General features: G+C 70.6%; 50 protein-coding genes and 1 pseudogene (1 of these 51 only partly in view). 24 read left to right on the top strand and 27 right to left on the bottom strand.

Translation table 11 applies throughout. From position 1 onward, the window contains the following. Nucleotides 1-108: 108 nt before the first annotated feature. Together ACFV7R_RS23060 and ACFV7R_RS23055 are read right to left on the bottom strand one after the other, a co-directional pair. On the bottom strand, nt 109-507 hold the full coding sequence (locus ACFV7R_RS23060) for a RidA family protein (protein WP_385266308.1): 399 nt from the start codon (nt 505-507) through the stop codon (nt 109-111). Next, on the bottom strand, nt 504-1634 hold the full coding sequence (locus ACFV7R_RS23055; RefSeq protein WP_385266306.1) for an acyl-CoA dehydrogenase family protein: 1131 nt from the start codon (nt 1632-1634) through the stop codon (nt 504-506). Before ACFV7R_RS23055 ends, ACFV7R_RS23060 begins: the two co-directional genes overlap by 4 nt. Nucleotides 1635-1757: 123 nt before the next feature. Here ACFV7R_RS23055 and ACFV7R_RS23050 point away from each other — a divergent pair, with 123 nt between their 5' ends. Continuing rightward, nucleotides 1758-3359 carry an AMP-binding protein gene (locus ACFV7R_RS23050; RefSeq protein ID WP_385266304.1) on the top strand — a complete coding sequence of 534 codons (1602 nt, stop codon included), beginning with the start codon at nt 1758-1760 and terminating at the stop codon, nt 3357-3359. Nucleotides 3360-3374: 15 nt separating this feature from the next. Next, nucleotides 3375-4187: a PaaX family transcriptional regulator C-terminal domain-containing protein gene (locus ACFV7R_RS23045; protein ID WP_385266301.1), complete on the top strand. Its 813-nt coding sequence runs from the start codon at nt 3375-3377 to the stop codon at nt 4185-4187. A gap of 17 nt (nt 4188-4204) precedes the next feature. Here ACFV7R_RS23045 and ACFV7R_RS23040 read toward each other — a convergent pair whose 3' ends face one another. Both ACFV7R_RS23040 and ACFV7R_RS23035 read right to left on the bottom strand, forming a co-directional pair. Then, nucleotides 4205-6592: a bifunctional salicylyl-CoA 5-hydroxylase/oxidoreductase gene (locus ACFV7R_RS23040; RefSeq protein ID WP_385266299.1), complete on the bottom strand. Its 2388-nt coding sequence runs from the start codon at nt 6590-6592 to the stop codon at nt 4205-4207. Beyond that, entirely contained in the window at nt 6577-7404 is an 828-nt protein-coding gene (locus tag ACFV7R_RS23035; RefSeq protein WP_385266296.1) for an enoyl-CoA hydratase family protein, read from the bottom strand. Before ACFV7R_RS23035 ends, ACFV7R_RS23040 begins: the two co-directional genes overlap by 16 nt. 327 nt (nt 7405-7731) lie before the next feature. On the opposite strand from ACFV7R_RS23035, the gene ACFV7R_RS23030 reads away from it, so the two are divergent. Beyond that, a complete protein-coding gene (locus ACFV7R_RS23030) occupies nt 7732-8190 on the top strand; it encodes an ATP-binding protein (protein ID WP_385266294.1) in 459 nt (152 codons plus the stop codon). Here the strand turns inward: ACFV7R_RS23030 and ACFV7R_RS23025 are convergent. The 3 genes from ACFV7R_RS23025 to ACFV7R_RS23015 form a co-directional block, all read right to left on the bottom strand. Next, nucleotides 8144-9577 (bottom strand): amino acid permease, encoded by a 1434-nt coding sequence (locus ACFV7R_RS23025; protein WP_385266291.1) that lies wholly within the window; start codon nt 9575-9577, stop codon nt 8144-8146. The genes ACFV7R_RS23030 and ACFV7R_RS23025 overlap by 47 nt on opposite strands. Before the next feature lie 102 nt (nt 9578-9679). Further along, complete coding sequence (argF, locus tag ACFV7R_RS23020) at nt 9680-10687, bottom strand: ornithine carbamoyltransferase (RefSeq protein WP_385266289.1); 1008 nt, start codon at nt 10685-10687, stop codon at nt 9680-9682. A 96-nt stretch (nt 10688-10783) separates the two neighbouring features. Continuing rightward, complete coding sequence (locus ACFV7R_RS23015) at nt 10784-12007, bottom strand: arginine deiminase (protein WP_385266287.1); 1224 nt, start codon at nt 12005-12007, stop codon at nt 10784-10786. Nucleotides 12008-12128: 121 nt separating this feature from the next. On the opposite strand from ACFV7R_RS23015, the gene ACFV7R_RS23010 reads away from it, so the two are divergent. Together ACFV7R_RS23010 and ACFV7R_RS23005 are read left to right on the top strand one after the other, a co-directional pair. Next, nucleotides 12129-13202: an SPFH domain-containing protein gene (locus ACFV7R_RS23010; RefSeq protein WP_385266284.1), complete on the top strand. Its 1074-nt coding sequence runs from the start codon at nt 12129-12131 to the stop codon at nt 13200-13202. Then, a complete protein-coding gene (locus ACFV7R_RS23005) occupies nt 13199-14092 on the top strand; it encodes a hypothetical protein (RefSeq protein ID WP_385266282.1) in 894 nt (297 codons plus the stop codon). The genes ACFV7R_RS23010 and ACFV7R_RS23005 overlap by 4 nt, the downstream gene beginning before the upstream one ends. Before the next feature lie 8 nt (nt 14093-14100). On the opposite strand, the gene ACFV7R_RS23000 is transcribed toward ACFV7R_RS23005, so the two are convergent. Continuing rightward, complete coding sequence (locus ACFV7R_RS23000; RefSeq protein ID WP_385266280.1) at nt 14101-14658, bottom strand: hypothetical protein; 558 nt, start codon at nt 14656-14658, stop codon at nt 14101-14103. Between ACFV7R_RS23000 and ACFV7R_RS22995 the strand changes: the two genes are divergently transcribed. Beyond that, a complete protein-coding gene (locus ACFV7R_RS22995) occupies nt 14657-15787 on the top strand; it encodes a tetratricopeptide repeat protein (protein WP_385266278.1) in 1131 nt (376 codons plus the stop codon). The genes ACFV7R_RS23000 and ACFV7R_RS22995 overlap by 2 nt on opposite strands. 18 nt (nt 15788-15805) lie before the next feature. Here ACFV7R_RS22995 and ACFV7R_RS22990 read toward each other — a convergent pair whose 3' ends face one another. Then, a complete protein-coding gene (locus tag ACFV7R_RS22990) occupies nt 15806-18346 on the bottom strand; it encodes a polynucleotide kinase-phosphatase (RefSeq protein WP_385266276.1) in 2541 nt (846 codons plus the stop codon). Next, a complete protein-coding gene (locus ACFV7R_RS22985) occupies nt 18343-19806 on the bottom strand; it encodes a 3' terminal RNA ribose 2'-O-methyltransferase Hen1 (protein ID WP_385266274.1) in 1464 nt (487 codons plus the stop codon). The genes ACFV7R_RS22990 and ACFV7R_RS22985 overlap by 4 nt, the downstream gene beginning before the upstream one ends. Nucleotides 19807-19965: 159 nt before the next feature. Between ACFV7R_RS22985 and ACFV7R_RS22980 the strand changes: the two genes are divergently transcribed. Next, nucleotides 19966-20766, top strand: coding sequence for an SAM-dependent methyltransferase (locus ACFV7R_RS22980; RefSeq protein WP_385266272.1), 801 nt, complete (start codon nt 19966-19968; stop codon nt 20764-20766). 83 nt (nt 20767-20849) lie between these two features. On the opposite strand, the pseudogene ACFV7R_RS22975 reads toward ACFV7R_RS22980, so the two are convergent. The 6 genes and pseudogenes from ACFV7R_RS22975 to ACFV7R_RS22950 form a co-directional block, all read right to left on the bottom strand. Beyond that, nucleotides 20850-21772: pseudogene (locus ACFV7R_RS22975) on the bottom strand (LLM class F420-dependent oxidoreductase). Between the two features lie 76 nt (nt 21773-21848). After that, nucleotides 21849-22319 (bottom strand): DUF6099 family protein, encoded by a 471-nt coding sequence (locus ACFV7R_RS22970; protein ID WP_385266270.1) that lies wholly within the window; start codon nt 22317-22319, stop codon nt 21849-21851. A gap of 224 nt (nt 22320-22543) precedes the next feature. Beyond that, the gene (locus ACFV7R_RS22965) at nt 22544-22879 is read right to left on the bottom strand and encodes a nucleotide pyrophosphohydrolase (RefSeq protein WP_385266268.1); all 336 of its coding nucleotides are present in this window, start codon (nt 22877-22879) and stop codon (nt 22544-22546) included. After that, nucleotides 22876-24048 (bottom strand): AAA family ATPase, encoded by a 1173-nt coding sequence (locus ACFV7R_RS22960; protein ID WP_385266265.1) that lies wholly within the window; start codon nt 24046-24048, stop codon nt 22876-22878. Before ACFV7R_RS22960 ends, ACFV7R_RS22965 begins: the two co-directional genes overlap by 4 nt. A gap of 122 nt (nt 24049-24170) precedes the next feature. Further along, nucleotides 24171-24560 carry a cell division protein SepF gene (locus ACFV7R_RS22955; RefSeq protein ID WP_206307028.1) on the bottom strand — a complete coding sequence of 130 codons (390 nt, stop codon included), beginning with the start codon at nt 24558-24560 and terminating at the stop codon, nt 24171-24173. A 135-nt stretch (nt 24561-24695) separates the two neighbouring features. Beyond that, the gene (locus ACFV7R_RS22950) at nt 24696-25211 is read right to left on the bottom strand and encodes a YceI family protein (RefSeq protein WP_385266263.1); all 516 of its coding nucleotides are present in this window, start codon (nt 25209-25211) and stop codon (nt 24696-24698) included. 126 nt (nt 25212-25337) lie between these two features. Between ACFV7R_RS22950 and ACFV7R_RS22945 the strand changes: the two genes are divergently transcribed. The 5 genes from ACFV7R_RS22945 to ACFV7R_RS22925 all read left to right on the top strand — a co-directional run bounded on the left by ACFV7R_RS22945 (nt 25338) and on the right by ACFV7R_RS22925 (nt 33507). Beyond that, a complete protein-coding gene (locus ACFV7R_RS22945) occupies nt 25338-25841 on the top strand; it encodes a MarR family winged helix-turn-helix transcriptional regulator (protein WP_385266260.1) in 504 nt (167 codons plus the stop codon). A gap of 79 nt (nt 25842-25920) precedes the next feature. Next, a complete protein-coding gene (locus ACFV7R_RS22940) occupies nt 25921-29043 on the top strand; it encodes an FAD-binding and (Fe-S)-binding domain-containing protein (RefSeq protein ID WP_385266257.1) in 3123 nt (1040 codons plus the stop codon). A gap of 314 nt (nt 29044-29357) precedes the next feature. Continuing rightward, a complete protein-coding gene (locus ACFV7R_RS22935) occupies nt 29358-31448 on the top strand; it encodes an MMPL family transporter (protein WP_385266255.1) in 2091 nt (696 codons plus the stop codon). Between the two features lie 89 nt (nt 31449-31537). Continuing rightward, complete coding sequence (locus ACFV7R_RS22930) at nt 31538-32824, top strand: sensor histidine kinase (RefSeq protein WP_385266252.1); 1287 nt, start codon at nt 31538-31540, stop codon at nt 32822-32824. A 65-nt stretch (nt 32825-32889) separates the two neighbouring features. Further along, nucleotides 32890-33507 carry a response regulator transcription factor gene (locus ACFV7R_RS22925; protein ID WP_240797811.1) on the top strand — a complete coding sequence of 206 codons (618 nt, stop codon included), beginning with the start codon at nt 32890-32892 and terminating at the stop codon, nt 33505-33507. 93 nt (nt 33508-33600) lie between these two features. On the opposite strand, the gene ACFV7R_RS22920 is transcribed toward ACFV7R_RS22925, so the two are convergent. From ACFV7R_RS22920 to ACFV7R_RS22890, 7 genes are all read right to left on the bottom strand, one after another. Beyond that, nucleotides 33601-34809 (bottom strand): acyltransferase family protein, encoded by a 1209-nt coding sequence (locus ACFV7R_RS22920; protein ID WP_385266250.1) that lies wholly within the window; start codon nt 34807-34809, stop codon nt 33601-33603. Nucleotides 34810-35141: 332 nt separating this feature from the next. Next, the gene (metK, locus tag ACFV7R_RS22915) at nt 35142-36362 is read right to left on the bottom strand and encodes a methionine adenosyltransferase (protein WP_385266248.1); all 1221 of its coding nucleotides are present in this window, start codon (nt 36360-36362) and stop codon (nt 35142-35144) included. Between the two features lie 78 nt (nt 36363-36440). Beyond that, nucleotides 36441-36770: a DUF6059 family protein gene (locus ACFV7R_RS22910; protein WP_385266246.1), complete on the bottom strand. Its 330-nt coding sequence runs from the start codon at nt 36768-36770 to the stop codon at nt 36441-36443. Between the two features lie 19 nt (nt 36771-36789). After that, on the bottom strand, nt 36790-38463 hold the full coding sequence (locus tag ACFV7R_RS22905; RefSeq protein WP_385266243.1) for an NAD(P)/FAD-dependent oxidoreductase: 1674 nt from the start codon (nt 38461-38463) through the stop codon (nt 36790-36792). Between the two features lie 16 nt (nt 38464-38479). Continuing rightward, nucleotides 38480-38905 carry an ester cyclase gene (locus ACFV7R_RS22900; RefSeq protein WP_385266241.1) on the bottom strand — a complete coding sequence of 142 codons (426 nt, stop codon included), beginning with the start codon at nt 38903-38905 and terminating at the stop codon, nt 38480-38482. Further along, nucleotides 38902-39705, bottom strand: coding sequence for a methyltransferase domain-containing protein (locus ACFV7R_RS22895; RefSeq protein WP_385266239.1), 804 nt, complete (start codon nt 39703-39705; stop codon nt 38902-38904). The genes ACFV7R_RS22900 and ACFV7R_RS22895 overlap by 4 nt, the downstream gene beginning before the upstream one ends. 187 nt (nt 39706-39892) lie before the next feature. After that, nucleotides 39893-40633, bottom strand: coding sequence for a thioesterase II family protein (locus tag ACFV7R_RS22890; RefSeq protein ID WP_385266237.1), 741 nt, complete (start codon nt 40631-40633; stop codon nt 39893-39895). A 323-nt stretch (nt 40634-40956) separates the two neighbouring features. Between ACFV7R_RS22890 and ACFV7R_RS22885 the strand changes: the two genes are divergently transcribed. Further along, nucleotides 40957-41319: a hypothetical protein gene (locus tag ACFV7R_RS22885; protein ID WP_385266234.1), complete on the top strand. Its 363-nt coding sequence runs from the start codon at nt 40957-40959 to the stop codon at nt 41317-41319. Next, nucleotides 41316-42899, top strand: a complete 1584-nt coding sequence (locus ACFV7R_RS22880) for a multicopper oxidase family protein (protein ID WP_385266232.1) — start codon at nt 41316-41318, stop codon at nt 42897-42899. The genes ACFV7R_RS22885 and ACFV7R_RS22880 overlap by 4 nt, the downstream gene beginning before the upstream one ends. A 174-nt stretch (nt 42900-43073) precedes the next feature. Here ACFV7R_RS22880 and ACFV7R_RS22875 read toward each other — a convergent pair whose 3' ends face one another. Beyond that, complete coding sequence (locus ACFV7R_RS22875; RefSeq protein ID WP_385266229.1) at nt 43074-43538, bottom strand: MarR family winged helix-turn-helix transcriptional regulator; 465 nt, start codon at nt 43536-43538, stop codon at nt 43074-43076. 137 nt (nt 43539-43675) lie between these two features. Between ACFV7R_RS22875 and ACFV7R_RS22870 the strand changes: the two genes are divergently transcribed. The 8 genes from ACFV7R_RS22870 to ACFV7R_RS22835 all read left to right on the top strand — a co-directional run bounded on the left by ACFV7R_RS22870 (nt 43676) and on the right by ACFV7R_RS22835 (nt 51853). Next, nucleotides 43676-45379 (top strand): MFS transporter, encoded by a 1704-nt coding sequence (locus ACFV7R_RS22870; RefSeq protein ID WP_385266227.1) that lies wholly within the window; start codon nt 43676-43678, stop codon nt 45377-45379. Nucleotides 45380-45412: 33 nt separating this feature from the next. Further along, a complete protein-coding gene (locus ACFV7R_RS22865) occupies nt 45413-46195 on the top strand; it encodes an SDR family NAD(P)-dependent oxidoreductase (RefSeq protein ID WP_385266225.1) in 783 nt (260 codons plus the stop codon). A gap of 283 nt (nt 46196-46478) precedes the next feature. Then, on the top strand, nt 46479-47000 hold the full coding sequence (locus ACFV7R_RS22860) for a flavin reductase family protein (protein WP_385266222.1): 522 nt from the start codon (nt 46479-46481) through the stop codon (nt 46998-47000). Between the two features lie 27 nt (nt 47001-47027). Next, the gene (locus ACFV7R_RS22855; RefSeq protein WP_224736400.1) at nt 47028-47813 is read left to right on the top strand and encodes an AfsR/SARP family transcriptional regulator; all 786 of its coding nucleotides are present in this window, start codon (nt 47028-47030) and stop codon (nt 47811-47813) included. A gap of 24 nt (nt 47814-47837) precedes the next feature. Next, on the top strand, nt 47838-48905 hold the full coding sequence (locus ACFV7R_RS22850) for a methyltransferase (protein ID WP_385266219.1): 1068 nt from the start codon (nt 47838-47840) through the stop codon (nt 48903-48905). Between the two features lie 94 nt (nt 48906-48999). Next, entirely contained in the window at nt 49000-49701 is a 702-nt protein-coding gene (locus ACFV7R_RS22845; protein ID WP_385266216.1) for a hemerythrin domain-containing protein, read from the top strand. 231 nt (nt 49702-49932) lie between these two features. Then, nucleotides 49933-51039: an LLM class flavin-dependent oxidoreductase gene (locus ACFV7R_RS22840; RefSeq protein WP_385266213.1), complete on the top strand. Its 1107-nt coding sequence runs from the start codon at nt 49933-49935 to the stop codon at nt 51037-51039. A gap of 142 nt (nt 51040-51181) precedes the next feature. Then, on the top strand, nt 51182-51853 hold the full coding sequence (locus tag ACFV7R_RS22835; RefSeq protein ID WP_385266211.1) for a response regulator transcription factor: 672 nt from the start codon (nt 51182-51184) through the stop codon (nt 51851-51853). Between the two features lie 64 nt (nt 51854-51917). Here ACFV7R_RS22835 and ACFV7R_RS22830 read toward each other — a convergent pair whose 3' ends face one another. The 3 genes from ACFV7R_RS22830 to ACFV7R_RS22820 all read right to left on the bottom strand — a co-directional run bounded on the left by ACFV7R_RS22830 (nt 51918) and on the right by ACFV7R_RS22820 (nt 54585). Continuing rightward, nucleotides 51918-52700, bottom strand: coding sequence for an SDR family NAD(P)-dependent oxidoreductase (locus tag ACFV7R_RS22830; RefSeq protein WP_385266208.1), 783 nt, complete (start codon nt 52698-52700; stop codon nt 51918-51920). A gap of 64 nt (nt 52701-52764) precedes the next feature. Beyond that, entirely contained in the window at nt 52765-54054 is a 1290-nt protein-coding gene (locus ACFV7R_RS22825) for a cation:proton antiporter (protein ID WP_385266206.1), read from the bottom strand. A gap of 3 nt (nt 54055-54057) precedes the next feature. Continuing rightward, entirely contained in the window at nt 54058-54585 is a 528-nt protein-coding gene (locus tag ACFV7R_RS22820) for a cupin domain-containing protein (protein ID WP_385266204.1), read from the bottom strand. Between the two features lie 197 nt (nt 54586-54782). Between ACFV7R_RS22820 and ACFV7R_RS22815 the strand changes: the two genes are divergently transcribed. Both ACFV7R_RS22815 and ACFV7R_RS22810 read left to right on the top strand, forming a co-directional pair. Next, nucleotides 54783-56411, top strand: coding sequence for an acyl-CoA carboxylase subunit beta (locus tag ACFV7R_RS22815; RefSeq protein WP_385266201.1), 1629 nt, complete (start codon nt 54783-54785; stop codon nt 56409-56411). Between the two features lie 31 nt (nt 56412-56442). After that, on the top strand, nt 56443-56723 hold the 5' portion of the coding sequence (locus tag ACFV7R_RS22810; RefSeq protein ID WP_224736392.1) for a cupin domain-containing protein. The gene runs 163 nt beyond the window's last position; the window shows 281 of its 444 coding nt (coding positions 1-281); its start codon is at nt 56443-56445; its stop codon lies off the right edge, out of view.

The following is a 56723-nucleotide window of genomic DNA, read 5'->3' as shown; positions in this document are numbered from 1 at the left end:
TGCTGTGAGGTACTTCCACAGGTATCGGGACCGCGCATCCCCACGAGCATGATCATCACCCCTTCGGAGGCGACTGTTACGCCGGCCGTCCCGACTGCCGGACAGGCCCTACGGCAGCACCGCGAACCCGTCGAGTTCCACCATCGCCTCCTCGTCCCACAGCCGTACGACCTCGACGACCGCCATCGCGGGGTAGTCCCGGCCCGCCAACTGCCGCCAGATGCCGCCCAGTTCGGCAGCGTGGGCGCGGTAGGCGGCGACGTCCGTGGCGTAGACGGTGACACGGGCGAGGTCGGACGGGGTGCCGCCCGCTGCCCGCAGCGCGGTCAGCAGGTTCGTCAGCGCCTTCCCGAACTGCTCGGGAAGGGTGGTCCCGGTGACCTTGCCGTCGGTGTCGAGGGCGGTCTGGCCCGCCAGGAACACCAGTCGGGAGCCGGTGGCGACGACGGCGTGCGAGAAGCCGGTGGCCGGGGAGAGGTCGGGCGGGTCGATGCGCTCGGCGGTCACGGGGTCGTCTCCAGGCTCGCGTACAACTCCTTGGCGATGATGCCGCGTTGGATCTCGCTGGCCCCCTCGTAGATGCGTGGTGCGCGCACCTCGCGGTAGAGGTGTTCGAGCAGATGCCCGCGGCGCAGCGCCTGTGCGCCGTGCAGCTGGACGGCCGCGTCGACGACGTACTGGGCGGTCTCCGTGGCGAGCAGTTTCGCCATGGCGGCGCGTTGCGGGACGCCGTCGGCGCCTTCGTCGTACGCCGTCGCAGCCGCGTACACCATCAGGCGGGCCGCCTCCGTCCGTACCGCCATCTCGGCGACCCGGTGGGCCACGGTCTGAAGGTCCCTCAGCGGGCCGCCGAAGGCCTCCCGGCGGGCGGTGTGCGCAAGGCTCGCGTCCAGCGCCGACTGCGCCATCCCGACCGCGAAGGCGCCGACGCTGGGCCGGAAGAGGTTGAGGGTGCCCATGGCGACGCGGAAGCCGCGGTCGGCCTCGCCGAGCACGTCGTCCGCCGTCACCGGCACGGCGTCGAAGTCCAGGGCCCCGATGGGATGCGGCGAGAGCATGTCGAGGCCGGTGCCGGTGAGGCCGGGCCGGTCGCCCGGCACGAGGAAGGCGGTCACCCCGCGTGCGCCCGCGCCCGGCGTCGTCCGCGCGAAGACGGTGTAGTGGTCGGCCTCGGGGGCGTTGGAGATCCAGCACTTCTCCCCGGTGAGCCGCCAGCGGGACGGGCCGTCGGGCTCGGCGGCGAGGGACAGCGCCGCCGCGTCCGACCCGGCCCCCGGTTCGCTCAGTGCGAAGGCCGCGACCGTGGTGCCCTCGATCACCCCCGGCAGCAGGCGTTCCCGCTGGGCCGGGGTGCCGTGGGCGTGCACCGGGTGGGCACCCAGGCCCTGGAGGGCGAGCGCGGTCTCGGCCTCCGTGCAGGCGTACGCCAGGGATTCGCGCATCAGGCAGAGGTCGAGCGCGCCCGAGGTGAACAGCCGCTCCAGCAGCCCGAGCCGGCCGAGTTCGGCGAGGAGCGGCCGGTTGACGTGCCCGGGTTCACCCTTCTCGGCGAGCGGGCGCAGCCGTTCGGCGGCGAGGGTGCGCAGCTCGGCACACCAGGCGCTTTGGTCCGGTTCGAGCGAGAATACGGGCACTGCCGGTCCTCCCTCCGGGGCGTGACACCTCGACGGTATCGCGTGACATTGACTGCCGTCACCAACGCGCTACGCTCCTTGTGCGAGCCCACCCGACGCCCACCAGGCAAGGGGCGAACCGCCATGGCCGGACTGACCCGCTCCGCCCACGTCGACACCTTCGCGCGCGACCATCTCCCGCCGCCCGACCAGTGGCCCGCGCTCCGCTTCGACCTGCCGGAGCTGCGCTACCCCGAACGGCTGAACTGCGCCGCCGAACTCCTCCACGGCCCCCCGGACGACCGCACGGCGTTCCGCACCCAGAACGGCGAGCCGTGGACGTACGGCGAGCTGCGCACCCGTGTCGACCGGCTCGCGCACATCCTCACCACCGGCCTCGGGATCGCCCCCGGCAACCGGGTCCTGCTGCGCGGCCCGACCACGCCCTGGCTGGCCGCCTGTTGGCTGGCGGTGCTGAAGGCGGGCGCGGTCGCCGTCACCGTGCTGGCCCAGCAGCGCCCGCACGAACTGAGCACGATCTGCGAGATGGCGCGGGTGCGGCACGCCCTGTGCGACATCCGGGCCGTCGACGACCTCGCGAAGGCCGAGATCCCGGGGCTGCACATCACGACGTACGGCGGTGACGCCCCGGACGACCTGCTGCACCGCCCCGCCCCGGACACCCCGTACCCCACCGTGGACACCGCGGCCGACGACGTGGCGCTGATCGCCTTCACCTCCGGCACCACCGGCCGCCCGAAGGGGTGCATGCACTTCCACCGGGACGTCCTGGCGATCGCCGACACGTTCTCCCGGCACGTGCTGCGCCCGCGCGCGGACGACGTGTTCGCGGGCAGTCCCCCGCTCGGCTTCACCTTCGGTCTCGGCGGTCTCGTCGTCTTCCCGCTGCGGGCCGGCGCCACCGCGCTGCTGCTCGAACAGGCGGGGCCGAAGCAGCTGTTGCCCGCGGTCACCGAGCACCGGGTGTCGGTGCTGTTCACCGCGCCGACGGCGTACCGCGCCATGCTCGGCGAACTCGACGGACACGACGTGACCTGTCTGCGCCGCTGTGTCTCCGCGGGCGAGAACCTGCCCGCGGCCACCTGGCACTCCTGGCACGAGCGCACCGGCCTGCGCATCATCAACGGCATCGGCGCCACCGAGCTGCTGCACATCTTCATCTCGGCGGCCGACGAGCACATCCGGCCCGGCACGACGGGGCTGCCCGTTCCCGGCTGGCACGCGCGCGTGGTGGACGGCGACGGGCGCGAACTGCCCCACGGGGAGCCGGGGCTGCTGGCCGTGCGCGGACCGGTCGGCTGCCGGTATCTCGCCGATCCACGGCAGCGCGAGTACGTACGGGGCGGCTGGAACATCACCGGCGACACCTACGTCCGCGAGAGCGACGGCTACTTCCGCTACGTCGCCCGCGCGGACGACATGATCATCTCCGCCGGGTACAACATCGCCGGACCGGAGGTCGAGGACGCCTTGCTGCGTCATCCGGACGTGGTGGAGGCGGCGGTCGTCGGGCGGCCCGACGAGGCACGCGGTATGGCCGTGGTGGCGTTCGTCGTCCTCGAGGAGGGCGCCGAGCGGGACGCCGAGGCACTGCGCGGCTTCGTCAAGTCGGAACTGGCGCCGTACAAATGCCCGCGCGAGATCGTCTTCCTGGACGCCCTGCCGCGCACGGCGACCGGAAAACTTCAGAGGTTCCGCCTACGTACCGAGGGTGACCAGCAGTGATCCGCACGACCTAAGATGATCAACGTGTCCGACCAGCACGCTCCCCGGTCTCTCATCGTCACGCTCTACGGCGCGTACGGCCGCTCCATGCCCGGCCCGGTGCCCGTCGCCGAGCTGATCCGGCTGCTGGCCGCGGTCGGGGTGGACGCGCCCTCGGTGCGCTCGTCGGTGTCCCGGCTCAAACGGCGCGGTCTGCTCGTGCCGGCCCGCACGGAGCAGGGCGCGGCCGGCTACGAACTCTCCCCGGACGCCCGCCAGTTGCTCGACGACGGCGACCGGCGCATCTACGCGACCGCGCCGCCCGAGGACGAGGGCTGGGTGCTCGCGGTGTTCTCGGTTCCCGAGTCGGAGCGGCAGAAGCGGCATGTGCTGCGCTCCCGGCTGGCCGGCCTCGGCTTCGGCACGGCGGCGCCCGGTGTGTGGATCGCCCCGGCCCGGCTGTACGAGGAGACCCGGCACACCCTCCAGCGGCTGCGCCTCGATGCGTACGTCGACTTCTTCCGCGGCGAGCACCTCGGCTTCGCGCCGACCGTCGAGGCGGTCGCCCGCTGGTGGGACCTGGCCGCGATCGCCAAGCAGCACGAGGCGTTCCTCGACCGGCACGCGCGCGTGCTGCAGGACTGGCAGCGGCGCACGGACACCCCGCCCGAGGAGGCCTACCGTGACTACCTCCTCGCCCTGGACTCCTGGCGCCATCTGCCCTACGCGGACCCCGGCCTGCCTGCGCGCCTGCTGCCCGCGAACTGGCCCGGCGTCCGCTCGGCCGCGGTCTTCCGTGGCCTGCACGAACGCCTGAGGGACGCCGGCGCGGCCTTCGTCGGCGTGTGACGCGGGCCCGGTGGAGTTCAGCTCCCGAGCGTGAGGCGGGGCTTGGGGGCGTCCGTGCGTCCGGTCCGGGGGCGGCGGCTGCCCGCCCGGTACGGCGCCGGCCAGGCGACGCCCGGCCCCTCGTAGCCCTGCTCGGCGGCGGCGTGCAGGGTCCAGTGCGGGTCGTAGAGGTGCGGGCGGCCGAGCGCGCACAGGTCCGTGCGCCCGGCCAGGATCAGGGAGTTGACGTCGTCCCAGGAGGAGATCGCGCCGACCGCGATCACCGGGATGCCCGCCTCGTGACGGATGCGGTCCGCGTACGGCGTCTGGTACGACCGCCCGAACTCCGGCCGCTCGTCGGCCACCACCTGCCCGGTCGACACGTCGATCGCGTCGGCGCCGTGCGCGGCGAAGGCCCGGGCGATCTCGACGGCCTCCTCGGCCGTGGTTCCGCCCGCGGCCCAGTCGGTGGCCGAGATGCGGACGGTCATCGGCTTCTCCTCCGGCCACACACTCCGTACGGCGTCGAAGACCTCCAGCGGGAAGCGGAGCCGTTTCGCGAGGGAGCCACCGTAGCTGTCGGTGCGCTGGTTGGTCAGCGGGGAGAGGAAGCCGGAGAGCAGATAGCCGTGGGCGCAGTGCAGTTCGAGCAGGTCGAAGCCCGCCCGGGCGGCCCGCCAGGCCGCGGCGGTGAACTGCTCGCGCAGATCGGTGAGCTGGGCGCGGGAGAGCTGTCGCGGGGTCTGGCTGCCCGGCTTGTACGGGAGGGGTGAGGCGGCCACGAGCGGCCAGTTGCCGTCGGGCAGCGGTTCGTCGATGCCCTCCCACATCAGCCTGGTCGAGCCCTTGCGCCCGCAGTGGCCGAGTTGCACGCCGATCGCGGTACCCGGCGCCTGCGTGTGCACGAACTCGGTGATCCGCTTCCACGCCTCGGCCTGCTTGCCGGTGTAGAGGCCGGTGCAGCCGGGGGTGATCCGCCCCTCGGGGCTGATGCACACCATCTCGGTCATCACCAGTCCGGCGCCGCCGAGCGCGCGGGCGCCGAGGTGGACGAGGTGGAAGTCGCCGGGGACGCCGTCGGTGGCGGAGTACATGTCCATGGGCGAGACGACGACCCGGTTGCGCAGGGTCAGGCCGCGCATCCGGAACGGGGTGAACATCGGGGGTGTGCCGGGCGGGCAGCCGAACTCGCGCTCGACGGCCTCGGTGAAGTGCGCATCGCGCAGCCGGAGGTTGTCGTGGGTGACCCGGCGGCTGCGGGTGAGCAGGTTGAAGGCGAACTGGCGGGACGGCCGGCCGAGGTACAGCTCCAGGTTCTCGAACCACTCCAGGCTGGCGCGGGCGGCGCGCTGCGTGGAGGCGACGACCGGTTTGCGTTCCTCCTCGTACGCCGCCAACGCCCGCTGCAGCGAAGGCTGTTCCTCCAGGCAGGCCGCGAGCGCCAGCGCGTCCTCGACGGCGAGCTTCGTGCCGGAGCCGATGGAGAAGTGGGCGGTGTGGGCGGCGTCGCCGAGCAGGACGACGTTGCCGTGCGACCAGCGCTCGTTGACGACCGTGCGGAAGGTGGTCCACGTCGAGTTGTTGGAGCGCAGAGGCCGGCCGCGGAGCGCGTCCGCGAAGATCTTGGCGCAGCGGTTGATCGACTCCTGCTCGTCGAGCTCCGCGAACCCGGCCGCCCGCCACACCTCCTCACGCATCTCGACGATCACGGTGGAGGCGTCGGCCGCGTACGGATAGCCGTGCAGCTGCATCACGCCGTGCTCGGTCTCGGCGATCTCGAAGCGGAAGGCGTCGAAGGGGAAGTCGGCGGCGAGCCAGATGTAGCGGCAGCGGTGGGCTGCCGCCCGGGGACGGAAGACGTGGGCGTAGGCCTCGCGGGTGCTGCTGTGCACGCCGTCGGCGGCGATGACCAGGTCGTGTGTGTCCGCCAGGCCGGCCGGGTGCGGGGCCTCGGTGCGGAAGCGGAGCTCTACACCGAGGGTGCGGCAGCGGTCGTGCAGGATCTCGAGGAGGCGTTTGCGGCCGAGGGCGGCGAAGCCGTGTCCTCCGGAGGTGTGCTGGGTGCCTCCGTGCACGATGTCGATGTCGTCCCACCGGACGAAGTGCTGTTGCAGTGCGTCGTACACCGCCGGGTCGGCGTGTTCGATGCCGCCGAGGGTTTCGTCGGAGAGGACGACTCCGAAGCCGAAGGTGTCGTCGGGGGCGTTGCGTTCCCAGAGGGTGAGCTCGCGCTCGGGGTGGAGGCGTTTCAGCAACGCCGCGGCGTAGAGGCCGCCGGGGCCGCCGCCGATGATCGCGACTCGTAGGGGGTGGTTTGTCTCGTGGGGCGGCTGCGGGTCCGTTGTGGTTGGTCGCGCCCCGCGGCGGAGCCGCATATCGACACAGCCCCGCGCCCCTGGGGTGGGTGCGGTCACCGTCCCCTCCATTTGGGAGGGCGCTTTTCCGTGAACGCCGCATGGAACTCGGCGTAGTCCTCGCCGTTCATCAGCAGGGCCTGCGTCGAGGCGTCCAGTTCGACCGCCGCCGCCAGCGGCATGTCCAGCTCCGCCGTCAGCAGCGCCTTCGTCTGGGCGTACGCCAGGGCCGGGCCCTCGGCCAGGCGGCGGGCCAGGGCCTGGGCGGCCTCGTCGGCGCTGCCCTCGTCGGTGACCTCGCTGATCAGGCCGATCCGCTCGGCCTCCGGTGCCCGCACCGGCTCGCCGAGCATGAGGAGGCGGGTGGCGTGGCCCAGCCCGACGACCCGCGGCAGCAGGTACGCGGCGCCCATGTCGCCGCCGGACAGGCCGACCCGGGTGAAGAGGAAGGCGAAGCGGGCGGTGGGGTCGGCGACCCGGAAGTCCGCGGCCAGGGCGAGGACGGCCCCCGCGCCGGCCGCCACGCCGTGCACCGCGGCGATCACCGGGAACGGGCACTCCCTCAGGGCCCGCACCACCTGGCCGGTCATCCGGTTGAAGTCGAGGAGCTGGGCGGTGTCCATCGAGAGGGTCGCGCCGATGATCTCGTCGACGTCCCCGCCCGAGCAGAAGCCGCGTCCCTCGCCGGCCAGCACCAGGGCGCGCACGGACCGCTCCCGGGCCAGCTCGGCGAGCAGGTCGCGCAGGTCGGCGTAGGCGCCGAAGGTGAGGGCGTTGAGTTTCTCCGGGCGGGCGAGGGTGACGGTGGCGATGCCGTCGGTGCGGTCGACGCGCAGATGGCGCCAGCGTGAGGTGGGGGCGGCGGAGCCGGTGAAGGGACTCATGGGGTGCGGCCTCCTCGGGCGGGCACTACCTCAAGACCTCTTACCCATGACGCTATCACCAATCTGTGACTACCGTCATGATTGCGCGATATTCGCTGGTCACGACCCTGATCCCAGTGGCACGGTCCCGTCACGCAAGTAACCGGAAGTCAATAACGTGGTAACAGCGGAAGCAGCTTCGCGAGACCGCCCGTTCACCTGGGTAAGCCGTCATACGGGGCCGAAGGTCCCCGGCGACGCCCGTTGTGGGACCCTTTCGAGGGGCGTCGTACCATTCCTGAAGTTGAAAGCAGGACAGCCTGAATGTCGGCCCCAGGAGCCTGCTCCATGAACGGACCCGCCTTGCACGAACGCCCTCCTGCCTCCGCCTCCTGGCGTGTCGCACTGCCGCACTCCGCCGCGGCCGTACCCGTGGCGCGCGCGCTGGTCCGCTCCGCGCTGGCCGAGCTGGAGCACGGCGCCGACAGTGACACCGCGGAGCTGCTCACGGCGGAGCTGGTTGCCAACGCCGTGGAGCACACCGCCGGGGACACCCCGATAGAGCTGGTGCTGGAGCTGCTGCCGACCGCCTGCCAGGTCGAGGTGCACGACCCGGACCCGGCGCCGCCGGGCGACCTCACCCGGCCCGACGACGGCCCGCCCGACCCGTGGCAGGAGCACGGGCGCGGTCTGCTGCTGATCCGCACCCTCAGCGCCTCCTGCGGCCACCGCCCCACCGAGTCCGGCAAGGCGGTGTGGTTCAGACTCCCTGCAGTACCTCGTCAGTGGCGCCCTCGTCCGGCGTGACCTCGGTCAGCCGCGAGTTGCGGCGCCCGTAGCCGACGTACACCAGGAGCCCCACCGCGAGGAACACCGCGAACTGGATCCAGGTCGCCCGGCCCGTCTCGTACATCAGGTACAGACAGAAGGCGACGCCGAGCAGCGGCAGCACGGGGTACAGCGGCACCCGGAAGGTGCGCGGCAGGTCCGGCTCGCGGCGGCGCAGGGCGATCACCGCGACATTGACCACGGCCATGACGGCGAGCGTGCCGATGGTGCACAGGTTGACCACGGAGTCCAGCGACGCGAAAGCCGCCGGGACGGCGAAGACCACCGCGATGATCAGGGTGCCGGCGACCGGCGTGGCGGTCCTCGGCGACACCTTCTCGAAGACACGCGGGACGAGCCCGTCCCGGGACATCGACATCAGGATGCGGCTCTGGCCGTACATCACCGCCAGCACCACCGAGGCGATGGCCACGACCGCGCCGAAGGCGATCACTGTGCCGCCGATGCCGGAGCCGGTGACCTGGTCGACGACGTACGACAGCGCGGCGGGCCGGCCGCCGACCTCGTCGCCGCCGACGGCGCCGATCGCGGCCAGGGCGACCGCGCAGTACAGCAGGGTGACCAGGCCGATGCAGACGAGGATCGCGACCGGGATGTCCCGGCGCGGGTTCTTCGCCTCCTCACCGGCGGTGGTGATCGCATCGAAGCCGATGTACGAGAAGAAGGCGGCCGTGGTGCCCGCGCCGATGCCGGCCAGTCCGGCCGGGGCGAACGGCACGAGGTTGCCGTCCTGGAAGGCGCTGAAGCCGATCGCGCAGAACGCGACGAGGATGGCGAGCTTGAGCGCCGCCATGGCGGCGGTCGCCCGGGCGCTCTCGCGCACCCCGCGCACCAGCAGGACGGCGGCCATGGCGATGACCAGGACCGCGGGCAGGTTGACGACTCCGCCGTCGCCGGGGCTCGCGGAGAGCGCGGCGGGCAGCTGCAGGCCGATGAGGCTGTCGAGGAGTTCGTTGACGTACTGGCTCCAGCCGACCGCGACGGCGGACACCGACACGCCGTACTCCAGGAGCAGGCACCAGCCGACCAGGAAGGCCGTGGTCTCGCCGAGGCCCGCGTAGGCGAAGGAGTACGAGGAGCCGGAGACGGGGATCGCGCCGCCCAGCTCGGCGAAGGCGAACGCGGTGAACACACAGGTGATCGCGGCGAGCACGAAGGAGACGACGACGGCGGGGCCGGCCTGGGCCACCGAGTCGGACAGACCGACGAAGATGCCGGTGCCGACGATGGCACCGACGCCGAAGCAGATGAGCTGGAACAGGCCCATGGTGCGCTTCAGGCCGTGACCTTCGCGGTCGGCGCCGGAATCGGCCACCAGCAGGGCGGGGGACTTGATGCGGGGCATACGGGTGGTGCTCGTTTCTGGTGGTGCGGGTGCGACCGGGTCAGGTCGCGCGGCGGCCGCGGAAGGGGTGGCTCCGGGCCGCCGGACAGCATAAGGCGCTGGTCAGGCCAGCGTGGCCACCAGCACGGCCTTGATGGTGTGCAGCCGGTTCTCCGCCTCGTCGAAGACGACCGAGTGGGCGGACTCGAAGACCTCGTCCGAGACCTCCAGGTACTGGAGGCCATGCCGCTCGTGGATCTCGCGGCCGACCTTGGTGCCCAGGTCGTGGAAGGCGGGCAGGCAGTGCAGGAACTTCACGTCCGGGTTGCCGGTGGCGCGCAGGACGTCCATGGTCACGGCGTACGGGCCGAGGGCGGCGATCCGCTCGTCCCAGACCTCCTTGGGCTCCCCCATGGAGACCCAGACGTCCGTGGCGACGAAGTCGGCGCCCCGGACGCCCTCTTCCAGGGACTCGGTGAGCGTGATGCGGGCGCCGCTGGTCTCGGCGAGCGCGCGGGCCCGGTCGACGATGTCCTGGGCGGGCCAGTAGGACTTCGGGGCGACGATGCGGACGTCCATGCCGAGCAGGGCGCCGCTGACCAGGTAGGAGTTGCCCATGTTGAAGCGGGCGTCGCCGAGGTAGGCGAAGGTGATCTCCTTGATCGGTTTCGCGCTGTGCTCGGTCATGGTGAGCACGTCGGCGAGCATCTGGGTGGGGTGCCAGTCGTCGGTGAGTCCGTTGTAGACGGGCACGCCCGCGTACGCCGCCAGCTCCTCGACGTTGGCCTGGCTGTCCCCCCGGTACTCGATGGCGTCGAACATCCGGCCGAGGACGCGCGCGGTGTCCTTCACGGACTCCTTGTGCCCGATCTGCGAACCGGAGGGATCGAGGTACGTGGTCGAGGCACCCTGGTCGGCGGCCGCGACCTCGAAGGCGCAGCGGGTGCGCGTCGAGGTCTTCTCGAAGATCAGCGCGATGTTCTTTCCCCGCAGGTACTGGGTCTCGGCCCCGGCCTTCTTGGCGGCCTTCAGCTCGGCGGCCAGCTCGATCAGGCCGCGGAACTCGTCCTCGGTGAAGTCCAGCTCCTTGAGGAAGTGGCGGCCGGCGAGTGAGGTCGGGGCTGTCGCCATCGGGCGCTCCAGAGTGACGGGTACACGGACTCCTGGAAGTCTATACGACTGTCGACATTTCTATGCACCCGGTGGGACTTCTGTCCGGCGGGACCTCTATACGGCATCCCGTTCGACCGGACAGCTCATGCACCGCGGCCCGCCCCTGCCCCGGCCCAGCTCGCTGCCCGGGATCTCGATCACCTCGATGCCCTGCTTGCGCAGATGCGTGTTGGTGGTGGAGTTCCGCTCGTAGGCGACGACGACGCCCGGCTCGACGGCGAGGACGTTGCAGCCGTCGTCCCACTGCTCGCGCTCGGCCGCGTGCACGTCCTGGGTCGCGGTCAGGACCCGGATCTCGCTCAGGCCCAGCGCGGCGGCGATCGCCCGGTGCATGTGCTCCGGAGGGTGGTCGGTGACCTTGAGCTCCTTCTCGCCGACGCCCGGCTCGATGGTGTACGAGCGGAGCATGCCGAGCCCCGCGTACTGGGTGAAGACATCACCGTCGACCATCGTCATCACGGTGTCGAGGTGCATCAGGGCGCGCCGCTTGGGCATGTCGAGAGCCACGATGGTCTGCGCGGAGCCCGCGGCGAACAGCTTGTGCGCGAGCATCTCGACGGCCTGGGGCGTCGTCCGCTCGCTCATACCTATGAGGACGGCACCGTTCCCGATCACCAGGACGTCCCCGCCCTCGATGGTGGACGGGTAGTCGGCCTGCCCCTCGGACCAGACGTGGAAGCCCGTGTCGCGGAAGAGCGGGTGGTGCCGGTAGATCGCCTCGAAGTGCACCGTCTCGCGCTGGCGGGCCGGCCAGCGCATGGCGTTGACGGAGACCCCGTCGTAGATCCAGGCGGAGGTGTCACGGGTGAAGAGGTGGTTGGGCAGGGGGGCGAGGAGGAAGTCGTCGAGCTCCATGACATGGAAGCGCACGGAGGTCGGTTCGGGGTGCACTTCCAGGAACTCCCGCTTGGTCATGCCGCCGACGAGGGCCTCGGCCAGCTCGCGCGAGGGCAGGCCTTCGAAGGCGGCACGGAGGTGGTCGGTGGCGAGCACCCCGTACTCCTTCTCGTCGAAGACCCGGTCCAGGACGAGCTTCCTGGCCGCCGGGATCTCCAGGGCCTCGGTGAGCAGATCGCCGAACAGGTGGACGGTGACGCCACGGTCGCGCAGCACGTCGGCGAACCCGTCGTGCTCGGCCCGCGCCCGGCGGACCCACAGGACGTCGTCGAAGAGCAGGGCGTCCTTGTTGCTGGGCGTGAGCCTTTTGAGCTCGAGATCGGGCCGGTGCAGGATGACGCGGCGCAGCCGCCCGGCCTCGGAGTCGACATGGAATCCCATGCCTCCATCCTGACCACCGAGGACCGCCTTCATCCCCTGCTCGACCGTTTCCGTTTTCGTCCCCTTGACGACAATCAGTCGGAGCGGTTATCGTCTGCCTGACGAAAAGCGAGGGGGTCTCATGGCCGACATCACCCGGCGCCTCGGGTGGCGCCATCTGCGCGGCGCTCCGACGGCACACATCCGCCACCATCGCTCCGGCAAGCTGGTGCACGACGGCCCAGGACTGAGCTTCTGGTTCCGCTCCCTGACCGCCGCACTCTCCGAGGTGCCGGTCGACGACCGCGAACTGGCGATGACCTTCCACGCCCGCACGTCCGACTTCCAGGACGTCACGGTGCAGGCGACGGTCACCTACCGGATCGCCGACCCGGCCCTCGCGGCCGCCCGCCTCGACTTCTCCGTCGACCCGGACACCGGAGTCTGGCGGGGCACTCCCCTGGAGCAGTTGGGCACGCTGCTGACGGAGACGGCCCAGCAGCATGCGCTGGACGTCCTCGCCCGTACGTCGCTGTCGTCGGCGCTGGTGGACGGGGTGACGGCGGTGCGCGAACGCGTAGCGGCGGGGCTGGCGGCGGAACCCCGGCTGCCGGCCACGGGCCTCGAGGTGGTCGCCGTACGCGTCGTCGCCCTGCGCCCGGAGCCGGAGGTGGAGCGGGCCCTGCGCACGCCCGCCCGGGAGCAGATCCAGCAGGAGGCCGACCGGGCGACGTACGAGCGGCGGGCCGTGGCCGTCGAGCGGGAGCGGGCCATCGCCGAGAACGAGCTGGCCAGCCGGATCGAACTCGCCCGCCGCGAGGAGCAGTTGGTCGACCAGCGCGGCACGAACGCACGCCGTGAGGCCGAGGAGCATGCGGCGGCGGACGCGGTACGGGCCGAGGCCGAGGCGGCGCGGACGGTGACCCTGGCGGAGGCGGAAGCGGCGCGGACGGTGAAGCTGGCGGAGGCGGAGGCGGCCCGTTCCGTACGGCTGGCCCGCGCGGAGGCCGAGGGTGCCCGTGAGGTCGGTGCGGCGCGGGCCGCGGCGCAGGCGGCATGGCTGCAGGTGCACGCGGGTGTCGACGTATCGACACTGCATGCTCTGACCGGCAGCCAACTGGCCGAGAATCTGCCGCACATCGACAGCGTCACCATCTCGCCGGACGTCCTCACGGGGCTGCTCGCCCGGCTCGGCGGCGACGGGACACGGGCGTGAGTCTCGCCCCGCGTGCCGTCCTCGTCCGTCGCACCACGGAGTACGAGGAGTTGGTGGCCCGGCACGGTACGCACGGCCAGGCCGCCTTCTTCCTCCGCTCCCGCGGCCGGGACGTCGAGGAGCTCGCGGACCGGCACCACCGCACCCGCCGCACGCTGGCCGAGGTCACGTCCGCGATTCCTCCGACCTGGCGTCAGGCGCAGGTCGAGCGGGCCGACTTGGACCGTTTCCTGTTCGCGCCGGAGGACGTGGTGGTCGTGGTCGGTCAGGACGGACTGGTGGCGAACGTCGCCAAGTACCTGGCGGGACAGCCGGTGTTGGGGTTCGATCCGGACCCCGACCGCAATCCGGGTGTCCTGGTCCGGCACCGCCCCGTGGACGCGGCGAAGCTGCTGCCGTCCGCGACCACGGCGGCCACGGACGAACTCACCATGGTCGAAGCGGTCGCCGACGACACCCAACGGCTTGTCGCGCTCAACGAGATCTATCTGGGAGCAGCCGGACACCAGACGGCCCGATACCGCCTGGGCCTCGAGGACGACGGGGGTGTCGTCGAGGCCCAGGCCTCGTCCGGTGTGCTCATCGGCACCGGGACCGGGGCCACCGGATGGCTCCGGTCGGTGTGGCAGGAGCGCTCCAGCGGCCTTCGGCTCCCCCGCCCCACCGACGAGCGCCTGCTGTGGTTCGTACGAGAGGCATGGCCCTCCCCGGCCACCGGTACGTCACTGGTGGCCGGGGAACTGTCGGCTTCCTCGCGGCTGAGTCTCACCGTCGAGTCCGAGCGGCTGATCGCCTTCGGGGACGGGATGGAGTCCGACGCCGTGGAGCTGACGTGGGGTCAGTCGGTGCGGGTCGGAGTGTGCCGGGAGCGGCTCCGGCTGGTGGGCTGACGGGCATACTACGGGCGGGGCCGACGCCGACGGGTGCAGGCCGGGCAGGGGGTGAAGCCATGCCGGGGGCAAGGCGCCGGGGGCGGTCGCGAGGTGAGCTCATACGGCAGCGTGCGCAGGCGCAGTTCGTCGGACGGCGATCCCAACGCGCCCTGTTCGCCCAGAACTTGGCGAAGGACCCCGAGTCGGAGAACGACCCGGCGCACTTCCTGTTCCATGTGCGCGGAGTGGGCGGGGTGGGCAAGTCCACGCTGCTGCGGCAGTGGCGGGAGGCCGCCGCCGAGCCGATACCGGCGGACGCTGCCGGGGCGGCGGACGGCGAGGACGTGGACGCCGACGGGGACGTGGTGGACCGGGCCGTCGAGCGGTTCGTGCAGTGGATCGCGGACCCGGGGCAGCGGGAGACGGTCCTCGCGTGCGCGCTGGCACCGCAGCTCAACGAGGACGTGTTCGCCGCCGCCGCGCCGGAGGGCGCACGCGGGCTGTGGGGGGTGGCTGTGCGGGCAGCCGTTCGTCAGCGGCCACGGCGACTTCAAGCAGTACCACGCGGTGGTACGGGCAAGCATGGTCCGCCAGCAGCGCACCCGCTCCCCGCAGCGCTGGACCGCGGCGCACCTCCGCCTCGCCGACACCCATGCCGCCTGGCGCACCGACGCCGAGCAGGGGCTGGCCGAGTCGAAACGGTGGGCGGATCCACTGTGGCGCCGGCACCGCCTGGACGAGACGTACCACCGACTGTGCGCCAACCCCGCGGTCCACTTGGCGGCCGCGCTGGAGCAGGCCGTCCAGGCCGCGGGCCAGGAGACGGCGATCCTGCGGCAGTGGACCGACACCCTGGGGCAGGCGGCACGCGACACCGCCGAGCCGACTCTGCAGTCCTGGGCGGACCGTCTGCAGAACGCCGTGGCCGAGGACGAACCCGCTCTGGCGGCCCTCACGGCGCTGCTGGCGCACGGCCAACTGGGCAGCACGGCCCGGGCATGGGCGCACACCTATCGGGGGCAGTGCTTGTGTCTCGCCGACCTTGACGACGAATCCATCGCCGAACTGGGCCGTGCCATCGCCGTCGATTCCAGCAATGCCCGCGCCTGGGCCTTCCGCGGCGAGGCCCATCGCTGTCGTGGCAACAACGAGCAGGCGGTCAGTGATCTGACCACCGCGCTCAGCCTCGACCCCGCTGACGTCTGGGCACTCGCCGGCCGAGGTGAGGCCCACCGCATGGCCGGACACCACGACCAGGCCGTCGCCGACCTCACCAGCGCACTCGACCTCGAACCCGACGACGCCTGGGCACTCGCCTACCGAGGAGCAGCCCACCGCATGACCGGCCGCTACGACCAAGCCCTCACAGACCTGACCGCCGCACTAGACATCCAACCCGACTACGCCCGGGCATTCACCCAACGCGGATTGGTCCACCTCCAGACAGGCCGCTATGACGAGGCCGTGGCCGACTTCAGCGCCTCCCTCGGCCTCAAGGCCGACAACCCCTGGGTCCTGTGCCAACGGGGCGTGGCCCGTCGAGCCGCGGGACAGTTCTCGTCGGCACAGGAGGACATCGCCGACGCTGCGGACCAGGACGCCATCACCGACCTGCTCCTCTACCTGGCCGAACTCTCCGCCCTGGACCACGCGCCGACAGCGGACCGTGCACAGCAGTGCAGCCGGCTCATCCGCGAACGTACCTCGCGCTGAGCCGGCCGCACCGACGCCTCACAACCGCGGATCCACCGGCTCCGACTCCAGCGCCAGCACCCCGAACACCGCCTCGTGCACCCGCCACAGCGGCTCGCCCTCCGCCAGCCGGTCCAGTGCCTCCAGGCCGAGCGCGTACTCGCGGATCGCGAGGGAGCGCTTGTGGTTGAGGAAGCGGGAGCGGAGGCGGGCGAGGTTCTCGGGGCGCGTGTACTCGGGACCGTAGATGATCCGCAGGTACTCGCGGCCCCGGCACTTGATGCCGGGCTGCACCAGGCGGCCCTCCTTGCTGCGGACCAGCGCACCGAGCGGCTTGACGACCATGCCTTCGCCGCCGCGGCCGGTCATCTCCAGCCACCAGTCGACGCCTGCCCGGATCGACTCCGGGTCGCCGGTGTCGACGTACAGGCGCCGGGTGGTCTGGAGCAGGCCCGTGCTGTCGTGCTCCACCAGCCGGTCGAGGAGCGCGAGTTGCTCGTCGTGCGGCAGGGCGGCGAGGCTGCGGCCCTGGACGGCGAGAATCTGGAACGGGGCCAGACGGACGCCGTCGAGGCCGTCGGTGGTCCAGCAGTAGCGGCGGTACGAATCCGTGAACGCGGCGGCGTCAAAGGCCCGTTCGCGCTGTCGCGCCAACAGGTCCGTCACCTCCACGCCCCGCGCCGCCGCGCCCTCCAGCGCGCCCAGCACACCCGGGAACACCGCCCCGGACGCGGCGCCCACGGCCGCGTACTGCGAGCGCAGCAGCCCGGACGCCTTCAGCGACCACGGCATCAGCTCGGCGTCCAGCAGCAGCCAGTCGGTCTCCAGTTCGTCCCAGAGGCCCGCCTCGCCGACGGCCGTCCGCAGCCGGCTGAGGATCTCCTCCGTGACCGCCTCGTCGTCGAAGAACGGACGGCCGGTCCGGGTGTAGAGGGACCCGGTCGGGCCGTCCACCCCGAACCGCTTCCGCGCCGCCTCCGCGTCCCGGCACACCAGCGCCACCGCCCGCGAGCCCATGTGCTTCTCCTCGCACACGACCCGCGCGACCCCGTCCGCCGCGTACTGCGCGAACGCCTCGGCCGGGTACTCCAGGTAGCCGTCGACATGCGAGGTCGCCGTAGGTGCCATGGTCGGCGGCAGGTACGGCAGCAGGCGCGGGTCGACCGCGAAGCGGCTCATCACCTCCAGCGCAGCCGCCGCGTTCTCCTCGCGGACGGAGATCCGGCCGGCGTGCCGGGTCTCCACCACCCGGCGGCCGTGCACGTCCGCCAGGTCCAGCGGCCGCCCGTCGTGTCCGCCGGGCGCCTCGGACCTCAGCGGCTTGGCCGGCTCGTACCAGACGCGCTCCGCCGGTACGTCGACCAGTTCCCGCTCCGGCCAGCGCAGCGCGGTGAGCTTGCCGCCGAAGACGGCACCCGTGTCGAGGCAGATGGTGTTGTTCAGCCAGGTGGCCTCCGGGACGGGAGTGTGGCCGTAGACCACCGCCGCCCGGCCCCGGTAGTCCTCCGCCCACGGGTAGCGCACCGGCAGCCCGAACTCGTCGGTCTCCCCCGTGGTGTCGCCGTACAGCGCGTGCGAGCGGACCCGGCCGGACGTCCGGCCGTGGTACTTCTCCGGCAGACCGGCGTGGCAGACCACCAGCCTGCCGCCGTCGAGGACGTAGTGGCTGACGAGCCCGTCGATGAACTCCCGTACCTGCTGCCGGAACTCCTCGCTCTCCCCCTCCATCTGCTCGATGGTCTCGGCGAGCCCGTGCGTGTGCTGGACCTTGCGGCCCTTGAGGTACCGCCCGTACTTGTTCTCGTGGTTTCCGGGCACGCACAGGGCGTTGCCCGACGTCACCATCGACATCACACGGCGCAGCACACCGGGGCTGTCCGGCCCGCGGTCGACGAGGTCACCGACGAAGACGGCGGTACGGCCGTCGGGGTGCACTCCGTCGACGTACCCCAACTTGCCCAGCAGTGACTCCAGTTCGGCCGAGCAGCCGTGGATGTCGCCGATGATGTCGAAGGGGCCGGTGAGGTGGGTGAGGTCGTTGAAGCGCTTCTCGGTGACGATCGTGGCGTTCTCGACGTCCTCCGCTCCACGCAGGATGTGCACCTTGCGGAAGCCCTCGCGCTCCAGGTGGCGCAGGGAGCGGCGGAGTTCGCGGGTGTGCCGCTGGATGACCCGGCGCGGCATGTCGGCCCGGTCGGCACGGGCCGCGTTGCGCTCGGCGCACACCTGCTCCGGCACGTCGAGCACGATGGCGATGGGCAGCACGTCGTACTGCCTGGCCAGCTCGATCAGCTGCCGCCGGGCGTCCGGCTGCACGCTGGTGGCGTCGACGACCGTGCGGCGGCCGGCGGCCAGGCGCTTGCCCGCGATGTAGTGCAGGACGTCGAAGGCGTCCCGGGTGGCGCCCTGGTCGTTCTCGTCGTCGGAGACGAGCCCGCGGCAGAAGTCGGACGAGATCACCTCGGTCGGCTTGAAGTGCCGGCGGGCGAAGGTGGACTTGCCCGAGCCGGAGGCGCCGATCAGCACCACGAGGGAGAGGTCGGTGACGGGCAGGGTGCGCCCCTTGGTGTCGACGGTCATGCGGCCTTCTCCTCCTTCGTGGTCCTGATCGTGAACACAGCCATCTGGGTGGGCGGCCCCACCTCGGGGTCGTCGGGTCCGACGGGCGCGAACTCCACCTCGTAGCCGTGCCGTTCGGCGACGTGTCCGGCCCATCGCCGGAACTCGTCCCGCGTCCACTCGAAGCGGTGGTCGCCGTGCCGGACGTGACCGGCCGGGAGGGACTCCCAGCGGACGTTGTACTCGACGTTCGGCGTGGTCACGAGGACCGTCCGAGGGCGGGCGGCGCCGAACACCGCGTACTCCAGCGCGGGCAGCCGGGGCAGGTCGAGGTGCTCGATCACCTCGCTGAGCACGGCGGCGTCGTACTCCTTGAGCCGGTTGTCGGTGTAGGCGAGGGAGCCCTGGAAGAGCTTCACGCGCGAGGCCTGCCGCTCCCCCATCCGGTCCAGCTTCAGCCGCCGGGACGCGATGGTGAGCGCCCGCATCGACACGTCCACACCGACGATCTCGGTGAACCGCGGGTCCTTCAGCAGCGCCTGCACCAGCTGGCCCTGACCACAGCCGAGGTCGAGGACCCGCGCGGCACCGGACGCGTGCAGAGCCGCGACGATCGCGTCCCGCCGCTGCACGGCGAGCGGCGTCGGCTTCTCCTCGGCCTCGCCCTCGGCCTCCACGGCGTTGTCGATCTCCTCGACCTCGCTGTCGTCGGCCTCCGCGAGCCGCACCAGCTCCAGCCGCTCCATCGCCTGCCGGGTCAGCGACCAGCGGCGCGACAGATACCGGCTGGTGATCAGCTTCTGCTCCGGGTGGCCGGGCAGCCAGCCCTCACCGGCCCGCAGCAGCTTGTCGACCTCGTCGGAGGAGACCCAGTAGTGCTTGGCGTCGTCGAGGACGGGGAGGAGGACGTACAGGTGGCGCAGTGCCTCGGCGAGGGTCAGCGTCTCCGACTCCAGGAGGAGCCGTACGTAACGCGAGTCGCCCCACTCCGGGAACTGCACGTCCAGTGGCACGGGCTCGACGTCCACCGCCCAGCCGAGCGGCTCGAAGAGCCGTCGTACGAGCTCCGGGCCGCCCCGGGCCGGAAGTGCCGGCACCTCGATACGCAGCGGCAGCGACTGCACGGCCCGCTCGGGCCGGGCGTTGCACACGCCCTGCATCGCGCTGGAGAAGACGGCGCTCAGCGCCACGGCCAGCAGCGAAGAGGCGGCGTAGGGGCGGTCGTTGACGTACTGCGCGAGCGCCGCGTCGGGCGCCCCGCCCCGGCCCTTGCCCTTCCCGCGCCGGACCAGCGCCACCGCGTCGACCTCCAGCAGCAGCGCCGCCGTGCAGCGCTCGGCGTCCGCCTCGGGGTAGAGGACGTGCGCGGTGCCGTAGGAGGTGGAGAACGCCTGCGCTTTCTCGGGGTGCTTGTGCAGCAGGAAGCCGAGGTCGGTGGCGGGGCGCTCCGGGGTGCCGGTGGTGCTGATCGTCAGGAACACGGTGGACTGGCCTCGGAGTAGTGGTCCGAACTGCGGATACGCACACCGTACAGAGCGGGCATCGGCAGCACTCGGGAATTTTCGCCAGCCTCCGGTCGACCGGGCGTTCGGGGACAGACGGCATGGGCGCCCACGCACCCACAGAAGCGGAGGGCTCACGTGACAGACGCCGGGTCAGGCGCGGACCGCATCGACACCAGCAAGCCCCACTCTGCCCGTATGTACGACTACTTCCTCGGCGGGAAGGACAACTGTCCGGTCGACTCGGCAGCGGCCGAGCAGGTCATATCCCTCTTCCCCGCCGTCCGGGACATGGCGCGGACCAACCGCTGGTTCATGCACCGTGCCTCCCGGCTGCTGGCCGAGCGAGGTGTCCGCCAGTTCCTCGACATCGGAACCGGAATACCGACCGAGCCGAACCTCCACCAGGTCGTGCAGAGCATCGTCCCGGACGCTCGTGTGGTGTACGCGGACAACGATCCGATCGTCCTCAGGCACGCCGAAGCCCTGCTGCACAGCACACCGGAGGGAAAGACCGCCTACGTCCAGGGCGATGTGCGGGAATCGGGAAAGATCCTCGCGGCGGCGCGGGAAACCCTCGACTTCGCGGAGCCGATCGCGCTGTCCCTCGTGGCTCTCCTGCATCTGGTGGCGGACGAGGACGAGCCCGGCCGGATCGTGCGTGAGTTGCTCGAACCACTCGCGCCCGGAAGCTACTTGACGCTTTCCCATGCGACGGGGGACTACGACCCGGAGACCTGGGAGCGCGTCGTCGAGGTGTACCGCAAGGGCGGCACGTCGGCGCAGGTGCGCTCGCGCGGTGAATTCTCCGGATTCTTCACGGGACTCGAATGGGTGGACCCCGGTGTCGTGCTCGCGGCTCAGTGGCATCCCGAGCTCGGTGACCGGCACGGCGGTGAAGAAATCCCGCTGTACGTAGGAGTTGCACGCAAGCCATGACCGCCGGCCTCCGGCGGATCGCACTGCACGGCCCGATCCGCCGGGTTGCCGATCCGTCGGTCTGTCGATCGGTCGTACGAGCGTTACGACAACTGCGACTGGACCTGGGCGGAGATCAGCTCCAGGTGGTCCAGGTCGTGCAGGTCGAGGACCTGGAGGTAGATCCGCCGGGCGCCGGTCTCGGTGTAGCGGCCGATCTTGTCGACCACCTCGGCCGGTGTGCCCGCCAGGCCGTTGGTCTTCAGCTCCTCGACCTCGCGGCCGATCGCGGCGGCGCGGCGGGCCACCTCCTGGTCGTTGTTGCCGACGCAGACCACCAGGGCGTTGGAGTACACAAGGTCGTCGCCCTTGCGGCCGGCCTCCTCCGCGGCGGCGCGGACCCGGGCGAACTGGCGCTCACTGTCCTCGACGGAGGCGAACGGCATGTTGAACTCGTCGGCGTACTTCGCAGCCAGCCGCGGGGTGCGGGTGGCGCCGTGGCCGCCGACGAGTACGGGGATCTTCGGCTGGGCGGGCTTGGGCAGCGCCGGCGACTCCTTGAGCTCGTAGTACTTCCCCTGGAAGTCGAAGGTCCGGCCGACCTCCGTCGCCCACACCCCGGTGACGATCTCCAGCTGCTCCTCGAGACGGCCGAACTTCTCCTTCGGGAAGGGGATGCCGTACGCGGCGTGCTCCTCGGCGAACCAGCCGGCACCCAGGCCGAATTCGACACGGCCGCCGGACATCTGGTCGACCTGGGCGACCTGGATGGCAAGGACGCCGGGCAGCCGGAAGGTGCCCGCGGTCATCAGCGTGCCGAGCCGGATGCGCTTCGTCTCGCGGGCGAGGCCGGCGAGGGTGATCCAGGCGTCCGTGGGGCCGGGGAGGCCGTCCCCGGAGCCCATCTTCAGGTAGTGACGGAACGGAAGAAGGCATCGAAGCCAAGGTCCTCAGTGGCCTTCGCCACGGTGAGCAGGGTGTCGTAGCTCGCCCCCTGCTGGGGCTCGGTGAAGATTCGAAGATCCATATTTCCATCCTGCCCCCTCGCCCTCCGCACGGCGTCATGGGACCCACCGCCGAGGAGGCCCCCATGTCCCGACCTGCTAGCCCGCCTCCCGCTCCGGCACCACCTGCTCCCGGTCCGCCAGCTTGCGCAGCATCTCCAGCACCCGGTCCCGTGACTCGTCCGCCGCGTCGATGGCCTCCATGCACTGCCAGTACGTGCCCTCGTCGGGCGCGGAGCAGGCGATACCGACGAGGGCGATGCCGACCTCGCCGAGCAGGCCGCCGAGGTGCAGCAGAGCCTGCCGGGCGTCGCCCAGCTCGGTGAGCTGGGCCGCGCGCAGCTCACCCGGGTCGAGCTCCGGTGTGTCGAGCACGCCGCAGCCTCTGCCCGCCAGCTCGGTCAACCCCAGTGCCTCACCGCGCAGTTCGGGCGGTCCGGAGACCGCGAGCCGGCTGCCGATCGCCTGGGCCAGGGCCTGCGCCTGCCACACCTCCGTCATGGCCTGAGCCGTATCGCCGCTTGCCGCCAGGGCACGCCTGCTCGTCAGGATGAGCCGCACCGCATCCATGCGCTGCCCCCGTCTGTCCCGCCGCGCTCTCAGCACGTCGCCCGAACTCCCTTGTCCACTACCCAGAGTGAGGGAGCGTGAGACGAAAAGCCAGAGGAAGACGGAAATCTGTGGACAACAATTCGGATGCTGTTCAGATTTCAACTGCGGAGAGTGAAAGTGGAGCCTTCGACTCCCCACCCGGGCCGGGAGCCTGAGACCCCCGCCCCGGAACCGGAGCGGGGTCAGGGGCCGTCCGGTGCCGGGAACCGCCGCTCGTTGCGGTCGATCTTCGCGTCGAGCGCGGCCAGCGGGTCGATGCCGAGCACCTCGCACAGCTGGAGCAGATACGCAAGGACGTCGGCCACCTCGTCCGTGACGCGGTGCGCGGTGTCGGGGTCGGACATGACGCGGGCCGACTCCTCCGGCGTCAGCCACTGGAAGATCTCGACCAGTTCGGAGGCCTCCACACTGAGCGCGGCCACGAGGTTCTTGGGCGTGTGGTAGCGCTGCCAGTTGCGCGCGGCGGCGAACTCGGCCAGCCTGCGCTGAAGCTTCGCCACGTCCAGGTCTTCGGTCACGCGTCAAGGTGTACCACCGTGACTCCGTCCGTCCCCTGCGCCCAGGACGCGTCGCTCACCGCGCCGACCAGGCGGATGTGCCCGCGCTCGCACATCCGAGCCGCCAGCCGCAGCAGTTCGCCGCACTGCCGTGGGTCGAGTGCGCGGTCGAAGCCGTCGGCGAGGACGGTGAGCGTCTGCATGGCCGCCGGCACCTCGCCGGCCGGGTCGACCTCCAGGACGCCCGGGCCGGTGAGCAGCACCAGGGTCAGGGCGAGGTATCGCAGCTCACCGTCCCCGAGCCGTTCGAGGGCGGTCCGGATGCCGTCGCCCCGGTCCAGCACCGCGCGGACCGTGCCGGCGCCGAGCGGTTCGGCGAGAACCTCCGCGACGGTTCCGGCGCATCCCGCGCGCACCGCGGCGACGAGCTGCGCATGCCGCCGGGCGCACTCCGCGCGGGTGCGCCACAGGACGTCGGCCAGGTTGTCGCAGCCGCCGAGCAGCCGGCCGGAGCCCATCGGCACGGGGAGGCGCATGCGTTCCGGCCGCGGGTCGCAGGAAAAGACGGAGCGCAGGGCGACGACCATCTGTTCGGCGGCGGCGAGGACGCGCCGCTGTCCGTCGGTCTTGCCGGCCACCCGCAGCGGCAGCAGCGCGGTGCCGAGCCGGTCGTCGGGCAGCGGGGCGCGGGTCACCGGCGCCGAGCCGGCCGTGTGCCAGGCGGCCTGGACGGCGCGCCGGCCCGGGTCGCGCAGGGCGGTCTCCAGCAGGACCACGCCGTCGGCCGACAGCCGCTCCCCCACGACACGCAGGTCGGGTTCGGCCTGGACGGCGACGTCGAGCCGGACCGGGCCCTCGGGGCCGTCGGCCGTGCAGCCGATGCGGAAGCCGCGGCGGCGCTGGGCGTCGGGCCGGGCGCGTTCGGGCACGCAGGCGGCCGGGGCGGGGAACGCCTCGCCGAGTTCGGCTCCACCACCGAGCCGGGCCAGCGCGTCGTACGCCCGCAGCGCACTCGTCTTGCCGGAGCCGCTGGGCCCCGCGAGCAGGGTGAGCGGGCCGAGCGGGAGTACGGCACCGCGGTGTCCGGCGAAGGCGGAGAGTCGCAGCTCGGTGACGTGCGGCCGGTCCGGCGACCCGGGGCGGGGCGGGGTGGAGGTGCCGGACGCGGACGTCATGGATGACACGGCCATATCCGGACCGTAGGACTCCATGATCGGACGAACCGTTCCGCCTCCGGGACCTTCCTACGATCGGGCGACCGTACGGGGGCGATGTCACCCACAGGGGGTGCCCGCCCGGTGTGCGCCGGCCCTCACGGGCCGGACACACCCGCGCCCTCCATCAGGCCCTGCACCTCGGTACCGGGCGGCGTCAGCAGGAACACGTTGCGGTCCACTCGGTGCATTCCGCTGCCCCGGCCGAAGACGACGCCCGTGCTGAAGTCCAGGACCCGCTTGGCGACCTCCGTCTCGGCGCCGGTCAGGTCCAGCAGCACCGGGATGCCCGCCATCAGCGTCTCGGCGACCTCACGGGCGTCCCCGAACACATTGACCCGGAGCACGACGAAACGACGGCGCGTCTCGGTCTCCGCCTCCGGCAGCGCCCGGTGGTCCACGGCGGACGGCCAGGCGTCGCGGCCGCGCAACGGAACGACCTGGGCGAGTCCTTCCCACTGTTCATCGGTGACGTCGTGGCTGTTCACCGGCTCCCCCCGATCTGACTCGCACTCGTCGCCTGCACCAGGCAATTCTTACGGCAAGTCACCCGTTCGGCCGAACAGCGACACGGTCTGCGACGATTCTGTGGCCCTTTCCTCCGGAGTTGCGGCTTATTTTCCTCAGGTGGCGGCGCGGGTGAAGCGGAGCGTGGTCGCGATCGTGGTCAGGCCGCCCATCATGCGCAGCTGGTTCCAGGTCATGCCGAACTCGTTTCGGTCCACGGTGAACTCCGCATCCAGCGTGACCTGTTCGGCGTCGGCCCCGAGGAGGCGGGCGTCGAAGGTCAGCGGCCTGCTGATGCCGAGCACGGTGAGCTGACCCTTGACGTGCACCTTGTCACCGTCGCGCAGTTGGGCCTCGCGGGCGACGAAGGCGATCTCCGGGTGGTTGTCGGCGTCGAAGAAGTCGGCGGACCGCAGGTGCGTGTCGCGCTTGGCGTTCTTGGTGTCGAGGGAGGCCACGTCCAGGGTGAGGGTGCCGGTGGCGGTGCCGTCGGGGCGGACCTCGCCCCGGCCGCTGACGGTCCCGAAGGCGCCCTTGACGGTGACCAGGCCCCAGAACGTCTTGTGCCGCACGGCGACGGTGGAGGCGGTGGTGTCGAGCTGCCACAGGCCGGTTTCCACGGCGACGCTCATGATCGTTCTCCTGTCGGCCGGGTACTCCGCATGAGTACTCCAAATTTGGATGACCTCACGCTAGCCGACTGTCCAAATCTGAACAACTTCCTCGTCCAAAATTGGACGACAGGTACACTCGAAACCATGGCCGACCCCGCCAAGCACCCCGCTGACCTGCCCGCATGCCCGTCCGCACAGGGCGGCGGCCTGCTGCCGCCGGAGCTGCGCGCCTGGATGCTGATGCGGGCCACGATGGGGGCCGTGGAGCAGCGGCTGCGGTCGGTGGTGAAGGAACGGCTCGATGTGTCCCACGACGAGTTCCTGGTGCTGTGCCTGCTCGCCGAGCAGCCCGAGGGCGGCCTGCGCATGACACGGATCGCGGAACTGCTGGGCCGTCCCAAGACCCGGCTCACCTACCAGATCGCCTGCCTCCAGCGCGCCGGTCTCGTCACCCGCCGGTCGGCCTGCGGAGACCGGCGGGGCATCGAGGTCACCGTCACGGACCAGGCCCGGCGCCTGCTGGAGGAGGCGTCCGGAGCCCTGGCGGAGACGGTCACCGAGGCCCTCGCCACCTGCGTCGGACAGGCCGAACGGGACGCGTTGTCCGCCCTGCTGCCGAGGCTCACCGGCGAGGCGCGCGCCGAGTGACCGGCTTGTCCGGGCGGCCGACGGGTACTCGGCGTGCCGTGCTTCAGGGCGCGGTCGCCGCCATCCCGGAGGAGGCTTCATGGGCGCGCTGGACCTGCCCGATCCCGTCACCCTGCGGCCGGGCGCACCGCCCGTCGACGCCGCGGCGCTTCAGGCCGCGCTGCGGGCGCGGGTGGACGGGGAGGTGCGGTTCGACGCCGGGAGCCGGGCCGCGTACTCGACGGACGCCTCCAACTTCCGGCAGACCCCGATCGGCGTGGTCGTCCCCCACACGCCCGAGGCGGCCGCGGAGGCGGTGGCCGTCGCCCGGGAGTGCGGCGCGCCGGTGCTGTCGCGGGGCGGCGGGACGAGCCTCGCCGGGCAGTGCACGAACACCGTCGTGGTGCTCGACTGGTCGAAGTACTGCAACCGGCTCGAGTCCGTGAACGAGGAGACGCGCACCTGTGTCGTCCAGCCGGGCATCGTGCTGGACGAGCTCAACCGGCACCTCGCGCCCACCGGTCTGCGTTTCGGCCCGGAGCCCGCCACTCACGCCAACTGCACGATCGGCGGCATGATCGGCAACAACTCGTGCGGCGCCACCGCCCAGGCGACCGGCAAGGTCGTCGACAACATCGCCCGGCTGGAGGTGCTGTTGTACGACGGCACCCGGTTCTGGTGCGGGGAGACGAGCGACGAGGAGTACGCCGGGATCGAGCGGCGCGGCGATCCGCGGGCCTCCGTGTACCGCGCCCTGCGCGCCCTGCGTGACACCTACGCCGACGAGATCCGCCGCCGCTTCCCCGGCATCCCGCGCCGCGTCTCCGGTTACAACCTCGACTCACTCCTGCCCGAGCACGGCTTCGACGTCGCCGGACTGCTGGTGGGCAGCGAGTCGACGCTGGTCACCGTCCTGCGGGCGGAGCTGGAGCTGGTACCGGTGGTGAAGGAACGGACGCTGGTGGTGCTGGGGTTCGACCGGGTCGACCGGGCCGCCGACGCGGTGCCGGACATCCTGCCGTACGAGCCGATGGCGCTGGAGGGCGTCGACTCCCATCTGATCCGCGACGAGCGGCTCAAACACCTCAATCCCAGGGCGATCGCCGAACTCCCGGAAGGACATGCCTTCCTGATGGTGCAGTTCGGCGGGGACACCGTCGAGGACGCCGACGAGCGGGCGCACCGCATGCTGGCCGCGCTGCACGAGTCCGAGCACGACCCCGAGGTCGCGTTCCTGGACGATCCGGCGCGGGAGGAGGAGCTGTGGCAGGTCCGCGAGGCCGGCCTCGGCGCCACCGCACACGTCCCGGGCCGGCCCGACACGTTCGAGGGCTGGGAGGACTCGGCGGTGCCGCCCGAGCGGCTCGGTGACTATCTGCGCCGACTGCATGGTCTCTACGAGGAGTTCGGCTACCAGAGCGACACCGGACCCAGTCTGTACGGCCACTTCGGGCAGGGCTGCGTGCACACCCGGATCCCCTTCGACCTGTACACGGCCGAAGGCATGGCGGCCTACCGGCGGTTCATGGAGCGGGCGGCGGATCTGGTCGCGGAGTTCGGCGGCTCGTTCTCCGGGGAGCACGGGGACGGGCAGAGCCGGGGTGAGCTGTTGCCGCGGATGTTCGGCGACGACCTGGTGGAGGGCTTCGGGCAGCTCAAGGCGGTGTTCGATCCACAGAACCGGATGAACCCCGGCAAGGTCGTGGCGCCGTACAGACTCGACGGGCACCTGCGGCTCGGCGGCGACTGGGCGCCGTACGACCCCCGGGACCTCCGCTTCCGCTTCCCCGACGACGGCGGCTCCTTCGCCCAGGCGGCCAACCGGTGCGTCGGCGTCGGCAAGTGCCGGCAGCTGACGACCGAGGGCGGCACGGTCATGTGCCCCTCGTACCAGGTCACCCGGGAGGAGGAACACTCCACGCGCGGGCGGGCCCGGCTGCTGTTCGAGATGCTCGACGGCCACGGCGACAGCGCCGTCCACGACGGCTGGCGGTCCGAGGCGGTGCGGGACGCCCTCGATCTGTGCCTGGCCTGCAAGGGCTGCAGGACCGACTGCCCCGCCAATGTCGACATGGCGACGTACAAGGCCGAGTTCCTCGCCCACCACTACACGGGGCGGCCCTGGCGCAGGCCGCGCTCGGACTGGTCGATGGGCTGGCTGCCGGCGCTGGCGCAGGTGGTCGGCCGGGCACGGACGGGACCGGTCGTCAACGCGCTCACCCACACACCCGGACTGTCGCGGGCGGCCGTCGCGGTCGCGGGCGTCGAGAAGCGGGAGGTGCCACTGTTCGCGGCCGAGACGCTCCAGCAGTGGTTCGCCCGCCACGAGCCGTACTGCGACACGGACCGCGGCACCGTCGTGCTGTGGCCGGACACCTTCACCAACTTCTTCCACCCGCACATCGGCCAGGCGGCGGTACGGCTGCTGGAGCACGCGGGCTGGCAGGTCGTCGTCCCCGACGAGCCGCTGTGCTGCGGGCTGACCTGGATCTCCACAGGCCAACTGGGCACCGCCGAGCGCATCCTGGCCCGCACCGTGCGGCGCCTCGCCGGGCATCTCCGGGCCGACGGGCTGGTGGTCGGCCTGGAACCCAGCTGCACGGCCGTCTTCCGCGCCGACGCCGGAGAGCTCCTCCCCGGGGACCACGACGTGCGCCGGCTGCGCAGCCAGACGGTGACCCTGGCCGAGCTGCTCACCGAGCACAGCCCCGGCTACGCGCCGCCTCAGGTGCCGGGCTCGCGGGCACTGGCGCAGGTGCACTGTCACCAGCACGCGGTGCTGGGCTGGGACGCCGACCGGGAGCTGCTGCAGCGCGCCGGGGCCGATGTGGAGCGGCTGGAGTCCGGGTGCTGCGGGCTGGCCGGGAACTTCGGCTTCGAGCGGGGTCATCTGGAGGTCAGCCGGGCGTGCGCGGAACGCGTACTGCTGCCGGGGCTGCGCGCGACGGACGCGGAGACGGCCGTCCTGGCCGACGGCTTCAGCTGCCGTACGCAGATCCACGAGTTCGACAGCGGCGGCCACGAGGCGGTCCACCTGGCGGAGCTGTTGGCCTCCGCGCTGCCGGGCGCCCCGGACGGCGGGTACGGCACACGCCCCGCCCCTCCGGGCCGTACCGCCAAGGCGCTCGCCCTCGCCGGAACCGGACTGGCCGTGGGAGCCGCCGTCGGCCTGCTGCGCCGGCCGGCCCGCCGAACCCGGCGCGTCCTGGCGCCGATACCTTGACCGACGATTCCGACGTATTACCGCCGGGCCGCCCGTCGACATACCCATGAAATTCGGTGCCGTGCCGGGAATGCGAATCGATCGGTATTCATCGGCTCGGCCACTCGAATCCCCCTGCCATTTCTGTGCGTTGCATTTCTTCGCCGGTACTCTCGCCGGCGTACTCCCGTGGGTGTACTGCCACCCCCGGAACGCCCCGGGGAGTACCGCCCCTTTCCCCCTTCTGCGCGACGCAGCGTGCCTTTCGCTGCGGAAGCCTGGATGCGCTCACAACTTTTGACTGTACGGCGGACATCCAGAAGGAGGCCGGCCCCATGGGTAGCGCGGCGCAGCAGAGCGGGAGCGGCAAACGACGACGGGCGCTGCCCTGGGCGGTGCTCGGCCTGTGGGTCGGGTTACTGGTCCTGATCGCCCCGTTCTCGGGCAAGCTCTCGGACGTACAGGTGAACCGCGCGGTCGACTATCTGCCGACCAGCGCGGACTCCACGCAGGTGGCCAGGATCCAGGACAGTCTGCCGGGCGGTGAGGCCACATCGATCGTCGTCGTCTACCACCGCGACGGCGGCCTCACCGAAGCGGACCGCACCACCGCGGCCGACCAGATCGCGCAGGTCGAGGGCGACTTCGACCTCAGCGCCGGGCCGCAGGCCGTGACGTCCCAGGACGGCACCACGGTGATGTACCCCGTCAGCACCACCGCGCCCGGCCAGGACGACGAGGCCCGTGACGAGTTCGTCGCCGGTGTGCGGGACATCACCCGTGGCGGTGACGGACTCGACGTGAAGGTCGGCGGCCCCGACGCCATCTCCACCGACGCACGCGAGGTGTACGGCTCCCTGGGCGGTCCGCTGCTCTACACCACCGCCGCCATCGTCGCGATCCTGCTCGTCCTCATCTACCGCAGCCCGTTCCTGTGGCTGGTGCCGCTCATCGTCGCCGGTATCGGCGACTTCATGTCGATGGGCGTCGCCTACGGCCTCCACGAGCTGTTCGGAACCACCATCAGCAGCCAGAGCTCCAGCGTGATGACGATCCTGGCGTTCGGCGCGGGCACCGACTACGCGTTGCTCATCGTCGCCCGCTACCGCGAGGAACTGCGGCGCGTCGTGCACCCGTACGACGCGATGCGGGCCGCGCTGCGCGGCTGCGGCCCCGCCGTCCTCGCCTCGTCCGGCACCGTCGCCGCCGGTCTGCTGTGCCTGCTCGCGGCCGACCTCGGCAGCAGCCGTGGCATGGGGCCGCTCGGTGCCGTCGGCGTGCTGTGCGCACTGGTCGCGATGATGACGCTGCTGCCCGCCCTGCTCGTGCTGCTGGGCCGCCGGGTGTTCTGGCCGGTGGTGCCGGCCTACGGTTCGCAGCCCAAGGAGCGCCGTTCGCTGTTCGCCTCCATGGGCAGCTCCGCGGGCCGTCGACCGGTGACGGTCCTGCTCGGCGGTGTCGTCGTGCTGGGTGCGCTGACCCTGGGCACGCTGAACCTCCCCGGCAGTCTCAAGCAGGAGGACTCCTTCACCGAGACGCCGGACTCGGTGGTGGCCATGAAGACGCTCGCCGAGGCGTTCCCCGAGCGCGGCACGGAACCCGTCGTCGTCACCGCGCCGACCGACAAGGCGGACGCGATCCTCGGCACGGTGCGTGGCACGTCGGGTGTCGAGAACGCGGAGCTCGGGCGGTCCGGCGGCGGCTGGACCGAGATCACCGTGATCACCGAGTCGGTTCCGCAGACCCCCGCCGAGTCCGAGACGATCAAGAAGCTGCGGAGCGAACTGCACGGCGAGGGCGCCTACGTGGGCGGCCCCAGCGCCGAGCAGCTCGACCTGAAGGAGACCAACAACCACGACCGTGTCGTCGTCGTGCCCATCGTCCTGGCCGCCGTACTGCTCATCCTGATCGTCCTGCTGCGCAGCCTGGTCGCACCGCTGATCCTGCTCGCGGCGGTCGTCGCGGTGTGGGGCGCCTCGCTGGGCATCGCGGGTCTGGTCTTCGAGCCGCTGTTCGGCTTCGAGGGCACCGACCCCGGACTGGGGCTGCTGTCCTTCGTGTTCCTCGTCGCCCTCGGGGTGGACTACGGCATCTTCCTGATGCACCGCATGCGCGAGGAGTGCCTGGACGGGGCCGAACCCTCGGTCGCCGCGCTGACCGCGCTGCGGACGACCGGATCCGTGATCGCCTCGGCGGGCCTGGTGCTCGCGGCGACGTTCGCGGTGCTCACCAACATGCCGATGGTGCAGCTCGTCGAGCTCGGTTTCACGATCATGGTCGGTGTGCTGCTGGACACCTTCCTGGTGCGTACGTACCTCGTGACCTCGGCGAGCCTCGCGCTCGGCCGGAAGGTCTGGTGGCCGGGTCCGCTGTCCCGGCGGCCGGCGGCGCGTTCCGTCGAGCGGGAACTGTCCCCCACCGCGTGACGGTTCGCCGACCGGGGGCGTCCCTCTTTCAGAGGGGCGCCCCTTCGACAGAGGATGGCGGTGTGAATGTGAGTGACACGTTACGGCGGTTGGGCAGGGCTGTGCCCGGCAACCGCCGGGTCATGGTCGACGACGGTCTGCTCGCGGCGGCGATGGCCGCAAGCGCCGTGGTCGTCACGCAGGTCGGCGGGACCAGCGGCCGTGCACCCGACGCCCTCGGCTGGCTGCTGCTGCTCGCGGCGCACATCCCGATGGTGTGGCGGCGTACGGCGCCGATCCGCTCGTTCCTTGCCCTGACGGCCTTTCTGGTGCCGTACCACGCCCTCGACTACGACCACGGGGCGCTGATGGCCGCCTCGATGGCCGCCCTGTACACCATCGCCTCCACGGGGCCCGTCCTGCGCTCCGCGCTCGCCGGAGCCGGGGTGGTCGGACTGATGCTCACGGTGAAGTTCGCGCAGGGCCTCAACGAGGGCACCGCCGCGCTGCGCGTCTCCGGGTGGATCATCGCCTTCCTCGTCCTCGGCATCTGCATCCGCTACCACCGCCAACACGTCGCCGCCGTCCTCGAACGGGCCGAGCGCGCCGAGCGCAGCCGCGAGGAGGAGGTCCGCCGCCGGGTCATCGAGGAGCGGCTGCGGATCGCCCGTGACCTGCACGATCTGCTGGCGCACAGCATCACGCTCGTCGGTGTGCGCACCTCCGTCACCGCGCACGTGCTGGAGCAGGATCCCGATCGCCTGGACCGTGCGGCCGTCGCCAAGACGCTCGAGGACATCGCCGAGGCGTGCCGTGCCGCGCGGGTCGAACTCCGCGCCACCCTGCAGGTCCTCAGGTCGGGACCGGACGACACGCGTGGCCCGCTGCCCGGCCTCGACGCCCTGTCGGACCTGGTCGCCACGGCCCGCGCCGCGGGAGCCACGGTGCGCCTGGACGTCGCCGAGACCCGGCCGCCGGCCGCCGTCGGCGCGGCCGCCTACCGCATCGTGCAGGAGGCCCTGACCAACGCGGTACGGCACGGCGGCCCGAACCCTGCGATCCGCCTCACCGTGCGCGAGCAGGCCGGGTCCCTGCACGTGTCGGTCACCAACCGCGGCACCGCACCCGCCGTGCCCTCGGCGCATCCGCCCGGCTTCGGCCTCGTGGGCATGCGGGAACAGGCCCGCAGCGTGGGCGGCACGCTGGAGGCCGAGCCGCGCCGGGACGACGGTTTCGAGGTGCGGGCCGTGCTGCCCTTCACCACCTCTCCGCTGTTCGCCGCGTCCGCCGAGCCGGCCCCGGCTCAGGCCCCGGCGGCGGCCTCCGCACGCCCGTCCGTGACGGCCGCGTTCGGCAGATCCTTTCGCCTCGATCCGTCCGGTGGCGGTGCCCAGTGACCGAGACCGCTCCCATCCGTGTCCTGCTCGCCGACGACCAGACGCTCGTACGGGCCGCCTTCGCCATGCTGGTCGACTCGGCCCCGGACATGGAGGTCGTCGGGCAGGCCGGCACCGGCCACGAGGCCGTGGAACTGGCCCGCTCCACCCGGGCCGACCTCGTCGTCATGGACATCCGCATGCCGGACCTCGACGGGATCGAGGCGACCCGGCTGCTGGCCGCCGACGAGGACCTGGCCGGCGTGAAGGTGCTGACGCTGACGACGTTCGACACCGACCACCACATCATCGAGGCGCTGCGCGCCGGCGCCTCCGGGTTCCTCGTCAAGGACACCAAGCCCGCCGAACTGCTGGAGGCCATCCGGACGGTGGCCGCCGGAGACGCCCTGCTCTCCCCGGGCCCGACCGCCCGTCTCATCGCCCAGGTGCTGCGCGCCCCCGACGCGGCACCGCGCTCCGCCCCCGTCGCCGGTCTGACGATGCTGACCGCCCGGGAGCGCCAGGTGCTGACCCTGGTGGCACGCGGCCTCAACAACAAGGAGATCGCCGATGCCCTGGGCGTGAGCCCGCTGACCACGAAGACCCAGGTCAGTCGCATCATGGGCAAGCTCGGCGCGCGTGACCGGGCCCAACTGGTGATCGTGGCCTACGAGTCCGGCCTGATCACCCCGGGCGCGGACTGACGACACCGCTCCACGCGCCGGCCGCGCAGAACGCCTCCGGCCGCTGCCCGCGCGTTCGGCGGGCAGCGGCCGGAGGCGTTCTGCGTCGACGGCTCAGCTCACCAGCTCGCCCTTCTCCGCGGGTACCTCGGCGGACCTGCGCTTCTCGGCACGGGTCCCGAGCCAGGCCCGTAGCCTGCGCTCGATCGGATCCTCGTAGAAGCGGTGCACGAGCCAGCCCACCAGGAGCGAGACCGCGAGGCTGACGGCGCCCCACAGCCAGTGGGCGTTGACCGGTGTGACGGGGTCGAGGAAGAAGTCCACCATCTCCTTGTCGGGGTAGACCATCGCCGCGACCGTGAAGAGCACCGTGAAGTGGAACAGGTAGACGCCCATGGACGTCTTGCCGAGCGCCACCAGGGCGGGCCTGCTGAACAGCGAGCCGTGGCCGTCCGCTTCGCGCTGTGTGTAGGCGGCCAGCAGAAGGGCGTACATCGGCGCCATGACGAGGTCCAGCGGGTCGTGCGGCACCTCGCTGCGTACCGAGGTGCCGCTCATCGCCAGCATCACGCCGAGCACCACCGCCATGGCCGCGTACACCTGGCCGACCGAGAAGCGGAACTTCAGGCCCCGCCGCATCGCCGCCGCCATCCAGACACCGCACAGGAACTCGTGGATGCGGCCCAGCGGGGAGTAGATGCCGAAGGTCAGACCGCTCGCGTCCTCCAGGGCGAGCGGCTCGCCGGGCGGGTAGGCGGCCCACAGGGCGATCCTGATCACCCAGCCGTAGGCCAGCGTCAGACCGGCCAGCCACAGCAGCTGCCGGGGGGTGCGCCGCAGCGCGAACCGGCCCACCCACAAGAAGATCGCGTAGAAGAACACGACGCACGACAGCATCCACGTCACGGGGTTGGTCGACTCGAGCACGACCGGCGGTATCCACGCCTGCACGAAGAACAGCGCGGCCACGGCGGCGCCGATCATGTGCGCGGCGTCGGTGGCGGGGTCGGCGAGCGCGAAACCGAGGGGCAGCGCGAGCGCGATCACCAGCGTGGGCCAGATCCGCGCCATGCGGCGGCCGAGGAACCACCCCAGCCGGTCGTTGCCCCGGAAGCTCCAGGTCAGCGCGAACCCGGACAGCACCAGGAAGAAGGTGCCACCGGAACCTGCGAGCCCGAGCACGTCGTTGACGTGCGGGACGGGCATCAGCACCGCCAGATGGGAGATGAACACGGTCATCGACATCAGAAACCGCAGACCGGTGAGGGAACGGACGTTCCGCAGTGGCGGTGGCTGCAGTTCTTCGTTGCCGGGCTTGGTCATTTTCGCCTCACTGAAGTCTCGGGTCGACCCGTCGACGGTCCCAGCAGGCGGCAAAGCCCCCATCAATCCCGGGCAAACCACACATCCCGCCAACGCGCCCAGCGCAGTCGCGCGGCCGGGCCGCGGGACTGCGCTGGGCATGGTGAGTGCGAGATGTGGCCGGTTCGACTCAGTCGATACCGCGGACGATATGGGGCTCGATCGGCTCCTCCTCCACGCCGGCGAGCCCGAGCACGGGCACCAACACCTCTTCACGATCCGGCAGTTGTTCCTCCTGCTCCTCGTTCATCACTCCTCCTGAAGATCGTGCGACTCCGAACGGACCGGCCTCGCTACCTCGTCGCCGCCTCGCGCAGGGCGGCGGCGCGGTCGGTCCGCTCCCAGGTGAAGTCGGGCAGCTCACGGCCGAAGTGGCCGTAGGCGGCCGTCTGCGCGTAGATCGGACGCAGCAGGTCGAGGTCCCGGACGATGGCGGCCGGGCGCAGGTCGAAGACCTCCGTGACCGCCTGCTGGATGCGCTCCCCCGGGACCGTCTCGGTACCGAAGGTCTCGACGAACAGACCGACGGGCCTGGCCTTGCCGATGGCGTACGCGACCTGCACCTCGCAGCGTCGCGCGAGTCCGGCGGCGACCACGTTCTTGGCGACCCAGCGCATCGCGTACGCCGCGCTGCGGTCCACCTTCGACGGGTCCTTGCCCGAGAAGGCACCGCCGCCGTGGCGGGCCATGCCGCCGTACGTGTCGATGATGATCTTCCGGCCGGTCAGGCCGGCGTCGCCCATCGGGCCGCCGATCTCGAACCGTCCGGTCGGGTTGACCAGGAGACGGTAGGAGTCGGTCTCCAACTTGATTCCCTGATCGGCCAGTTGGGACATCACCGGCTCGACGACATGCTGACGGACATCGGGCGTCAGCAGCGTGTCCAGGTCGATGTCCGCGGCGTGCTGCGTGGAGACGACGACGGTGTCCAGACGTACGGCACGGTCGCCGTCGTACTCGATGGTGACCTGCGTCTTGCCGTCGGGCCTGAGATAGGGGACGGTGCCGTCCTTGCGCACCTGGGTCAGCCTGCGGGACAGCCGGTGCGCCAGCTCGATCGGCACGGGCATCAGGCTCGGCGTCTCGTCGCTGGCGTAGCCGAACATCAGGCCCTGGTCGCCGGCGCCCTGCCGGTCGAGTGCCTCGTCGTCGCCCGCGCCGGAGTCCTGCACGCGTGTCTCGTAGGCCGTGTCCACCCCCTGCGCGATGTCCGGCGACTGGCCTCCGATCGACACCGAGACCCCGCAGGACGCACCGTCGAACCCCTTGGCCGACGAGTCGTAGCCGATCTCCAGCACGGTCTGCCGCACCAGCGCGGCGATGTCCGCGTACGCCGAGGTGGTGACCTCACCGGCGACATGGACCTGGCCCGTGGTGATCAGCGTCTCCACCGCGACACGCGCGGTCGGGTCCCGGCTGAGCAGCGCGTCGAGGATCCCGTCACTGATCTGGTCGGCGATCTTGTCCGGGTGACCTTCGGTCACCGACTCCGAGGTGAACAGCCGCTTGGCCATCGTGTGCTCCGTTGCGAGGTGTGAGGGGGTGCGAGGGAAGGGTGGTGGCCCCGGCGGCACGGGCCGCCGGGGCGCTGATCAGGGGTCGGTGTAGAAACGCGCCCAGATGTCGATCTCGTCGGGGGACAGCGGCACATGGCTGCTCAGCCGCTCCGGATGCCCGTCGGGCGGGGCGTCGAGCAGGGGTGCCGACGACTCCGGCTGCGCGGCGGGGATTTCGGGCGGCGGCGGGTGCACCCACATCAGACCCGCGGCCTTGAGCCCCTCGTACACGGTGGTCAGGAACCACGTCCCGCAGACGACGACTCCTCGGGACAGGGCTGCGAAGTACCCCTGGCTCTCCCCTTTGTCCTCGCCGGGACCGCCGGACGGGCTCTCCCCGTCCGCTTCGCGCTCTCTGTCCGGCATGACGCGCCCGCTCCCCCGCCTATTCCGGGATGATCACTTCGCGCGGGGCGGACCCGCCGCTCGCGCCGGCCGTCGACTCCATGGGGGCGAGATAGCGCATCTCCTCGGGAGCCTCGTCGAGCAGCCATGCGGACATGGCCTTCAGCTCCGGAATGCCCGGGAACATGAACCGGCGGTTCTTGTCCTCGATGCCGATGCCGCGCAGGATGCCGGGCGAGTTCTCGATGGCCGCCATGAGCCGTCGGCCGGCGACGGCGGCGGGGAGTTCACCCCGGTCGACGGCGTCGCACAGGGTGACCATCTGATCGAAGACCGCCTTGTACTGGGGCTGGTCGGGAAGCAGCAGGCCCGGATAGGGCACGTCCTCCATCTCCCGGAAGACCCGGTCGTCCCGCGTCTTGCGGTAGCGCTCGATGAACCGGTCGAAGCGGAGGTTGATCGGCACCTCGGCGGCCGCCCACACGCGGTAGACCGCGTTCCACAGCTCGTAGTCGGAGAACGCGATGAACGAGGCGTTGACCAGCTGGTCGTTGTAGCGGATGAGACCCTTCTGCAGGGTGTCGACGTAGCGGAACCGCTCCACGTCGAAGTCGTCCTCGCGCAGGGCGTCCAGCAGACGCCAGGCGAAGGAGTTGATGATCTCCGTGGTGTTGGTCAGGCCGCGCGAGTAGAGCGGGTCGAGGAAGCCCGCGGCGTGCGACATGAGGCACCAGCGGTGGCCGACGGTTTCCTTCGAGGTGTACTGCAGCCGGCCGGTCGAGACCCAGGGGCGGACCGTCACCGCGTCGGCGAAGATCCGCTCGACCGCGGGGAACCGCTTGACGAAGGTGCGGAACTCGTCCTCGGGGGTCACCCCCTCCTCCTTCGGATAAAGCCGCTCGTCGTAGGTCAGGCCGACGCTCACCAGCGGGTTCTTCGACCTGGGCTCGTTGTTGAACGGGATGGACCAGATCCAGCCCCGCTCGAACATGTGGTGCATGGTGCCCTGCACCCAGGGGATCGGCGGCAGGTCCTCCGGCTCCATCCGCAGGACGTCGTCGGTCGGCTTCACCCCGATCATGTGCGTGAACAGGGAACGCGAGTGGTGCTTGAGGGCGTCCGGTCCCTCCCGCAGCCCGAGCTTGTCGGCCACCGGCGAGCGGAAGCCGCTGCCGTCCACGAGGTAGCGGGCGGTGAAGCGCTCCCCCGCCGCGTCGGCCACGGCGACCTGGTCCTCGCCCAGCTCCAGGTCGGCGACCCGGAAGCCCTGTCGTACGGCACAGCCGTACTTGATCGCGGTGTGGAAGAGGAAGGCGTCGGTGTCCTGCCGGAACAGGTGCCCGGTCTGCAGCGCCTTGGAGGGCGGGCTGAACTGGTTGACCTCCAGGGGGTCGGGCTCCTCACCCTCCTTGTGCAGCATGAAGCCGAAGTGCTTCTTGACCCCGGACGTCGGGCCGATGTTGTGCAGGCCCCCTTCGTACGACGTCAGGTACTCCAGCTCCGGAATGCCGTAGCGCTCGGCGAGCTGCCGGTACCCCTTCAGGGTGTACAGGGTCGTGGACTCCCCCACGGCGAACTTCGGATGCACCGCGGCGTCGATGAGCAGCACCCGGACGTCCTGGCGCGCCAGAATGGCGCCGAGGACCGTGCCGGCGCTGCCCGCGCCCAGGATGATGACGTCGTAGTCGTACTCGACCGCGCCGGATCGCGTCATGTCGGTCTCCTCTTCCTCACGTGCCGTCAGCGGCCGGGGCGGTGATCTGTGCAACGACTTCGCCGGTGTCGAAGACATTCCAGTCCCGCACGACCTTGCCGTCGCGGATCTCCCAGATGACGATCCCGGAGACCCTGATCCACCGTCCCGAGGCGGGAACCCCCCGGTACACACCGGTGTGCCGGGCGGTCGTGGTGTAGTGCGTCACGACATGGCTGCCGTCCGTCAGGACCAGATCCAAGGTGACGCCGATGTCGGAGAACGCGCTGTGCACCGCACGCACGCTCCGGCGGGGCCCGTCCGGGCCGACCTTCCTGCCGTTCAGTACGAAGTCGTCCGCGAAGACCTCCCCGGCGACGCTCACATCGCCCTCGGCCCAGCCCTTGGCGAACCAGAACTCGGCGAGCCGCGCGTGCTCCGGCGCCGCGGTGGCGCCGGTCACTTCTTGGTCCCGGAGACGACGACGAAGGTGCCGAGCATGAGGAAGGTGCCCTGGGCGTCACGGCGCTGGATCTCCTCGCCCCAGCCCAGGGCCCGGGTCTCCTCGGCGATGCCCTGCGCGGCGGCGGCCGCGGCGGCCTTGCCCACCCAGGTCAGGGCATCGGCGGCGGCCAGGCTGGTCAGCGCCACGGGCATGAGCTTGACGGTGACGTCGACGGCGCCCGCCTCGATGAGCAGCCTGCGCAGCTGGCGCGCCACCCAGGCGTTGGGGACATGCTCGCCCCACCAGGTCATGATCCGCCGGGTCAGGTCACGGTCCGTCAGGTCCGGTGCCCACAGCCCGTGGTCGGGGTCGGTGATCAGCACCTGCCCTCCGGGCTTGACCACCCGGAGCATCTCGGCGACGGCCGCCGCGGGGTCGGGCACGTGCTCGATGACGCGCTCCGCGCGAGCGGCGTCGAAGGTGCCGGCGGCGAACGGCAGCGAACCCGCCTCGCCGTGCAGGAACTCCACCTCGGCGGCCCCGGGGCCGGCCGGCGTCGCCTGCGCGATCAGCTGCTCGCTGGAGTCGATCCCCACGACCCTGCCGCCGGGGCCGACCCGCTGCGCGATCGCCCGCACATCGGCGCCGGTGCCGCAGCCGACGTCCAGGACATGGCTGCCGGTGGTCACGCGCAGCATGTCGTCGAGTTCCGTCTTGACGGACGCCAGCACGATCGCGGCCTGGTCGAGGAACTTCTTCGCGTCGTCAGCCGCACGCCATACGTCGGCCGGCTTGACCTGGCCCGTTCCGGTAGTCATCGATCGGCTCCCAGTGATGAGTCGTGAATTCACCCGCCGGACGGGCGGGATCTGCCGGACGTCACCGTCCGCGCAAGATCACGGGACCGATGACGCTTCGACGGTACGGACGGCCGATAAAGCACCGCGAAAGCACGGTGACGGCCTGCCGTGAATCGCCGGGCGACCAGCCGGTTTCACATGGTTTTCACCACGCGTTCAGGACGGTCGCGGCCACGTCCCGCACCGTGTGGTCGAGATAGAAGTGACCGCCCTCGAAGACGCGCAGCTCGCCCTTGGCCGTGGTGTGGGCCCGCCATGCCGCGGAGTCCCGGAGCGAGACGATCGGATCGTGCGTGCCGACCAGCGCGGTTATCGGGCAGGTCACCCGCGCGTCCGGAGCCGGCCGGTACTTCTCCACCGCCCGGTAGTCGGCCCGCACGGCGGGCAGTGACATCGCGCGGATCTGCGCCGCGGACAGGCGGGCGGGATCGGTGCCGCCGAGTCTGCACAATTCGGCGACGAGTGCATCGTCATCACCGAAATGCGCCGTCGACTGTCTGAAAACCGACGGCGCGGAAACCGCTGATGCAAACAAACGCCTGGGACCAGGAGCGGAAACCTGCTGGAGACGCAGGGCCACCTCAAAGGCGACGAGGGCACCGAGACTGTGCCCGAAGAACACGAAGGGCCCCTCCACCGCAGGTCGCAGCGCCTCGAACGCCGCATCGGCGAGCTCCGCGATGCTTTCCAACGGCGGTTCCGCGCGCCGCTCTTGACGTCCCGGATACTGAACCGCGAGGGTCTCGGCATGCGGGGCGAGCTCGATCGCCAGGGGGCGGAAGTAACTGGCGGACCCGCCCGCGTGCGGAAAGCACACCACGCGGACCGAGCTGTCCGGGGCCGCGACCAGCCGCCGTATCCAGGGTGTTTCTGTGTGCGTCAGCATCGCAACGCCCTCCAGCACATGAGGCGGCAGCCGCCTCTTTCATCGGATGCAGTGCCGGGCACGAGCGTAGGCAGCACAACAAGTGGGGGAAACAAGGGAATCGCCGGCTTAAACCAGAACTGACAGCGCGCTTAATCTCCTCTTCACCGCACACTCGACAGGACGGGCTTGCGCCTCTGGGCAGCCAGACGGTTTGATTACCCGAGTCCTACGACTGTGTGCACTTCCGCATGTCACAAGTGCCGTAACCCACAACACGGGGTATTCGTATGTCTTTACGTCGTTCCCTCCTCTGCCTACGCATAGCCGCATTGCTCCAGTCCGTGCTTCTCATCGCCCAAGTCGCCCTGGCCGGCGGCTTCCTCGGCGGGCATTTCGACATGCTGCAGATGCACGGCGTGCTGGGCCGCGGAATCGTGGTGGTGGCCCTGCTGATGGCCGTGGCCGCCTTCCTGGTGCGCCGGGCGGGCGGACCCTCGTCGGTCCTCGGCACTTCGGTCGTGCTGCTGCTCGCGCTCATCGGCCAGATGGCGCTCGGCCTGAACCGCAGCGTGGCCGCGCATGTGCTGCTCGGCGTGATCATCGTCGCCGCCGTCGCCGTCCTCTCCCAGCGCGTGATGACCACACCACTGCCACCCGCACACTCCTCCGGCACGCCGAAGCGTGAGTCGGAGCTGGTCTCGTGAGGCGCCGCACCTTCCTGGGCACGGGCGGCGCCGTTCTCGGCATGGGAGCCGTGACGCTGGCGGGATGGCCGCTGCTGCGCTCCTACTTCAGCGAGGGCAAGCCCGGCGAACTGCTGAGCAGCACGGCGAAACTGCCCGAGCCCTACCAGGTCCCCCTGCCCGTCCCGCCGGTGCTGGAGCCCGCCTCCACCAGCGGCACCACGGACTCGTACGACATCACCCAGCGCGTGGCCGAGTTGGAGATCCTGCCGGGTCTGCGGACGAAGGCCTGGACGTACGGCGGTACGTTCCCGGGGCCGACCATCGTCTCCCGCTCCGGGCGGCGCACCGTGGTCCGGCACCGCAACGAGCTGGACCAGCCGGTCGTCGTGCACCTGCACGGCGGACACACCCCGGCGGCGAGTGACGGCTATCCGACCTCGCTGATCCTCCCCGCGAACGGCTCCTACGACGCCCATCGTGCGGCCCAGGACATGGCCGGCGGCAAGCACGGCATGTCCATGGACCACGGGGCGATGGACCTGGCCGAGGGCGTGCGGAGCTACACCTATCCGCTCGAGCAGCGCGCCGCGACGCTCTGGTACCACGATCACCGCATGGGGTACACCGGGGCGAGCGTGTGGATGGGCCTGGCCGGGTTCCATCTCGTCCACGACGACGAGGAGGAGCGGCTGCCGCTGCCGGGCGGCGAGCGTGACATTCCACTGATGATCACGGACCGGTCCTTTGCGGAGGACGGATCGTTCCGTTACCCCCTGGTGGACCCTCAGTTCCACGCTCCGGGCGTCACCGATGCCTATATGAACGGCGTGCTGGGTGACGTGGTGCTGGTCAACGGTGCGCCCTGGCCGGTGCACGAGGTGGAGCGGCTCCGCTATCGACTGCGGTTCCTCAACGCGTCCAACGCCCGTCTGTACAAACTGGAGTTGGACCCGCAGCCGGAGGGCGGCGACGCCTTCGTCCAGATCGGCAGCGACGGCGGGCTGCTGGCCGCCCCTCGCCGTCACGACTCCCTGGAGATCGCCCCCGCCGAGCGCTTCGACGTCGTCGTCGACTTCTCCCGGTACCGGCCGGGCACCAAGGTGCGCCTGCTGAACCGCTTCGGAGACGGCACGACCGCCGAGGTCATGCGCTTCGACGTGGGGTCGGGATCGCCCGCGGACGACACGACGGTGCCCGAGAAGCTGAGCGAGGTGGTCCCGCTGGATCCGGGCCGGGCCTCGGTCACCCGGGACTTCCACTTCCGCGGCTCGGCCGCGGGCTGGACCATCAACGACCTGGAGTACCAGCCCGGCCGGGCGCTGGCCCGGCCCAAGCTGGGACAGACCGAGGTGTGGCGGTTCACCACGAACTTCCACCACCCGATCCATCTCCACCTGGACCACTTCCAGGTGGTCTCGCGCAACAACCGGGATCCCGGAGCGTTCGACCACGGCTGGAAGGACACCGTGGACCTGCGTCCGGCCGAGGCCGTCGAAGTGGTCGTCCGCTTCACGGACTACGCGGGCCCCTTCATGCTCCACTGCCACAACCTGGAGCACGAGGACATGGCCATGATGGGTGACTTCGTCACCGAGTAGGGCCCCGCCGAGCGGCCGGCTGCCTCCCCGTCGAGGGAGGCAGCCGGCCCTTTTTCGTCTGCTTGACGGCCGCTTCATCCGACTCCCCTGAGATGGGTGGGGACAGCGGTGAGCGGACCCGGCGGAGTGAGGCGAACGCATGACAGCAGCACCGGCCCACCCGGCCCCTACGGCTCATTCCGTCGTGACGTTGGCGAGGATCTTCTCCAGCAGCCGGCTCAGCTGCGCGATCTCGCTGTCGCTGATTCCCTCCAGCATCCGCTCATGGCTGCGCAGGGCGATGGACTCGATCTTCGAGTACATCGCGTCGCCCTCCGGGGTGAGCTCGACCGTGACCGCCCTGCGGTCGGCACCGCTCCGCGTCCGCAGCACGATTCCCCGGCGCTCCATCGTCTCCAGATGGCGTGTGAGCGTCGGTCCCTCGATGCTCAGGTACTCGGCGAGTCTGCGCTGGATCATCGGCCCCTCGAGCTTCAAGGTGGCCAGCACGGTCCAGGTGGCGAAGGTGACGCCGGATCTGCCGAGCTCCGCCTCGAAGAACGCGCGCGACTCCTTCGCGACCAGTCGTAGTTTGGGGGCGATGCTGCTACGCAGCCACATCGGACCGGCGTCCGCCCCTGTCGTGTCGTGCCGCGGCACCCGCGCCTCCGCTCATCCCGTGCTCACCGTGAGTATCCCCCGCCGTCCTTCCGGCGAACAAAAGCAGGTTGACCATGAACCAATTAGTTCGTTAGGGTACTAACTATTTTGCGGACCGGCAACCAGCGGGAGCCAACGTGAGTGAGTTACGTTCCGAAGCCGCTGCCCCCTCAGCCCCGGCCGGGACCGAACCACCGTCGCGACGCGCATGGCTCGGCCTCGCCGTCGTCCTCCTGGCCGCCTTCATGGAACTGCTGGACGTCACCGTGGTCACGGTGGCGTCGCCGGAGATCCAGGGCTCCTTCCACACCAGCTACGCCCAGGTGCAGTGGATCCTGGCGGGCTATCAACTGACCTTCGCCGCGGGCCTGGTGGCCGGCGGACGACTCGGCGACATCTACGGGTACCGACGCGTCTTCGGCTACGGCGTGCTGGCGTTCACCGGCGCGTCACTGCTGTGCGGCATCGCCTCCAGCGGCCCGCAGATCGTGCTGTTCCGGCTGCTCCAGGGGCTCGCCGCGGCCCTGATGTTCCCGCAGGTCCAGGCGCTCATCCACGTCACCTTCACCGGCAGGTACCGCGCCGCCGCGTTCGGTGCGCTGGGCGGCGTGACCGGACTCGCCGGCATCGCCGGGCCACTGATCGGCGGGGCGCTGATCGAACTGGACCTGTTCGGCACCGGCTGGCGGATGATCTTCCTGATCAACGTGCCCATCGGGATACTCGCCGCGATCGGGACGAGACTGCTGGTGCCCGAATGGCGGTCCGGGCAGCGCCCCCGGCTGGACCTGTGGGGCACCGTCCTGGGCACCCTCGCGGTGACCCTGGTCGTCTTCCCGCTGATCCAGGGGCGGGACGCCGACTGGGCGTGGTGGATCTGGGGTCTGCTCGCCCTCTCCGCACCCGCCGTCCTGCTGTTCCTGCTGCACCAGCGCCGGCTCGAACGGCGCGGCGGATGGCCGGTGATCGACCTGGGGCTGTTCCGCGGCGGGTCCTTCGGCACCGGCCTGGTCGTGCAGTTCATGAGCTTCGCGGGAATCTCGGCCTTCTTCCTGGTGCTGGCCGTGGAACTGCAGGCGGGGTACCAGTGGTCGGCGCTCCGGACCGGACTGGCCTTCCTGCCCATCGCGTTCGGCACGGGTCTCGCCTCCGGGATCGCCATCCCGCTCATGCCCAGGCTGGGCAAGCGGGTGGTACAGCTCGGGGCCGCCGTGATGATCCTCGGGATGATCGCCCTGATGGCCACGCTCAGCGCCTACCCCACCGACCTGTCCTTCTGGCGGCTGGCACCCGCCGGGCTCGTGGTGGGGCTGGGCCTCGGCGTGATCGTGACCACGGTGAACGACGTCGTGCTGGCCGAGGCGGTCGGCCCCAGCGCCGGATCCGCGGCCGGGGTGAAGGCCATGGTGGGCCAGTCCGGCAACGCGCTCGGGGTCGCCGTGCTGGGCGCGATCTTCTTCGGTCTGCTGAGCGGCAACGCCTCCGCCGCCGTCCATGACGGACTGCCCCGCTTCCGGGCCGAGTTGAGGCAGCTGTCCGTACCGGTGCAGACCGCGCGGAGCCTGGAGCGCTCCCTGGGCGACTGCTTCACGGCACGGGCCGAGGCCGGGGACCGGACCGAGGCTCCGCCCAGCTGCACCACGCTGACCGACCAGGCACGCCGGACCGGGAACCCGGCCGTGGGCCGCCTGGTGAACACCACGCTCACCGAGACCGCACAGCGGCACTTCGCGGGCTCCATGAAGACCAGCCTCCGCTACGAGGTGGTGGTCTACGCCCTGGTCTTCCTGCTCGTCTTCCTCTTCCCGCTCCGCCGACTGCAGGCGGGTTCCAGGAACTGACCCAGCCGTACACACGAAGGGACCGAACGCCCGATGGACGCAGCTCGACATGAGGACTTCACCGGCAAGGCCGCACTGGTCACCGGAGGCAGCAGCGGGATCGGCTCCGCCACCGCGCTGCTGCTCGCCCGGCACGGCGCCGGTGTGGTGGTGAACTACCGCGCCAACGAGGAGGCGGCCCGCGCCGTGGTCGACGAGATCAGGGCCGAGGGCGGCACGGCGGTGGCGCTGCAGGCCGACGTCACCGTCGCCGAGGAGGTGGACCGCATGGTCGCGCGAGCGGCGGAGGAGGTGGGGCCGATCGACATCCTGATCGCCAACGCGGCCGGGGTCGACGGGCGGACCGCCCGGCCCGGGCCGATGCTCAAGACCCCGCCGGAGCACGCCCTGCACGTGGTGGACGCGCAGCTGAAGGCCTTCCTCAACCCCGTGCACGCACTGGTGCCGGGCATGGTCGACCGCGGCAACGGCGGCGCGGTGGTCGCCGTAGGGGCGTCATTGTCCCGACGCTCCCCGGAGGGGTTCGGGGCGCTCTCCATGTCCAAGTCGGCACTGGAGGCCGCGGTCCGGACGCTCGCCCGTGAGGTGGGGCCGGCCGGAGTGCGGGTCAACATGGTGGCGCCCGGCCTGATCATCAGCGCCCTGTCGTCGAGCGTGCCGGAGGCCGTGCGGACGGCCAACGCCGAGCGGACGGCCGTCAAGCGGAACGGTGTGCCGTCCGACGTCGCGGAGTCGATCCTCTTCCTCGCCTCCGAGCGCTCCTCGTACCTCGCCGGCAGCTATCTCCTGGTGGACGGGGGCACCGCGATGCTCTGACCGGCGGGTCCGGCGCCCGGCCACCCCGACGCATGCTGCGGCTCAAGGCGTATGCCTTGAGCCGCAGCCATGTCCGCCCCGCCGCGCCCCGGCATTCCGCAGCTTATTCATCCCGCGGTTGGATATGCCCTCGACGTGATCGTGATAGTTTCGGTCTCACGGAAAAGCGCAGACCTAATCACCGCACCTCGAGCATAAATCCACCCCCAGCACGGGGACCAGGCTCCGTCCGGCCGCTCCGGTGCAATTCGCCCTCTTGATGTAACACAGGAGGAACAGCGTGATGGTAGGCCAGACAACCGACGGCGACAAAGACGTCGCCAACATCATCGACAAGCGTGAGCTGCGTGCCATATTCGGGCGTTTCGCAACCGGCGTGACGGTCATCACCGCAAACTACTCCGGGGAGCTCTTCGGAGTGACCGTGAACTCCTTCACGTCGCTCTCCCTCGATCCCCCACTCGCCCTCTTCTGTCTGCACAGCAGGTCCTCGTTCCGTGCCGCGCTCGGCGTCGGATCCTCGTTCACCGTGAACATCCTGTCCGAGGAGCAGCGGGACATCGCCGCTCTCTTCGCCTCCGGTGTCGACCGGTTCCTCAAGGTCAACTCGGTGCCCGGCCGGGGCGGGAGCCCGGTGCTCACCAACTCGCTGGCCTATGCGACCTGCGAAGTGGAGCAGGAGGTTCCAGGCGGTGACCACGTGATCGTGATCGGCCGCGTGATCGACATCGGACTGCTGCGCCGTGAAGGCAAGCCGCTGGCCTTCTTCGCCGGCGCAATGCACAAAATAAATACGTACCAGTGATCAGCCGAACACGGGGGTAATTGAATCATGCGATTCAAGCTGTTGGGGCAATTGCAGGTGCACGACGGGGACCGTATTCTGACGCCTCGAGCACATAAACTGCGCGTACTACTGGCCACGCTTCTGGTGAATCACCGCCAAGTTCTCTCGATCGAGTCCCTCATCGATGAGCTGTGGCCGCAGGGCCCTCCTCGGACCGCACTGCAGGCACTGCGGGTCTACATTTCGCAGCTTCGGAAGATGCTGCACGACAGCAGCGCGAACGGCCGAATCTGCCTGATCGGCGAACCGCCCGGCTACTGCCTCTCCATCGATGAGGGAATGCTTGATGTCGTCGAATTCGACCGGCATCACGAACTCGCCACAACAGCTCTGGAAGCGCACGACGAGGAAGCCGCATTACGCCATTTCGCGGCGGCCGCGAACCTCTGGCGCAGCGCGCCGCTCGCCGGCCTGCGCGAGGGAATGCTCCTGCAGAGCGCCGCGTCCCGGCTCGAGGAGTCCTGGATGGCGGTCGAGGAGGGACGCATCACCCTGGAGGTGCGCCTGGGCAGGCGCCGCGGCGAGGCCATCGCCCGGCTGCGTGAACTGATCGCCAGGAATCCCTACAACGAACGCCTGCACGGGCTGCTCATGATCGCGCTCTTCCTGTCGGGTCGTAGCGGAGAGGCATTGCAGGTCTACCGAAACATGAGACGACGTCTCGTGGACGAGCTCGGCATCGAGCCGGGCGACGAACTCCGTCTGGTTCACCAGATCGTTCTGGACTCGGACCGGGCGGCGCTGGAGCACGCCGGTATGTGGACCGCCTGAATCGCGAACCGAAAGGACAACGAGATGAGCACGCACACGAGCACCCCGAACCAGCCGGGCGCGACGGCCGGGGGAGTCGACGGGCCCCTCGACGACGCCTTCGACATCATGCTCGTCGGCTGGTCGTTCATGCGCAGCAAGCTCCTGCTGACCGCGATGGAGCTGGGCCTGTTCGAAGCGCTCAGCAAGGAATCCGGTACCGCCGAACAGATAACCGGCCGGCTGGGCCTGCACCGGCGCGGAGTGCCCGACTTCCTCGACGCCCTGGTCGCCCTGGGGGTGCTGGCCCGTGACGAGGCGGGCGTCTACCGCAACAGCCCCGCCGCGGGCCGGCACCTGATCCCCGGTCAGCAGGGTTACGTCGGCGGCTTCCTGAAGATGACCACGGACTTCATGGGCGCGGGCTGGGAGAGCCTGGCGGACATGCTGCGCTCGGGCGACGCCCACGGGCAGGACGCCAACAAGGTGCCGTTCGCCCAGATCTTCCGTGACCCGCAGCGGCTGCGGCAGTTCCTGTCGGCCATGGACAGCCTCAACGGCGCGATCGGCCCGGAACTCGCCCGGCAGTACGACTGGTCGCAGCACAAGTCCTTCGTGGACGTCGGCGGCGCCCGCGGCAACCTGGCGTGCACCCTGTTGCTGGCCCACCCGCACCTCACCGGCGGGGTGTTCGACCGCCCTGTCATGAAGCCGTTCCTCGAGGAACTGGCGCAGGAGCGCGGTGTGCCGGACCGGGTCGGCTTCCACGGAGGCGACTTCTACGTCAACGACATCCCGTCCGCCGACGTGGTGGTCTTCGGCAACGTACTGCACGACTGCCCGGTCGAGGCCCGCAAGAGCCTGATCGCCCAGGCCGCCGAGCGGGTTCCCGCGGGTGGCGCGGTCATCGTCTACGACCCGATGATCGACGACGCCCGCACGGACGCCGACACCCTTCTGATGAGTCTGACCATGATGCTCCAGTCCCCGGCCGGCAACGAGTACACGGCGGCCGAGTGCCGCAGCTGGATGGAGGAGGCCGGCCTCGACGTCGAGTCCGTCTTCCGGCTCCCCGCGCACGCGACGGCCGTGGTCGGCCGCAAGCGCGCCTGACCTCGACCGAAGTCCCGGCGGCGGCCGGCCGGATCATCCGGCCGGCCGCCGTCGCCCATGAGCAGCCGATGAGGAAACGGGGTGCACACAGGACATGGCCACGAACGCCAAGAACACCAAGAACACTCGGAACACCCGGAACACCCGGAACACCAAGACCTCCAAGAGCTACGTCGACCTCACGATCATGCTGGTCAGCCATGACGCCTTCCGCCGTGACATCCGGCGGCTGGAGAAGGCCGCGGCCGGCCGGGCACGGTCCGGGCCGCTCGACCGGGGGCGCGTCGAGACGGGCTGGGAGATCTTCAAGACCCAGCTGCACATCCACCACGAGGGCGAGGACCGGGACCTGTGGCCCCGGATGGCCAAGGGCCTCGCCCACCGCCCGGACACCCTCGCCACGCTGGCGGAGCTGGAGGCCGAGCACCAGCGGATCGATCCGCTGATCGCCCGTGTGGACGCCGCGTTCGCGGATCCGGGGGCGGACTCCGCCGCGCTCGAGCAGGCGGTCGGTGAGTTCGGCGACTGCCTGGTCTCGCATCTGGAGCATGAGGAGCAGGAGGGTCTCCCGTACGTCCAGGAGGCGCTCTCGGAGAAGGAGTGGAAGGCCTTCACCGCCGACCAGCGCGAGAGCCTCGGGCTCACCGGAGCGGCCGAATTCTTCCCCTGGCTGCTGGACGAGGCCACCCCCGGGAACGTCCGGAGGATCAACTCCTTCATGCCGATGCCGATGCGCATGGCCCTGAAAACCCTCTGGTTGCCCGCGTACCAGGCGCGGGACTCGTGGACCGGCTGAGCGGGCCGGCCTGCCCTTCGTGCCTGCTCCGGCGGCATCGGTGCCGCGGTGTTATGGCGGCTTAATTGCGATGTGCCACCGTACTCGTGACCTCACGGGTCACGCGAACGCAGCGGAAAAGTCCGGAGCAACGGTGCCACGGCCGGACCCTGCCCCGCCGCCGGTACGGCCCCAGCCCGTTCGCGCTGGCCTCCCGAGGGGACCGGTCCGTACGAACGGGAGGGTTGTTCCATGGAGAACGGCATGTTCGCCGACAACGGCTTCAAGCTGGGCCTGTTCGCACCCAACGCGTCATCCGGCCTGGCCATCACCACGATCCCCGGACGCTGGTCGGGAAACTGGGCGGACAACCGCGCTCTCGCGGTCCTCGCCGACCGGCTGGGGATCGACTTCCTGCTTCCGGTGGGCCGCTGGATCGGCTGGCCCGGCACCACCTTCCACGACAGCGTCCTGGAGACGATCACCTGGGCCGGCGGGATGCTGGCGGTGACCGAGCGCATCTCGGTGTTCGCCACGGTCCACAGTGCACTGCTGCCGCCCGTCGTCGCGGCCAAGCAGTTGGCCACCGTCGACCGGATCGGCGACGGGCGTGCGGGACTCAACATCGTGGCCGGTTGGTACCAGGCGGAGTACGAGGCGTTCGGCCTCGACCTGCCCGGCTCCCCGGCGCAGCGCTACGCCCACGCCCAGGAGTGGTGGGACGTGGTGCGCACGCTGTGGAGCAGCGAGGAACCGTTCGACCACGACGGCGAGTTCTTCCCCGGCCTGACCGGCCTGCACACAAATCCCCGACCGGTGGCCGGCAGGCTGCCGGTCATCAACGCCGCGGTGTCGGAGGCCGGGCGCGGTTTCGCCACCCGTAACGCCGACTTCCTGCTGACGGCGGCCTTCGACCCGCAGCGGGGCTCCGCCCTGGTCGACGGCGTCGAGCGGGCGGCCGCGCAGCACGGCGGGCGCCGGGTGACGGTCATGTCCAACGCGTATGTGGTGTGCCGGCCCACCCGGAGCGAGGCGGAAGAGTTCCTCCGGTACTACGCCGAGGAGAACGCCGACTGGCAGGGCGTCGACACGGTGATGAGCGGTCAGGGCATCAACCCGCAGTCGTTCAGCGAGGCGCAGATCCGGATGTTCCGGCCCCGCTTCGCCGCCGGCCACGGCGGACTGCCGTTGGTGGGCACCCCCGACGACATCGCCGCAACGATCGTCTCGTTCGCCCGCGCCGGCCTCGGCGGCCTCGCGCTGTCCTTCGTCGACTACCTGGGCGAACTGGAGTTCTTCGCCTCCGAGGTCATCCCGCGGCTGGAGAAGGCGGGCGTCCGCCGACCGGTCGGCGGTTGAGCGGTCGTCGCATCATCACCTTGCGGTAGCCCTTCGTATGACATCGTGCGGAGTCGTACCGTACGCCTGCGTGTGCGCGTTTCTGGCCACCGCGGCGTTTTCACGACTGGACAGGGGGAGTCCATTGGTAGCGGTCATAGTCATGAGTCAGGACGCGTCCCGGAGAACCGCTCTGGAGCGTCGTTTCGCGGCCCTCGACGGGTTCAGCGTCCTGCCTCACGGCCGAGGAGAGTTCCAAGCCGCCGACGTGGCCGTGCTGGCGGCAGACCGGGAGAGTCTGAATCTGACCCGCCGGGTCGCGTCCAATCTCGCGGGAGTGTTCGCACCGACGCTGCTGGTGGTGGAGGAACCGTTCGAGGAACTGGCCGGCGTGATGTGGTTCGGTGCCTACGGGCTGATCCTCAGCTCCGCGTCGGACCGCGAACTGGCCGACGCCGCCGTGCTGGTCTCGAACCGGTACACCGTCGTGTCCGAGGAGATCATCGAGGACGAGCGGCTGAGCGAGGGCCGGCTGGCGTTCGAATGGACACTGAACAACGACACCCAGTCCGCGCTCAACGGTCTGTCCCGCCGGGAGCGCGAGGTCCTCACCCTGGTCGGCACCGGCCGCAACAACGCCGAGATCGCGGCCCGGCTGTGGGTGAGCAGCAACACCGTGCGCTCCCACGTCCAGCGCCTGATGCGCAAACTCGGCCTGCGCAGTCGGCTCTGTCTGGTCATCTTCGCCCATGAGCTGGGTCTCGTGGACATGAACGACACCGTCCTGAACGGCGGGGAGGAGGAGCCCGCGGCGCCGGCTCACCGACGCGCCTGAGCACGACACGACCGGGCCCCGGCCGCGCGAACGCGGCCGGGGCCCGGTCGTGTGGAGCGCCGGTTCACACCCGGTACATACGGCGCACCATCGCCTGCAGCACAGGGCGCGGCAGGGCGCCGAGGAAGAACGGCTGCGGACGGTTCATCGCGCCGGGCGTGACGAAGGCCTTGCCCTTGGCGACGGCCCGCAGCGACGGCTCCACGATCTGCTCGGGAGTCATCCAGGCCAGCTTGGGAAGCCCGGCGGTGTCGATACCTGCGGCCTCGTGGAACTCCGTGCGCACCAGACCCGTCCGTACGGTGGTGACGTGCACGCCGCTGCTGCGCGCCTCCAGGTGCAGGCTCTCGCTGAAGGAGCCGAGGAACGCCTTGGACGCCCCGTAGACCGCGGACTTCGGCATCGGCAGCGCCGCGACGATGGAGGAGACGTTGAGGATTCCGCCGTGCCGGCGCTCGCTCATCCGCCCCAGGGCCGCGTGGGTGAGGACCACCGGTGCCAGCAGGTTGACCCGGATCTGGTGGGTCTCGCGCTCCCTCGGGAGATCCCGGAAGTACCCGGTGGATCCGTAGCCGGCGCAGTTGACCAGCAGGTCGACCGCCCGGCCCGGTTCGCTCACCCGCCCGACCGCGACCTCCAGGTCGCTCTCGTCGCCCAGATCGAGCGCGAGCACCTCGGTCGACACCCCGTACTGCTCGGAGAGTCTGGAGGCGAGCTGCTTGAGCCTGGTCTCACGCCGGGCGACGAGCGTCAGATCGGCGCCGCGGCGGGCCAGTTGCTCGGCGAACTCGGCGCCGATGCCGCTCGACGCACCGGTGATGAAGGCGCTTTTGTACGGGTAGGACATCGTCGGTCTCCCTCGAGCCGGACAGGTACGGAAAAGAGGGCCGGCGGCAGGGCCGCCGCACACCTCACTTGGCCTGCGGTACAACCGCCTCCGTGAGCGGCAGTTCGGTGTCGCCACGCGCATAGGACTGGCGGGGCACGAGCGGGCCGGCCAGGGCCGTGGTCACCAGCGCCATCAGCACCATCATCGTGAACATGCGGTTGTCCAGGACGCCCATGCTCACCCCGGCGTTCAGGATGATGAGCTCGGTGAGCCCCCGGGTGTTCATCAGCACTCCGACGACCGAGGACTCGCGCCAGGTCATGCCCGTCATCCGGGCCGCGGCTATCGCCCCCGACATCTTCCCGAAGCAGGCGACCAGCACGATGGCGACCAGTTCCAGGAGCCCGGCCCCGCCCAGCTGCGTGACGTCGACCGAGAGTCCGGTGGTGATGAAGAAGATGGGCATGAGCAGCGTCGTGATGTGCTCGAACGGCACGCACACCGAGGACTTGAGCCGCTTGAGCGAGTCGCGCGGCATGATCAGACCGAAGGTGAAGGCACCGAAGATCGCGTCCAGTCCGATCCGGTGCGTGACGTAGGCGGAGAGGAAGACGCCGGCCGCGAGGATCGGAAGCAGCCGCGGTGAGACGACGTCGTTCTTCGTCATCCCGTCGATCAGCCTGCGCAGCAGTGGGCGTACGACGACGACGAGCACCAGGGCGTACAGCGCCGTGCCGCCGACGACCGTGATCACCTGGCCGGAGCCGGTGGAGACCGCCACCACCGACACCGCCGCGAGCATGCACCAGGCGAGTGCGTCGCCCACGGCGGCGCTCGCCAGGGCGACGATGCCCACGCGAGTGTGCTGGAGGCGGTGCTCCAGGATGATCCGGGCGAGCACCGGGAACGCCGTGATGGCCATCGCCGTGCCGACGAACAGGACGAAGGACAGCTTCCCCACGTGGTGCCCGCCGACGGTGTCGTGCTCGGCGTGGATCCAGGCGGCCAGCGCCGCACCGGTGACGAACGGCACCGCGATCGCCGCCAGGGAGATGCTGAGCACCGCCTTCTTGCGGGCGCTCACCTGCCTCAGATCGATTTCCCACCCGATCAGGAACATGAAGAGCAGGATGCCCACCTGCGCTATCGCGGCCAGCCCGGAACGCGTCTGAGCCGGGAACAGCACGTCGGGCAGGTCGCCCGGAAGGAGGCCGAGCAGGCTGGGACCCAGCAGAATCCCCGCGAGGATCTCGGCGATCACCGGTGGCTGCCTCAAGCGCCGCAGCAGGGGGACGAGCACCGACCCCGCCGTCAGGATGACGGCGACGCCCGCCACGGTCCCGGCGAGGATGTCGGCCGAGTTCCCAGCCATGGCCTAGCCCCGTTCCGCGGGCGCGCCGCCCGCAGGTCCACCCGGCCGGCCGCCCCCCGCCGCGAGCGGACCGCGCTTGGGACGGAACCCGACGATGTGGTGCTTGGTGGCGAGCGCCTGCATCTTCTCCCAGTCCGGCGGGCCCTGACCGTCGATCAGCTGCCCCAGTTCCTCGAACCAGTTCTCGACGCCACCCGGGGTGGCGATGCACAGCATCTTGCTCGGCCTGTGCCAGGTGTTGACGAAGGCGTGCCCCACCCCGCGGGGCCCGTACACCAGACTGCCGGCCGGCGCCTTGTGCTTTTCTCCGTCGAGCTCGATCTCGTATTCCCCGTCGATGACGTAGAAGGACTCGTCGACGTCCTCGTGAATGTGCAACGGCGGTCCGCCGCCGGGCGGGGTCGTCACCTCGAAGAAGGAGTACAGACCACCGGTATCCTCGCCACGGAGCAGCCAACGCCCCGTCTCACCAGCCCATTTGATGGGCTTGACGCCGTCCAGGTGGACTACGCGTCCGCGCGTCGCAGTCATTGTCCGTCCTTTCCTTCCGGTCATTCGGCTGCCCCGAGTATCGGCGGCCCCGATAAAGCGCCGAATAAGCGGCGTCGAAGCCCCTCGGCTTTGCGACGGACTAATAGGAACTTTTTTTCGCCGCAGCAGACTCCGACGGGTGCCGGTCGATCGGGCCGGCCATGTGAAGCGCGTCTGCTGGAGGGAGCGTGAGTGGCGTGTCGGACGATCAACGGCATGGCACTGCTGTGACGGAGGTGCGGGAGAAGGACCTCGATGCCCCGGCCGGACTGCCCGCCGAGGGGCTCATCGACCGGACCACCGAACTCGCCGTCATCAAGCAGCGCGTGGTGGAGGGCCTGAACGAGGAGTCGGCCCAGCGGCAGCACCGGCTGGGCAAGTTGACGGCGCGGGAGCGGATCGAGCGGCTGCTCGACCCGGGTTCCTTCACCGAGCTGGAGATGCTGCGCCGGCATCGGGCCACCGACTTCGGGATGGACGCCAAACGCCCCTACACGGACGGTGTGCTGACCGGCTGGGGCACGGTCGACGGCCGCAAGGTCTTCGTGTACGCACACGACTTCGGGATCTTCGGTGGCTCACTCGGCGAGGCCCACGCCGCGAAGATCCACAAGGTGATGGATCTGGCGCAGAGTGCGGGCGCTCCGTTGATCGGGCTCAACGACGGTGCCGGCGCCCGTATCCAGGAGGGCGTGATGGCCCTCGCGGGGTACGGCGGCATCTTCCGCCGCAATGTCGCGGCGTCGGGGGTGATCCCGCAGATCAGCGTGATGCTCGGACCGTGCGCCGGCGGCGCGGCCTACTCGCCGGCACTCACCGACTTCGTGCTGATGGTGCGCAGAACGGCGAGCATGTACGTCACCGGGCCCGATGTGATCAAGGCGGTCACCGGGGAGGAGATCGGTCTGGAGGGGCTCGGCGGCGCGGACGTGCACGCCGAGTCCGGGCAGGCGACGTTCGTCCACGACGACGAGGACGACGCGTTCGAGACGCTGCGCTGGCTGCTGTCGTACCTGCCCTCGAACAACCGGGAGTTCCCGCCCGCACAGGCCCCGGCCGACCCGGTCGACCGCTCCTGTGACCGTCTGCTCGACATCGTCCCCAACTCCCCCAACCAGCCCTACGACGTACGTCAGGTGATCGAGGAGATCGTCGACGACGGCGACTTCCTGGAGTTGCAGCAGGCCTGGGCCGGGAACGTCGTCATCGGTCTCGCCCGGATCGGCGGCGAGGTCGTCGGCATGGTGGCCAACCAGCCCATGGTCCTCGCCGGTGTCCTGGACATCGAGGCCTCGCAGAAGGCCGCCCGGTTCATCAGGTTCTGCGACTCCTTCAACATCCCGCTGGTGACGCTGGTGGACGTCCCGGGCTTCCTGCCGGGTGTCGACCAGGAACGCAACGGCATCATCCGCAACGGGGCCAAGCTCCTGTACGCGTACTGCGAGGCGACGGTGCCCCGCATCCAGGTGCTGATGCGCAAGGCGTACGGAGGGGCCTACATCGTCATGGACTCCCGGTCCATCGGCACCGACCTCTCCCTCGCCTGGCCCTCCAACGAGGTGGCCGTGATGGGCGCCGAGGCGGCGACCAACGTGATCCACCGACGGGCCATCCAGAACGCCGACGACGAGCAGGACACCCGGCGTCGGCTGATCGAGGAGTACCAGCGCACCCTGATGCACCCGTACTACGGAGCGGAGCGCGGCCTCGTCGACGACGTCATCGACCCGCGCGAGACCAGGTCGGCCATCCACACCGGTCTGCAGATGCTCCGCTCCAAGCGGGTCACCCTTCCTGAGCGCAAGCACGGCAACTCGCCGCTGTGACCGCACCCGACACCCTGAGGAGTCACGTCTCATGAGCAACGAGAGCACGGACAGCGCGCGGAAGAGCTTTCGCAAGGTCGCCTTCGGCGAGGTGCCCGTGAACCGGCACCGGGGCGGCACGCTGCGCACCCTGCTCGGACCCGCGAACGTGGGCGCCACCAGCGGGTTCATGGGCCACGCCCGGCTCGAGCCCGGCGAGTACATCAGCGAGCACTACCACCCCTACTCGGAGGAGTTCGTCCTGCTGCTGTCCGGACGGATCGTCATGCGGCTCGACGGCGAGGACATCGAGCTGGGCCCCCAGGAGGGCAT

It is taken from the genome of Streptomyces sp. NPDC059866 (genome assembly GCF_042731325.1).
Classification (GTDB): domain Bacteria; phylum Actinomycetota; class Actinomycetes; order Streptomycetales; family Streptomycetaceae; genus Streptomyces; species Streptomyces flavusporus.
The sequence above is the reverse complement of the archived record's forward strand: the minus strand, read 5'-3'. Positions and strand labels throughout refer to the sequence as shown.

Excerpts from the sequence above, each read along its gene's own strand:
- ACFV7R_RS23050 (WP_385266304.1), top strand. The coding sequence starts at position 1,758 with ATGGCCGGACTGACCCGCTCCGCCCACGTCGACACCTTCGCGCGCGAC.
- ACFV7R_RS23045 (WP_385266301.1), top strand. The coding sequence starts at position 3,375 with ATGATCAACGTGTCCGACCAGCACGCTCCCCGGTCTCTCATCGTCACG.
- ACFV7R_RS23040 (WP_385266299.1), bottom strand. The coding sequence starts at position 6,592 with ATGGAGGGGACGGTGACCGCACCCACCCCAGGGGCGCGGGGCTGTGTC.
- ACFV7R_RS23035 (WP_385266296.1), bottom strand. The coding sequence starts at position 7,404 with ATGAGTCCCTTCACCGGCTCCGCCGCCCCCACCTCACGCTGGCGCCAT.
- ACFV7R_RS23030 (WP_385266294.1), top strand. The coding sequence starts at position 7,732 with ATGAACGGACCCGCCTTGCACGAACGCCCTCCTGCCTCCGCCTCCTGG.
- ACFV7R_RS23025 (WP_385266291.1), bottom strand. The coding sequence starts at position 9,577 with ATGCCCCGCATCAAGTCCCCCGCCCTGCTGGTGGCCGATTCCGGCGCC.
- argF (WP_385266289.1), bottom strand. The coding sequence starts at position 10,687 with ATGGCGACAGCCCCGACCTCACTCGCCGGCCGCCACTTCCTCAAGGAG.
- ACFV7R_RS23015 (WP_385266287.1), bottom strand. The coding sequence starts at position 12,007 with ATGGGATTCCATGTCGACTCCGAGGCCGGGCGGCTGCGCCGCGTCATC.
- ACFV7R_RS23010 (WP_385266284.1), top strand. The coding sequence starts at position 12,129 with ATGGCCGACATCACCCGGCGCCTCGGGTGGCGCCATCTGCGCGGCGCT.
- ACFV7R_RS22995 (WP_385266278.1), top strand. The coding sequence starts at position 14,657 with ATGGTCCGCCAGCAGCGCACCCGCTCCCCGCAGCGCTGGACCGCGGCG.
- ACFV7R_RS23000 (WP_385266280.1), bottom strand. The coding sequence starts at position 14,658 with ATGCTTGCCCGTACCACCGCGTGGTACTGCTTGAAGTCGCCGTGGCCG.
- ACFV7R_RS22990 (WP_385266276.1), bottom strand. The coding sequence starts at position 18,346 with ATGACCGTCGACACCAAGGGGCGCACCCTGCCCGTCACCGACCTCTCC.
- ACFV7R_RS22970 (WP_385266270.1), bottom strand. The coding sequence starts at position 22,319 with ATGGATGCGGTGCGGCTCATCCTGACGAGCAGGCGTGCCCTGGCGGCA.
- ACFV7R_RS22960 (WP_385266265.1), bottom strand. The coding sequence starts at position 24,048 with ATGGCCGTGTCATCCATGACGTCCGCGTCCGGCACCTCCACCCCGCCC.
- ACFV7R_RS22950 (WP_385266263.1), bottom strand. The coding sequence starts at position 25,211 with ATGAGCGTCGCCGTGGAAACCGGCCTGTGGCAGCTCGACACCACCGCC.
- ACFV7R_RS22945 (WP_385266260.1), top strand. The coding sequence starts at position 25,338 with ATGGCCGACCCCGCCAAGCACCCCGCTGACCTGCCCGCATGCCCGTCC.
- ACFV7R_RS22940 (WP_385266257.1), top strand. The coding sequence starts at position 25,921 with ATGGGCGCGCTGGACCTGCCCGATCCCGTCACCCTGCGGCCGGGCGCA.
- ACFV7R_RS22935 (WP_385266255.1), top strand. The coding sequence starts at position 29,358 with ATGGGTAGCGCGGCGCAGCAGAGCGGGAGCGGCAAACGACGACGGGCG.
- ACFV7R_RS22925 (WP_240797811.1), top strand. The coding sequence starts at position 32,890 with ATGCTGGTCGACTCGGCCCCGGACATGGAGGTCGTCGGGCAGGCCGGC.
- ACFV7R_RS22920 (WP_385266250.1), bottom strand. The coding sequence starts at position 34,809 with ATGACCAAGCCCGGCAACGAAGAACTGCAGCCACCGCCACTGCGGAAC.
- metK (WP_385266248.1), bottom strand. The coding sequence starts at position 36,362 with ATGGCCAAGCGGCTGTTCACCTCGGAGTCGGTGACCGAAGGTCACCCG.
- ACFV7R_RS22910 (WP_385266246.1), bottom strand. The coding sequence starts at position 36,770 with ATGCCGGACAGAGAGCGCGAAGCGGACGGGGAGAGCCCGTCCGGCGGT.
- ACFV7R_RS22905 (WP_385266243.1), bottom strand. The coding sequence starts at position 38,463 with ATGACGCGATCCGGCGCGGTCGAGTACGACTACGACGTCATCATCCTG.
- ACFV7R_RS22895 (WP_385266239.1), bottom strand. The coding sequence starts at position 39,705 with ATGACTACCGGAACGGGCCAGGTCAAGCCGGCCGACGTATGGCGTGCG.
- ACFV7R_RS22890 (WP_385266237.1), bottom strand. The coding sequence starts at position 40,633 with ATGCTGACGCACACAGAAACACCCTGGATACGGCGGCTGGTCGCGGCC.
- ACFV7R_RS22865 (WP_385266225.1), top strand. The coding sequence starts at position 45,413 with ATGGACGCAGCTCGACATGAGGACTTCACCGGCAAGGCCGCACTGGTC.
- ACFV7R_RS22860 (WP_385266222.1), top strand. The coding sequence starts at position 46,479 with ATGGTAGGCCAGACAACCGACGGCGACAAAGACGTCGCCAACATCATC.
- ACFV7R_RS22855 (WP_224736400.1), top strand. The coding sequence starts at position 47,028 with ATGCGATTCAAGCTGTTGGGGCAATTGCAGGTGCACGACGGGGACCGT.
- ACFV7R_RS22850 (WP_385266219.1), top strand. The coding sequence starts at position 47,838 with ATGAGCACGCACACGAGCACCCCGAACCAGCCGGGCGCGACGGCCGGG.
- ACFV7R_RS22845 (WP_385266216.1), top strand. The coding sequence starts at position 49,000 with ATGGCCACGAACGCCAAGAACACCAAGAACACTCGGAACACCCGGAAC.
- ACFV7R_RS22840 (WP_385266213.1), top strand. The coding sequence starts at position 49,933 with ATGGAGAACGGCATGTTCGCCGACAACGGCTTCAAGCTGGGCCTGTTC.
- ACFV7R_RS22835 (WP_385266211.1), top strand. The coding sequence starts at position 51,182 with ATGAGTCAGGACGCGTCCCGGAGAACCGCTCTGGAGCGTCGTTTCGCG.
- ACFV7R_RS22830 (WP_385266208.1), bottom strand. The coding sequence starts at position 52,700 with ATGTCCTACCCGTACAAAAGCGCCTTCATCACCGGTGCGTCGAGCGGC.
- ACFV7R_RS22825 (WP_385266206.1), bottom strand. The coding sequence starts at position 54,054 with ATGGCTGGGAACTCGGCCGACATCCTCGCCGGGACCGTGGCGGGCGTC.
- ACFV7R_RS22820 (WP_385266204.1), bottom strand. The coding sequence starts at position 54,585 with ATGACTGCGACGCGCGGACGCGTAGTCCACCTGGACGGCGTCAAGCCC.